The 57,009-nt window shown below is 68.9% G+C and carries 48 protein-coding genes and 1 tRNA gene; 36 read left to right on the forward strand and 13 right to left on the reverse strand.

The window, feature by feature from the left end:
* The 5 genes from AC0699_RS16120 to AC0699_RS16140 form a co-directional block, all read right to left on the reverse strand.
* Window positions 1-1,586 (reverse strand): AMP-binding protein (locus tag AC0699_RS16120; protein WP_478660313.1); only part of this gene is annotated, 1,586 nt, incomplete at its 3' end.
* 17 nt (window positions 1,587-1,603) lie between these two features.
* Complete coding sequence (locus tag AC0699_RS16125; protein ID WP_478660315.1) at window positions 1,604-4,132, reverse strand: Pls/PosA family non-ribosomal peptide synthetase; 2,529 nt, start codon at window positions 4,130-4,132, stop codon at window positions 1,604-1,606.
* A gap of 887 nt (window positions 4,133-5,019) precedes the next feature.
* Window positions 5,020-5,478, reverse strand: coding sequence for a MarR family winged helix-turn-helix transcriptional regulator (locus AC0699_RS16130; RefSeq protein ID WP_478660317.1), 459 nt, complete (start codon window positions 5,476-5,478; stop codon window positions 5,020-5,022).
* Between the two features lie 184 nt (window positions 5,479-5,662).
* Window positions 5,663-5,893: a response regulator transcription factor gene (locus AC0699_RS16135; protein ID WP_478660319.1), complete on the reverse strand. Its 231-nt coding sequence runs from the start codon at window positions 5,891-5,893 to the stop codon at window positions 5,663-5,665.
* A 377-nt stretch (window positions 5,894-6,270) separates the two neighbouring features.
* Window positions 6,271-7,095 (reverse strand): dienelactone hydrolase family protein, encoded by an 825-nt coding sequence (locus tag AC0699_RS16140; RefSeq protein ID WP_478660321.1) that lies wholly within the window; start codon window positions 7,093-7,095, stop codon window positions 6,271-6,273.
* A gap of 17 nt (window positions 7,096-7,112) precedes the next feature.
* On the opposite strand from AC0699_RS16140, the gene AC0699_RS16145 reads away from it, so the two are divergent.
* Both AC0699_RS16145 and AC0699_RS16150 read left to right on the forward strand, forming a co-directional pair.
* Complete coding sequence (locus tag AC0699_RS16145; protein ID WP_478660323.1) at window positions 7,113-8,204, forward strand: GlxA family transcriptional regulator; 1,092 nt, start codon at window positions 7,113-7,115, stop codon at window positions 8,202-8,204.
* Window positions 8,205-8,566: 362 nt separating this feature from the next.
* Entirely contained in the window at window positions 8,567-8,920 is a 354-nt protein-coding gene (locus tag AC0699_RS16150; RefSeq protein WP_478660325.1) for a hypothetical protein, read from the forward strand.
* A 201-nt stretch (window positions 8,921-9,121) separates the two neighbouring features.
* On the opposite strand, the gene AC0699_RS16155 is transcribed toward AC0699_RS16150, so the two are convergent.
* Window positions 9,122-10,747: an alpha/beta hydrolase gene (locus AC0699_RS16155; RefSeq protein ID WP_478660327.1), complete on the reverse strand. Its 1,626-nt coding sequence runs from the start codon at window positions 10,745-10,747 to the stop codon at window positions 9,122-9,124.
* A 477-nt stretch (window positions 10,748-11,224) separates the two neighbouring features.
* Here AC0699_RS16155 and AC0699_RS16160 point away from each other — a divergent pair, with 477 nt between their 5' ends.
* From AC0699_RS16160 to AC0699_RS16170, 3 genes are all read left to right on the forward strand, one after another.
* Window positions 11,225-12,814: an NERD domain-containing protein gene (locus tag AC0699_RS16160; protein ID WP_478660674.1), complete on the forward strand. Its 1,590-nt coding sequence runs from the start codon at window positions 11,225-11,227 to the stop codon at window positions 12,812-12,814.
* 471 nt (window positions 12,815-13,285) lie between these two features.
* Window positions 13,286-14,431: a trypsin-like serine peptidase gene (locus tag AC0699_RS16165; RefSeq protein WP_478660329.1), complete on the forward strand. Its 1,146-nt coding sequence runs from the start codon at window positions 13,286-13,288 to the stop codon at window positions 14,429-14,431.
* A 983-nt stretch (window positions 14,432-15,414) separates the two neighbouring features.
* Window positions 15,415-15,996 (forward strand): restriction endonuclease, encoded by a 582-nt coding sequence (locus tag AC0699_RS16170; protein ID WP_478660331.1) that lies wholly within the window; start codon window positions 15,415-15,417, stop codon window positions 15,994-15,996.
* A gap of 202 nt (window positions 15,997-16,198) precedes the next feature.
* On the opposite strand, the gene AC0699_RS16175 is transcribed toward AC0699_RS16170, so the two are convergent.
* Window positions 16,199-16,270: transfer RNA gene (locus tag AC0699_RS16175), tRNA-Arg, on the reverse strand.
* A gap of 330 nt (window positions 16,271-16,600) precedes the next feature.
* Here AC0699_RS16175 and AC0699_RS16180 point away from each other — a divergent pair.
* The 26 genes from AC0699_RS16180 (at window position 16,601) to AC0699_RS16305 (ending at window position 44,778) form a co-directional block, all read left to right on the forward strand.
* Entirely contained in the window at window positions 16,601-17,026 is a 426-nt protein-coding gene (locus tag AC0699_RS16180) for a response regulator (RefSeq protein ID WP_469768995.1), read from the forward strand.
* Between the two features lie 55 nt (window positions 17,027-17,081).
* Entirely contained in the window at window positions 17,082-18,149 is a 1,068-nt protein-coding gene (nrtL, locus tag AC0699_RS16185; RefSeq protein ID WP_478660333.1) for an ArgS-related anticodon-binding protein NrtL, read from the forward strand.
* A 13-nt stretch (window positions 18,150-18,162) separates the two neighbouring features.
* Window positions 18,163-19,554 carry a diaminopimelate decarboxylase gene (lysA, locus tag AC0699_RS16190; RefSeq protein WP_478660335.1) on the forward strand — a complete coding sequence of 464 codons (1,392 nt, stop codon included), beginning with the start codon at window positions 18,163-18,165 and terminating at the stop codon, window positions 19,552-19,554.
* A gap of 95 nt (window positions 19,555-19,649) precedes the next feature.
* Window positions 19,650-20,942, forward strand: a complete 1,293-nt coding sequence (locus AC0699_RS16195) for a homoserine dehydrogenase (RefSeq protein ID WP_478660337.1) — start codon at window positions 19,650-19,652, stop codon at window positions 20,940-20,942.
* A gap of 6 nt (window positions 20,943-20,948) precedes the next feature.
* Window positions 20,949-22,016, forward strand: coding sequence for a threonine synthase (thrC, locus tag AC0699_RS16200; protein ID WP_478660339.1), 1,068 nt, complete (start codon window positions 20,949-20,951; stop codon window positions 22,014-22,016).
* A 431-nt stretch (window positions 22,017-22,447) separates the two neighbouring features.
* Window positions 22,448-23,365, forward strand: coding sequence for a homoserine kinase (thrB, locus tag AC0699_RS16205; RefSeq protein ID WP_453660925.1), 918 nt, complete (start codon window positions 22,448-22,450; stop codon window positions 23,363-23,365).
* Window positions 23,366-23,748: 383 nt separating this feature from the next.
* Entirely contained in the window at window positions 23,749-25,740 is a 1,992-nt protein-coding gene (rho, locus tag AC0699_RS16210; protein WP_478660342.1) for a transcription termination factor Rho, read from the forward strand.
* Between the two features lie 317 nt (window positions 25,741-26,057).
* Entirely contained in the window at window positions 26,058-27,824 is a 1,767-nt protein-coding gene (locus AC0699_RS16215) for a trypsin-like serine protease (protein ID WP_478660343.1), read from the forward strand.
* A gap of 214 nt (window positions 27,825-28,038) precedes the next feature.
* On the forward strand, window positions 28,039-29,127 hold the full coding sequence (locus AC0699_RS16220; RefSeq protein ID WP_478660345.1) for an LCP family protein: 1,089 nt from the start codon (window positions 28,039-28,041) through the stop codon (window positions 29,125-29,127).
* 153 nt (window positions 29,128-29,280) lie between these two features.
* Window positions 29,281-29,505, forward strand: a complete 225-nt coding sequence (gene rpmE / locus AC0699_RS16225; RefSeq protein WP_149181220.1) for a 50S ribosomal protein L31 — start codon at window positions 29,281-29,283, stop codon at window positions 29,503-29,505.
* 105 nt (window positions 29,506-29,610) lie between these two features.
* Window positions 29,611-30,687, forward strand: a complete 1,077-nt coding sequence (gene prfA / locus AC0699_RS16230; RefSeq protein ID WP_478660348.1) for a peptide chain release factor 1 — start codon at window positions 29,611-29,613, stop codon at window positions 30,685-30,687.
* Between the two features lie 54 nt (window positions 30,688-30,741).
* Window positions 30,742-31,623 carry a peptide chain release factor N(5)-glutamine methyltransferase gene (gene prmC / locus AC0699_RS16235; protein ID WP_478660350.1) on the forward strand — a complete coding sequence of 294 codons (882 nt, stop codon included), beginning with the start codon at window positions 30,742-30,744 and terminating at the stop codon, window positions 31,621-31,623.
* A gap of 40 nt (window positions 31,624-31,663) precedes the next feature.
* Window positions 31,664-32,311, forward strand: coding sequence for an L-threonylcarbamoyladenylate synthase (locus AC0699_RS16240; RefSeq protein ID WP_453662626.1), 648 nt, complete (start codon window positions 31,664-31,666; stop codon window positions 32,309-32,311).
* Entirely contained in the window at window positions 32,308-32,958 is a 651-nt protein-coding gene (locus AC0699_RS16245) for an arsenate reductase/protein-tyrosine-phosphatase family protein (RefSeq protein ID WP_478660353.1), read from the forward strand. The genes AC0699_RS16240 and AC0699_RS16245 overlap by 4 nt, the downstream gene beginning before the upstream one ends.
* A 255-nt stretch (window positions 32,959-33,213) precedes the next feature.
* Window positions 33,214-34,500 carry a serine hydroxymethyltransferase gene (locus AC0699_RS16250; protein WP_478660354.1) on the forward strand — a complete coding sequence of 429 codons (1,287 nt, stop codon included), beginning with the start codon at window positions 33,214-33,216 and terminating at the stop codon, window positions 34,498-34,500.
* Window positions 34,501-34,612: 112 nt separating this feature from the next.
* Complete coding sequence (locus AC0699_RS16255; protein ID WP_478660357.1) at window positions 34,613-35,944, forward strand: MraY family glycosyltransferase; 1,332 nt, start codon at window positions 34,613-34,615, stop codon at window positions 35,942-35,944.
* Window positions 35,945-36,219: 275 nt separating this feature from the next.
* The gene (locus tag AC0699_RS16260) at window positions 36,220-36,657 is read left to right on the forward strand and encodes a hypothetical protein (protein WP_478660359.1); all 438 of its coding nucleotides are present in this window, start codon (window positions 36,220-36,222) and stop codon (window positions 36,655-36,657) included.
* A gap of 274 nt (window positions 36,658-36,931) precedes the next feature.
* Window positions 36,932-37,702, forward strand: coding sequence for a F0F1 ATP synthase subunit A (atpB, locus tag AC0699_RS16265; protein ID WP_453662646.1), 771 nt, complete (start codon window positions 36,932-36,934; stop codon window positions 37,700-37,702).
* Window positions 37,703-37,780: 78 nt separating this feature from the next.
* Window positions 37,781-38,017 carry an ATP synthase F0 subunit C gene (gene atpE, locus AC0699_RS16270; RefSeq protein WP_453662638.1) on the forward strand — a complete coding sequence of 79 codons (237 nt, stop codon included), beginning with the start codon at window positions 37,781-37,783 and terminating at the stop codon, window positions 38,015-38,017.
* Between the two features lie 40 nt (window positions 38,018-38,057).
* Complete coding sequence (locus tag AC0699_RS16275; RefSeq protein WP_478660361.1) at window positions 38,058-38,606, forward strand: F0F1 ATP synthase subunit B; 549 nt, start codon at window positions 38,058-38,060, stop codon at window positions 38,604-38,606.
* Window positions 38,603-39,418 carry a F0F1 ATP synthase subunit delta gene (locus AC0699_RS16280; RefSeq protein WP_469768939.1) on the forward strand — a complete coding sequence of 272 codons (816 nt, stop codon included), beginning with the start codon at window positions 38,603-38,605 and terminating at the stop codon, window positions 39,416-39,418. Before AC0699_RS16275 ends, AC0699_RS16280 begins: the two co-directional genes overlap by 4 nt.
* 120 nt (window positions 39,419-39,538) lie before the next feature.
* Window positions 39,539-41,137 carry a F0F1 ATP synthase subunit alpha gene (gene atpA, locus AC0699_RS16285; protein ID WP_478660363.1) on the forward strand — a complete coding sequence of 533 codons (1,599 nt, stop codon included), beginning with the start codon at window positions 39,539-39,541 and terminating at the stop codon, window positions 41,135-41,137.
* Between the two features lie 20 nt (window positions 41,138-41,157).
* Entirely contained in the window at window positions 41,158-42,078 is a 921-nt protein-coding gene (locus AC0699_RS16290; protein WP_469768937.1) for a F0F1 ATP synthase subunit gamma, read from the forward strand.
* On the forward strand, window positions 42,078-43,532 hold the full coding sequence (atpD, locus tag AC0699_RS16295; protein WP_478660365.1) for a F0F1 ATP synthase subunit beta: 1,455 nt from the start codon (window positions 42,078-42,080) through the stop codon (window positions 43,530-43,532). Before AC0699_RS16290 ends, atpD begins: the two co-directional genes overlap by 1 nt.
* Window positions 43,533-43,826: 294 nt before the next feature.
* Complete coding sequence (locus AC0699_RS16300) at window positions 43,827-44,198, forward strand: F0F1 ATP synthase subunit epsilon (RefSeq protein WP_469768935.1); 372 nt, start codon at window positions 43,827-43,829, stop codon at window positions 44,196-44,198.
* Between the two features lie 133 nt (window positions 44,199-44,331).
* Entirely contained in the window at window positions 44,332-44,778 is a 447-nt protein-coding gene (locus tag AC0699_RS16305; protein ID WP_478660678.1) for a DUF2550 domain-containing protein, read from the forward strand.
* A 192-nt stretch (window positions 44,779-44,970) separates the two neighbouring features.
* Here the strand turns inward: AC0699_RS16305 and AC0699_RS16310 are convergent, their stop codons facing one another.
* The 3 genes from AC0699_RS16310 to AC0699_RS16320 all read right to left on the reverse strand — a co-directional run bounded on the left by AC0699_RS16310 (window position 44,971) and on the right by AC0699_RS16320 (window position 48,843).
* On the reverse strand, window positions 44,971-46,818 hold the full coding sequence (locus AC0699_RS16310) for a glycosyl hydrolase family 18 protein (protein WP_478660367.1): 1,848 nt from the start codon (window positions 46,816-46,818) through the stop codon (window positions 44,971-44,973).
* 160 nt (window positions 46,819-46,978) lie between these two features.
* Window positions 46,979-47,635 (reverse strand): response regulator, encoded by a 657-nt coding sequence (locus AC0699_RS16315; protein ID WP_478660369.1) that lies wholly within the window; start codon window positions 47,633-47,635, stop codon window positions 46,979-46,981.
* Window positions 47,632-48,843 carry a sensor histidine kinase gene (locus AC0699_RS16320; RefSeq protein ID WP_478660371.1) on the reverse strand — a complete coding sequence of 404 codons (1,212 nt, stop codon included), beginning with the start codon at window positions 48,841-48,843 and terminating at the stop codon, window positions 47,632-47,634. The genes AC0699_RS16315 and AC0699_RS16320 overlap by 4 nt, the downstream gene beginning before the upstream one ends.
* 152 nt (window positions 48,844-48,995) lie before the next feature.
* On the opposite strand from AC0699_RS16320, the gene AC0699_RS16325 reads away from it, so the two are divergent.
* Entirely contained in the window at window positions 48,996-49,571 is a 576-nt protein-coding gene (locus AC0699_RS16325) for a hypothetical protein (RefSeq protein ID WP_478660373.1), read from the forward strand.
* A 23-nt stretch (window positions 49,572-49,594) separates the two neighbouring features.
* Here the strand turns inward: AC0699_RS16325 and AC0699_RS16330 are convergent, their stop codons facing one another.
* The 3 genes from AC0699_RS16330 to AC0699_RS16340 are packed head-to-tail and all read right to left on the reverse strand — an operon-like array spanning window position 49,595 to window position 51,738.
* The gene (locus AC0699_RS16330) at window positions 49,595-50,167 is read right to left on the reverse strand and encodes a cob(I)yrinic acid a,c-diamide adenosyltransferase (RefSeq protein ID WP_478660375.1); all 573 of its coding nucleotides are present in this window, start codon (window positions 50,165-50,167) and stop codon (window positions 49,595-49,597) included.
* 29 nt (window positions 50,168-50,196) lie between these two features.
* Complete coding sequence (locus tag AC0699_RS16335) at window positions 50,197-50,946, reverse strand: ABC transporter permease (RefSeq protein WP_478660377.1); 750 nt, start codon at window positions 50,944-50,946, stop codon at window positions 50,197-50,199.
* 9 nt (window positions 50,947-50,955) lie between these two features.
* A complete protein-coding gene (locus tag AC0699_RS16340; RefSeq protein WP_478660379.1) occupies window positions 50,956-51,738 on the reverse strand; it encodes an ABC transporter ATP-binding protein in 783 nt (260 codons plus the stop codon).
* 81 nt (window positions 51,739-51,819) lie between these two features.
* Here AC0699_RS16340 and AC0699_RS16345 point away from each other — a divergent pair, with 81 nt between their 5' ends.
* From AC0699_RS16345 to AC0699_RS16360, 4 genes are all read left to right on the forward strand, one after another.
* Window positions 51,820-52,458: a TetR/AcrR family transcriptional regulator gene (locus AC0699_RS16345; protein ID WP_478660381.1), complete on the forward strand. Its 639-nt coding sequence runs from the start codon at window positions 51,820-51,822 to the stop codon at window positions 52,456-52,458.
* A gap of 128 nt (window positions 52,459-52,586) precedes the next feature.
* On the forward strand, window positions 52,587-53,435 hold the full coding sequence (locus tag AC0699_RS16350; RefSeq protein ID WP_478660382.1) for a 3-hydroxyacyl-CoA dehydrogenase family protein: 849 nt from the start codon (window positions 52,587-52,589) through the stop codon (window positions 53,433-53,435).
* A gap of 277 nt (window positions 53,436-53,712) precedes the next feature.
* Window positions 53,713-54,036 (forward strand): STAS domain-containing protein, encoded by a 324-nt coding sequence (locus tag AC0699_RS16355; RefSeq protein WP_478660384.1) that lies wholly within the window; start codon window positions 53,713-53,715, stop codon window positions 54,034-54,036.
* 209 nt (window positions 54,037-54,245) lie between these two features.
* Window positions 54,246-56,858 (forward strand): P-loop NTPase family protein, encoded by a 2,613-nt coding sequence (locus AC0699_RS16360; protein ID WP_478660386.1) that lies wholly within the window; start codon window positions 54,246-54,248, stop codon window positions 56,856-56,858.
* Window positions 56,859-57,009: the final 151 nt, after the last annotated feature.

Below are 57,009 nucleotides of genomic sequence, written 5' to 3' on the forward strand. Positions count from 1 at the left end.
CCCGGCCGGGCGGCGAACCAGCGCTGGGCAAGCTCCCGCTTCAGCGCCTCCCCGGTCACCGAGACGCAGGCCAGGTCGGGCAGGGCACGCGGGTGGTGTTCGAGTGCCGACAGGACGGCCTCCAGGTAGGAGGGCACGACCTGCAGCACACCGACCCGGCCGGTGGTGAGGGTGTCAAGGAACCGGTCCACGTCCAGGACGGCGTCCTGTTCGACCAGCAGGGTCCGCCCGCCGACCAGCAGCGCGGAGATCAGCTGCCACAGGGAGATGTCGAAACACTGCGGCGCGACCTGCGCCACCACACTCCCCTCACCAATCTCCAGGTCGTCGATCTTGGCGTAGAGGTGGTTGAGCATGCCCGCGTGCTCACACATCGCCCCCTTCGGCTCCCCGGTCGACCCGGAGGTGAAGTAGATGTACGCCAGCTGATCCGCCGCCACGATCACGCCGAGGTCGTCCTCGGCGTGATCCTCCGCCAACGCCTCCCCCACCAGCAGCCGCTGCACACCCGGCAGCGATTCGAGAGCCGTCTGGAGGCTGCCGGTGCTGCCGGGTTCGGTCAGCACCAGCCGGCAGCCGGCGCGGGAGAGTGTGGTGGCGATCCGGCCGGCCGGGAAGTGCGGCTCGATCGGCAGATACACCCCGCCGGCCTTGAACACCGCCAGCACACAGGCCAGCCAGTGAAGGTTGCGCTCCGTCACCACCGCGACGACACCCTCACGGGCAAGACCCCGGGCCAGCAGGGCCCGGGCCAGCCGGTTCGCCCGCGCATTCAGCTCCCCGTAGGTGAGCTGCCGCCCGCCGTGCACGGCCGCGACCGCGTCCGGATGCGCCCGCACCCGCTCCTCGAACAGCTCATGTGCCCGCCGGCCGGGCAGTTCCCGCCGCCGCCCCGCCAGCCCGTGCACCTGGAAGTCATGTTCCTCGGCGGACAGCAGACTCCGGCCACCGATCGCGGCATCCGGACCGTCCGTCATCCACGTCAGCGCGGCCAGGTGGTAGCCCGCGACCCTGGCGGCGGCCTCGGCGTCGAGGACATCGGTGCGATAGCGCAGCCGCAGCACCCATGCGCCCGCGACCCGCACGAACCCCACCCGCAGCACAGTCCCCTCGGCCAGCTCACCACCGCCGTCGCCGCTTGACGGATCGAACTCGGTCTCGAACAACGGCCCGCTCTGCCCCAGCTCCCGCCGCAGTTCCTCCACGGGGAAGGCGCTGTGCGCGACCAGCTCGGACACGGCGCGATGAGCATCCAGCACCGACGCCGCCCACGAGCCGGCCCCGCTCACCAGCCGGCACGGCAACGGCCGCCCGCCCGCTGCGGGCACGTAACCGGTGGTGACCTCGTCCTCGCCGGACAGCGCCGCGAGCACCCTGGCATGCGCGGCCAGCACCACCGAACCCAGCGGCACCGCCAGCTCCTTCGCCAGCCGGCGCAACGCTCCCGCGACCTCCTCCGGCACCGTCACCTCGTACTGGGCAACACCCGGCACCGGATCATGCGTCCACCGCGGGATCGCGGTGAAACCACCGGCGAGAAGAACATCGCGCCAGAACTCCCGGCCTGCCGCCACGTGCATTTCCATCGATCTCTCCCCTCCACTCACCGCTCTGATACTGCGGGTTGACGGGGGACATCTCTCAATTCCGTGGCCGGGTTTCCACCCCACCGGGCTTGCCGGGGAACTTCCTCGCCTTTCATGAGGAAGGAGTCGCAGGCGAGTACCGCACCGTCGCCCATCGTCACGCCGTAATGGACGAGGGACTGGACACCGAGGGTGCAGCCGGCACCGATCGTGCTGTACTCGGACTTGAATGTGCCGTCCTCCTGCGAGTGACACTGGATTTTGCTCGACAGATTTAGCGTGCAGTCGTCCCCGATGGCGGTGAGCGTCTTTTCCGACAAAGTGCAGCCGTCGTCGAAGACGCGCTTGCCCATCCGGGTTCCCAACATCCGCCAGATCAAGCTTTTGAACGGGGTGCCGTTGAATACGACGAGGAACTCGTCGGGGACCTTCCAGAGGCGCTCGTGCCACCAGAAGTACGGCTCGTATATGGAGCACAGCTGCGGCTTCAATGAACGGAACCTCAGCATGAGTCGCTCCACCAGGACGAAGTAGAGTGCGGTGAATGCAAGGGTGGCCGCCAGATACAGAGCAATCATCAGTTGCCCGAACACCCCGTACCGGTCGACGGTCGCGAGGCCCAGCAGTGTGATGGCGAATACGTGCACCCAGCGCACGAACAGGACGAAGACCATCGTGCGGATGTTGTAGCGGTTCTTCGCGGCGAGGCCGCGGCGTAGCGCGTCTCCGCTCCTGAGATGGTCGAACCGGGCGTCCCGCTCCACCGACCGGGGAATCTCGAAGCATGGCGACCCGAGCAGGCCCACCCCTTCGTGAAACTCGCCGTCGAGCGGAACCATCACCTTCGTACCCAGCAGGCAGTTGTCGCCAGTCCTGCCCCCCGAGGGATAGGCGATGTCGTTCCCGAGGAAGTTGTGCGGCCCGATCGACGCCCGGGACACGCGGAAGGATGTGCTCGAGTAATCGGCATTCAGGATGGAGAGTCCGTCGGCCACCATCGTGCCACTGCCGACAGTGCTCAGATACGGCGTCTCGTGCCGCACCCTCGAGCCGAAGTTGGACCCGGTCTGCTCGACCTTGGAGAGGTCGTATCCGAGGCCGCGCAAATAGTTGACGATATAGGAGCTGTCACCGAAGAGCCAAGTGAAGAACCTTATGTTCGTCATTCGTGCGACCATGCGGTGCAGCGAGTAACGCACGCCGTACAGCGGATAGACCGTGTCGGGCTTGATCACCAGGTTCAGCAGGCGCGGAACGGTGAACAACACGACGATGCCCACGACGACGAAGCCGAAGAAAACAACGAGGGAAAGAATCAACGCGTCCATGTAGAACGCCGGCGACGTGAGTTGCACCGTGCCGGGCGCCAGTGCCCTGCCCACTGCCGGAACCTGGGTCAGCAGCATGTACGCGCCCCCGATGGTCAGGGGTATGTACAGGAAGAGCAGCTGGAGCAGCGTCACCAGGCCGTAGCCGACCCGGCGCAGCGTGCCGCACCGCGCGGGCGCGACCCTCACGTAGTCGACGTCCGTGCGCTCTGCCGGGGAACCGTGCCACCGCTCGCCGTCCGGGACCATCTGGCCGCTGTACAGCGCGGATGTGTGGCCCAGCTGTGCTCCGTCGCCCATCGACGAACCGATGTCGAGCACGGTCTTCTCGCCGATGAACGTATTCCGGCCGATCGTGATCCGGCCGGTCTGGATGTGTCCCGCGAGCGCCCGGTAGCAGAGAAAGTGCGCCTCCTTGCGGATCACCGTACCGGCGCCGATCGTGAGCAGATCGGTGCAGACCGGATTGGTACGGGAGAGGACCGTGACACCCTTGCCGATGTGTGCGCCAAGGGCCCGCAGATACAGCACGTACAGCGGATTGCCGACGAAGAGGATCATCGGGTTGGCGTGGATCAGCACCTTGACGGTCCAGAAGCGCAGATAGGTCAGACCCCAGACCGGGAATTCACGTGGTTTCCACCGGCCGATGAGAATCCATTTGGCAACGACCGGGAAGGTGCACAGGACGGCGAACCCGACAGCGCCGAAGACGACCGCCCGCACGTAGGTGTCGACCAGGCCTGAACCGGCGGCGATCCACTCGTAGCCTCGGGCGGTGACAAACCCGGCGACGAAGCAATACGCGAGAAAAATCAGCAACTGCAGCGTTCCGCAGAGCACATAATGCAGAGTGCTTCCCGGTACTACCTCCTTGACCGGCGCCGGAACCGATGTCTCGGCGGGAGGGGGCTCGACGTCCCCGAGCGCCGCCGCAAGGCTTCGGACCGTCGGGTACTGGTAGATGTCCTTCATCGACACCGACGGCAGGTCCGTCCGCTTTCTGACCCGCGCACAGAATTGGGCCATCACCAGCGAGTTCGCACCCAGGTCATCGAAGAAATGGCTGTCGACCGACACTTGTTCGACGCTTACGACGCCGGCCAGTACCTCGGCAAAATTCCGCTCGGTACCGGTCGTGGAGTCGGCGTATCTGCGTTTGGTCATTGCAGAATCATCCGGCTCAGGCGTCAAGACCTCGACAGAATCTTCCACCATGCGATTTCCTTGTGGGAACTTCGACCCACCATGGGTCGGTGCGGCCGGCACCCGGTGTTCCTCGCGCTGCCGCGACGGGCGGAGCACGCAATCCGGAAGCCACGAGGTCGTGAGCTCTGGTCTGTTCACAAAACCACGTCCCCCAGTCTCCGTCGTCCACCGCACTGCTGCCACTCGAACTCGCTCGCACCGGTACGGAAGTAGCCGTCCACACCGCCAGGGACACTTGGGCCGGATACCCCGGCGGAGGATGTCATGGGCCGCGGCCGCCCAGCCGTTCGTGGGCGTGTCCGCGAACCGCGGATGACCAGCAGACCGATCACTCCCATCAAAGTTTTTTGCCGCCATCAACGCGGAGTATCAAAACGAGGCGATCCACCGCCGGACGCTGAACACCTTCGGCTCGGCGCCCGAGCCTTCCTCAGGGAAGCCCCTGATCGCATCTATGACATATTCGGCGCAGCTGCCCAGTTGGACGGGAAATCTCCATCAAGACTTCGTAAAATCGCCGACGGCGGCTCGATATGCCAGGTGAGAGGCCTCTTTTGTATCCACTGACAGGTTCCCCCGATTGGATGCATTGAAGTGGCGTGGCGTTGTGTTGCGGTGTATGGCCGGTATCGCAACGAGGTGCGTTGAGCCCTCGTGCAGGCGCAGCAGTTTCCACGCGCCGCGGAATACGCCATCGAAAAGGCGCAGGCGACGTCGCTGACCGGCGGAGCCAGCCCTCCCCGTGTACGTGTACCCGCAAGGGGTATACGGGGCGCGCCGGGCCGCACGGGGGCACGACCTATGTCCCGGCGGGACGTCGTGCTGCGTGGTGGACGGGGCTGGGTTGCTGGCGCGGGTGGTGGGCCGGGGGTGGTGGCCGGGTGGTGGCCTGGGAGTCAGGCGCGCGGCCAGGGGCGCCCGTCGAGGCGCTCGATGTCGCGGTTCAAGCGGCTGAGGAAGGCGGCGAACTCGGCCACCTCTTCGGGTGCCCAGTTGATCATCACCTGCTCCAGGCCGCGCATGTTCTCGGCGCGGTCGGCGTCCAGGCGGCGCTCCCCTTCGGCGGTGATGGCGAACTTGCGGGCGATACCCCCCTCGGGGTCGGGGATGCGCTCGACGACCCCGGCCCGCAGCATGGCGGCGGTCTGCCGGTTGAGGGTGGACGCGTCCAGGCCGAAAGCGGCGCTGAGCTGGCCGATGGCCATCGGGCCTTCCGACCGGATGCGGCAGAGCAAGAGGTAGGCGCTGCGGTCGAGCCGCCCCTCGGCACCCCGCGACGCGCGGGTGGTGAGCAAATGCATGTACCGCCCGAGCAGCATGGTCTCGAACTCGATCAGATCAATGGGCCTGTCCACGCGATGCTTCCTTCGGCTCCTGGCCGGCCCTTCCCACCGGGAGGCTACCTCTCGGTAGACATACCGGATGGGATGTGCGCCATACGTATGATGTGCATGCGGTACATCATGTGTATCGCACACGTCAGGTGTATCGCACACATCATGTGTATGGCGCACTCCGGCGGTGACGCGGGCGTGGGTGTCACAGGCCGAGGGAGATGGCCAGTCGGGTGAGTTCGGCCGTGTTGTTGATGTTGAGCTTGGCGCGGATGCGGCGGAGGTAGGCGTCGACGGTGTGCTTGGAGAGTCCCATGTGGCGGGCCGTCTGCAGGTAGGTGCGCCCGGCGGCGATGTGTCGCAGCGTCTCCTGCTCGCGCGGAGCCAGCGCGGGTGCGGGGGCTTCGGCGTACGGCGTGGCGAGTGCGAGGCTCATGGGATTCCCTCCGGCGGATCGGCCCGTTCATCTCTGCTCACGCCCTCGGAAGCAGGAGGCATATGCCCGAATGAGGCGTTTTGCCCTCTTTTCAAAAGGCTGCCGGGGCGACTTCACGACGGCGTCCGCCGGCTGTCACAGGCGTGTCACACGCCACACCGTCACGGACGGTCACGGGCGATCACCATCGACCATTGGAGAGTCGTACGGCCGGACAGAAGGATCGCCGCTCCTTCGGCGACCCACGCGTCCCGCGCCTCATCCGCGATCGCGACGGAACTCTCCCTCGGGCGCGCAGACGTCCGTGCCCCGTGCTCGCGGCCCGCAGTAAATTCCCAGGTGCCGCGCCCACTTGCCCCGGCCCGGAGCGCCAGGGCTCATTCCGGCCACGTCGCGAGCCGCTCGGCCAGGAAGGCGATGATCTCGTTCCGGGCCTGCACGGTGGGGTGACCGTCCTGGTCGACGAGGTGTGCCGTGACGACGCTGTGGGCGCAACCGACGACGTCACGGAAGAAGGGCGGAGGGTTCGTGTTCGCCGTCTCGGCTTCGAGTACGCGGCCGTCGAATGCGTCCCCGAGCAGCGCTCGGTAAGCCGCGAACCGCCGGCCAGTGCACCACTTGTCGTTGTCGAAGCGGTAGGCGAGAACCTTCAATCCGTCTCGCGCTACGCGTTCGGCCACGGCAGCAGCGTCTTCGTCGCTGATCTCCAGACCGCCGGGGTCGTCGAGCGGAAGCGACGGATGGTTGACCACTGGTGCGATGACAGCGGGTTCGAGCGCCATGGTCAAGGCGAAGTTGCCGGTGAAACACAGACCGACGGCGCCGACACCGGGCCCGCCACGCTCGGCGTGCGCCAGGCGAGCGAGGCCGCGCAGCCATGTGACGACGGGGCTGGTGCCGCCACCGGCAAACGCTCGGAACTCGGCGCTGACGCACGCGCGTTGAACGATGGTCTCGCGTGCCTCGGCGAGCGGATAGGCGCCGTCGACGCCGAAGAGAGAGGGCAGGTACACGGAGAAGCCGGCATCACGCACCCAACGCGCGAACCGCGCGACGTCGGGGCTGATGCCCGGCATCTCGGGCATGAGGACGACTGCCGGTCCTGAACCGGCGACGTACACGGTCTTGTCGACGTCATCGACGGTGACGGCTCTCCGCGAGAAGTCGTCCAAGGGGTCGTTCTGTCCTCGCATGGTTGTCATGACCGAGATGATGATGAGTGGCCGTCCTCCTGAGAAGCGGCGGCATCGCCACGTATCCCGGTAATATCGCCACCCGTTCAAGGCGCCGGAGGGGCCGCATGAGTCCGCTGCGAGTTGGCGTACTGGCCTACCCGGGCTGCTTCGCGTCGGAGGTGTTCGGAGTCCCCGACCTCCTGGCAATGGCAACTCATGTCGCCGCGGCGCAAGGTTCGGTTCAGCCGGCCTACGAGGCGTCGGTCATCTCGCCCCGGCGGCATGTGATCGCGTCCGGTGGCTCGGTCCTCGACGTCTCGGCGGTTCGGCCGGTAGACGTCCTGATCGTGCCGGGCTTCGAGCTTTCGCCCACGCTCGATCTCGACGCGACACTCGCAGACCTGGGACCGGAAGTAGCGTCGATTCGATCGCAGGCGGACTCGGGGACGGCCGTCGTATCGATCTGCGTGGGCGCCTTCCTGGTCGCTGAAGCCGGGCTGCTCGGCGGGCGGGAAGCGACCACGTCCTGGTTGTTCGCGGATCGGTTCGCCCGCCGGTACGCCGACGTGCGCCTCCGCCCGGAGAGCCTGGTCGTGACCGACCGGGGGGTGACGACCACAGCGGCGTTCAGCGCCATGTACGACTTCGCGCTGCAGTTCATCCGCGAGCACGACGGCCCCCGCGTCGCCCGTAGCACCGCGCGTATCGCGCTCGTCGATGACGCGCGTTCCACGCAGGCTCCCTACGTCGACTCGGCGCTCATACCCACGGTGGGCAGGGAGTTCTCGCTCAGCGTCAAGCGGTGGCTCGACCAGAACCTCACGTCTCGCTATGACCTGCCCACCCTCGCCCAGGAGTTCCACGTGAGCACGAGAACCATGCTCCGTCGCTTCGGCGACGAAGCCGGCGAGACGCCACTCGCGTACCTGCAGACGGCCCGGGTGCGTCGAGCCAGACACCTGCTGGAGACGACCGACAGGACCGTCGCAAGCATCGCCGCCGACGTCGGGTACCGCGACCCTGGGGCGTTCAGCGGCATCTTCGCCCGACACACGGGCCGGCGGCCGGGGGAGTACCGCGCGATGTTCCGTCGTCGCTGCGACCACCACGGGGCAACCCGGCGAACGGAGACGTGAGACCCTCCGCGACGGCAACAAGCCCCCTCAAGGCCGGCCCGAGCGCAGGCCCCCGCGAGCCCACGACCCCTGCCCCTGGTCCCGGAGGCCCTTTGGGCCTGTGGCGTCCCTGGGGTTCACAGGCCGCTGCTGCGTACTCGACTGCTTCCAGTGCAAGTTCACCCTGGTGGACGAGGGTGCGGGCCGGCCATACGCGCGCGCGTGACGCCGACACGCCGGGCACCGGTTCCCGAACTAATGACTTTTCGTTATATGAGGTGTCTTTGGTGATGATTCGGACTCGATGGTGCATTTCGGATGCAAACATCGACCTGTCCGACCCAGGCAGGCGCATCAGGCACCTGCCGTGAAAGGAGCACGGAATGCGGGTTTCCCGTTTTGCCGCCGCGCTGGGCGTCGCGGCCGCCGTCCTGTTGGGCGGTGCCACTGGCGCCAGCGCTGCCGCCTCTGCGCCTTCGGTGGCGCCTCAGGCCACGTACGACCGCGGTCAGGACCGTGGTCACGACCGCGGTGACGACTACGGGCGCGGCGACCGCGACGACCGCGACGACCGCTGGGGCCACCACCGCGGGGGTCAGCGGCACCACGGCCGCCACTGGGGCAACCGGCGCCACGGTCACCACTGGGACAACCGACACCACGGTCACCGCTGGGGCCACGGTCACCGCTGGGACCGCGGTCACCACTGGGGTCACAACCGCTACGACTACCGCTGACCGTCCTCGGGGTGCCCTCACGCTGTTGGGAGGGCACCCCCTCCGCGTGCTCCGTCCACCTTCGGCCGCCGCACGACTGACGAGGTCACCACATGCGGTGAGCAGCGTGCGCGGTGAGCGGTCCCTCCCGCGCTTCCCCGGCCGGCCGGCCGGGGATCGGCGTATGACCGGCCCGTCCCGGCAGCCCGCCGGTCCGCTCCGCTACTCGCAGACCGTGCCGTCCTTCGGCATCTTGCCGTCGAGCAGATAGGTGTTCACCGCGTTCGTCACACAAGCGCTGGTGCCGTACGCCCCGTGCCCCTGCCCCTTGTAGGCGAGCTCGACGCCGACGTCCTCACCGAGCTCGTCGGCCATCCGCCGGGTTCCCTCGTACGGGGTGGCCGGGTCGCCGGTGTTGCCGACCAGGAGGATCGGTGCGGACCCCTCGGCGGCGACCTGAGGGTCCTTGGCCTCGCCCTTGACCGGCCAGTCCGTGCACCCGATCAGGGACCAGGCCGCGGACTCACCGAAGACGGGGGACGCCTTGCGGAACTCGGGCAGCTTCGCCTTCACGTCGTCGACCGTGTAGCGCTGCTCGCTGTCCGCGCAGAAGATCGCCGTGAGGGCGGGAAACAGATTGCTGTAGTGGCCGTTGGAGTCGCGCTCCGTGTACAAGTCGGAGAGGTAGAGCAGCGCGTTCCCGGTCTTCTGCTGCTCCGCTTCCGCCAAGGCCCGCGTCAGCTCAGGCCAGAAGGCCTGGGAGTAGAGCGCCAGGGAGATGCCGGCTTCCGCACGGGCCTGGGTCAGCTTGCGGCCGTCGTCGGTGGGCAGCGGCTGCGCGTCGAGCCGTTTCAGCAGATCAGTGATCTTCTTACGGCCCTCCTCGACGCTGCTGCCGGTCGAACAGCCCGGCTGCCACGCACAGTCCTCCAAGTAGTTGTCCAGAGCGAGCTGGAAGCCCTTGGTCTGGTTGAGGGCCCCCTGCAACGGGTCCTGCGTGGGGTCGACGACGGCGTCGAATACGGCCCGGCCCACGTTCTCGGGGAACAAGTGGGCGTAGACACCGCCGAGTTCAGTGCCGTACGAGGTGCCGAAGTAGTGGAGCTTGTCATCGCCGAGGACTTGGCGCAGCAGGTCCATGTCGCGGGCCGCGTTGGTCGTGCCGACGTGCGGAAGGACCTTGCCCGAGTTCTTTTCGCAGGCCGCCGCGACCTTGTCCGCGAGCGCGAGGGCGGCCTTCAGCTCCTTGTCGCTGTCGGGCGTGCCGTCGAGCTCGTACGCGGCGTCAGTGGCCTTGTCGTCCAGACAGCGCACGGGCGCGCTGGCGCCGACGCCGCGCGGGTCGAAGCTCACCAGGTCGTAGCGGCCGTGCAGATCGCGGTAGTCCTTCACGAACTGGGGGAGGGTGGCAACGCCGGACGCTCCGGGGCCGCCGAAGTTGAAGACGAGCGAGCCGATGCGCTCCTCTCCGTCCTGCGGGCGCGCCTTCGCGCGGATCAGCGCCAGCTCGATGGTGTCGCCGCCCGGATCGGCGTAGTCGAGCGGGACCTTGAGGGTCGCGCACTCCCAGGGCGTGCCGTCCGGCAGCTTTCCCGGCGCTCCGGCATCCGCGCCCTGCAGGGTCGTGGGGGCCGGGCAGGCCTTCCAGCTCAGCTTCTGTTCGGTGAGCGAGTCGGGCAGAGGTCTGTGAGGGCTCGCGGACGCGGAGGCGGTGGGGGACTCGGCCCCGGGCGTGGTCTCCTCGCCGTCTCCACTGCCTGCGATGACGGCACCGGCGACCAGAAGGACGGAGGAGGCCAGGGTTCCCGCTCGCAGGGACGTCGTCCCGGAGGCTGCCGTGGACCTCATGACTCTCATCATGGCCACCTCTCCCGAATATCACCTCTTCTGCCCTATTTCCTCAGTAGAACAAGCTCTCGAGAATGGCGCGACTGCATGCCTGTACGCCTGGCCTTTGTGATGCCTCAGGCGCTCGGATCGCCTCCCTGCGCGTGAGGTGGGTGGAGGACAGCCTGACTGGCAGGTCTCCGCGAATCTGCACATGCTCACGGACAGAGGCAAGACCGCGCGGCCGGGGCAGCGGCGCGCGCCGCGCTTGCACGGCGCCTCGATGAAGCAGTGAAACGGTCTACCGCAGGGGCGCTCTTGTCGAGTCGCCGGTCTCACTGTTGCGATGGCGTCAACGTTCTTACAGGCACAGGGGGTTCGGTGTCAGGGTTACGCGTTACCTCGTGGAAGTGCTTCGGGCATGATCGGCTCTACGTGAATCTGCCGGACGGTACCGCGGTCGCGTGGCTCGATCGCCGGTCCGGTGAGGTCACGATCGTGGATCCCCAGTACCGCCAAGGTGCTTTGGACGCACTTGCACCTCACGCAGCGGCCCCCGCGCCGGCCGAGCCTCTGCTCCCGAGCCCGCTTTCCTTGCCCACGCTTACGCCTGAGCATGACCTCGCGTCCAACCGACCTGGTGCCGCTTTGCGGGAGCTCCTGGACAAGTCTGGCCCTGGACCTCTTGAGCGGGTTCTGGACCGGCTGCTGCGTCGCCCGAGCGAGTGGAAGCCATGGCGAACGGGATTAGCAGGCGAGAAACGAGTCGGAACCGAGCCGAACCGCTTGTCCCGGCAAGGGTGGCGTGTCCGGCACTCGATTCCGCTGCCACGCGACGTGGACATCGATCACCTGTTGATCGGCCCCGGCGGAGTCTTCACCATCAATACCAAGCACCACCCGGACAAGGCGGTGTGGGTCGGCGACGACATGGTCAGGGTCAACCACGGGAAACCGCAACCGCACGAGCCGGTGGCGTACGGCAGCGGCCAAGACGCGCGAGGGCCTGGCCGACAGTCTGGCGACGGTGGCACTCGCCATGATGGAGGAGGGGAAGAAGGCGCCGACGCCGGAGGAGGCGCGGCTGGCGATGCGCTGGGCGGTCGTGCCAGCGCACAAGAGCGAGGACCCCCCGCCTGTGCTCTCGTGTCAGCCACCAAGTGGCTTCAGACCCGTTCCCTGCCCCTGTCGGCCCTCACCGACCCAAAGGTGGTACGGGACATCCAATACCGGCTCTCGTTCAAGCTGGACGACACCCCCGCGGCGGGGGAGACGTACAAGCGGCGCCGCCGCGGTTTCAACACGGCCATGGAGTACGCGATCGAGTGCGGCTACCTGGACGCGAACCCGCTCGCGGGCGTGAAGCGGACGGGGTCCATAGGCGGTGACGTGGTGGACCCCCGTGTCTTGGTCAACGCGGTCCAGGGAACCCAGCTCCTCACGGCCATCTCGTACGTGGGGTCTGTTCACCGCAACCGAGGACGTCGCCTGGTCGCTTTCTTCGCCTGCCAGCTCTATGCGGCGATGCGGCCGGCCGAAGCGGTCGGCCTCCGGGGGAAGGACTGCTACCTCCCTGAGAAGGGGTGGGGGACTCTCACTCTCCGGGAAACCCGGCCGGTGTCGGGCAAGAAGTGGACCGATTCCGGCAAGCGCCACGACAAGCGGGGGCTCAAGTCCCGCGAGGTCACGGCTGACCGGCCGGTACCTATTCCGCCGCCGCTGGTCGCGATGCTCCGTGAGCACATGAAGGAGTTCGGCACGGCGAAGGACGGCAGGCTCTTCGCCAACGAGCGGGGCGACGTGCTCGGGACATCCAGCTACTGGCGGGTTTGGCAGGAGGCGAGGCCCATCGCTCTCCCGCCGGACAAGGTGGGTTCCCCGCTCGCACGCCGACCGTATGACCTGCGGCATACGTGCATCACGAACTGGCTGAACGCCGGGGTTCCTGTGGCCGAGGTTGCCCGTCGGGCTGGCAACTCCCCTGAGGTCATACACCGTCGCTACGAGGGCTGCATCGATGGACATGAGGAGCTGAACAACCAGAAGATCGAAAAGGCAATGGGATGGATCGAGGGGGCGACCGAATGACGTAGGAGCGCGATCAGATCGGCTGCATCGCTTCTTCGCGAATGGCTCTCGCTTCGGCGGGGGCCTTTCCTTCGTTGAAGTGGACTAGGTGGCGCTACAACGAGTGGCTGCGCTGCACCGGCCGCGAACAGGAGGCGCAATCTCAGCAGTAATGGCGTTGCGGCCCACTCGTGCGATCGCGGTAATCGGTAGAAGGGTTGCGTCTCCTGCCGGTTCCTCGCCCTGGCTGAACTGCTGCAAGCACCAGCTGGTAGCCGGAAGGTGCCGCCCTGAGGTGCGGGATGCGACCCCGGTTGATTGGTGGTGTCATGGAGGAGGGATCTGGCGCGCCGTCACCGCCATGTCTTGGCAACCGGCGGGCTCACCGCACACTCGATGCGGCCTGTGCGGGTTTCTGCGCAGCAGGCCGACCAGCCACGTTTTGCTGGCGCAGCAAGCGTGATCGCCTTCCAGTCTCCTTTGAGGCACACCATGACAACGTACAAGCAGACCGCGCACGCCCCGCGTTTCGTCGATGACGGCGAGCGGCCCCTGACTCCATATGAACTCGCCACGCTGCGACCCAATCTGGGAACCGGCGAACGGCCTCCGGCGATGGCTGAGCTCTCCAGCCGTCGGCCCATCTATGTCTGCGCCGATGGAAGCCCCCCAGAGCCAGAGGTCCGCCGCATGGATGGAGCGGCTGAGGATCTGTGGCGTGTCGACGTGCCGGTCGGGCCCGAGGGCGAGATTCCCCTGCCCGGCAGGACGGCCCTGCGCAGCGACCCGCGAGAGCTGCTTTCCGGGATCGATCTCGATGTGGATCTGCAAGCCTGTCGTCCCGAATGGCTCGACCTGTTCCATGTACCGCGCGTCCTTCCCAGGCGCAGCAGAGAATCGATGCGGCGAGCGAACGGCGATCTCGTTGAGCCGAGAGTTGACCCGAGATTCGTCTTCGGCGACGACAACCGGCAGGAACTCAACGAAACGAGCTGGCCCTGGGGCTGTGTGGGGAAAATCGTCAACAGCGAGGGAGACCACGGTGCAGGGGCGCTCGTCGGCAACCGCCTAGTGCTCACAGCCGCCCATGTGCTGCCATGGAATGACATCGCGGCAGGCAACTGGTGGATGCACTTCGTGCCCACCTACTGGAACGGCCAGTCCCTCCACGGTCCCGGCGTCCAATCCTTCGTCTCGGATGCGACGGCCTTTCCGGACGGCACGTCAGCAGCCCATGACTGGGCCGTTTGCCGACTGTACGAACCGCTCGGGACAGCGGACCGACTCGGTCACTTCGGCACCCGGCTCTACAACCCTGCCTGGAACGGCCAGAGAAATTGGATCCACATGGGCTACCCGATCAACGATTGGTTCCTGGGCACCAGCTTCCAGAGCGGCATCAGCATCGATGCCACCTACAGCGGCGACCACGGTGGCCTCGAATGCGAACATTACGGCGACACTACCGGCGGCAACTCCGGCGGCCCGATGTTCGCCTTCTTCGGCGCGGGAAACCCTCGAATCATCGCGGTTCACGCCGCCGGGGCAGTGAACGAAGATGGCACAAAAGTCAACCTCGCGGCCGGCGGCACTGGCCTTGAAAACCTTGTGGCATGGGCGCGCACGAACTGGCCCTAGAAATCCACTATCCGCCACACTGCGGCTGAACAGCGGTGCACCGCGTCACCAAACACCTGCATCAGCCTCCGGACGCTGCTAGCAGCCCCCGCCCCTACTCCGGCCACCGGGTGCTGCCGCCGGGGCCCAGGGAGGGACTGCTGGAACAGGCGGGGCGGAGGTCGGGTCACCAAGCGGTATCTCACGGATCTGCGGATGTCGCGAACGGCCCCCCTTCTTTGGGTAGGGGCGGCTCCAGCCGCCACTAGACATCTGACAGCGCGTCCGCCCCGGGAGCCCAATGGTCACCCGTTGGCCCGTCTGGCTGGCTACGCATCGGACAATCCCTAGTCGCAGAGGTTGGAGGGGCTGGAGTTGTTTGAGTGAGTTCTCCATTGAAGTGCGCTGCAGTTGGCCAAATGTGCTTGCTAGGCGTTCCTTTCGCCTGGCTGAAAGAAGCTCGCGTGATGGTCTTGCCTCCACCCAACGGCAGGTTATAGGTGCCCCTCTGCCACGGTGGCGGCGCGGTCTGTCCCAATGCCGCTGTGCGGCACAGGGCGCATAGCGGCTGAAAGTTTCGCGCCGGGATCGTTTTGGCATGACTCGCTGTCAGCGGAGCCTGCTCAAATTTCTATGCCTGGCCATCGGGGCCGAAGGCAGGAGTCTGAGGGGGATGCGGTGCCCTGGATCAATCCGTACGTGAAGAAGGACGGCACCCATGTCCGGGGGCACAGCCGGTCGGCTCCGGGGGCGCGACATCAGATGGCGGTTCTTGTTCTCGTGGGCATTGTGGTCTGCGGCTCAGGAAGTGGGCAGATCAAAATCGTCACCGGTGACAGTCGTACGGTTCCAGATTCACGTCTCTCGGTGCCTGCTGTTACTGGAGGTCAGCGGTGAGCCGCCGGCCCCCGGCGCGGCGGCCGCGGAGGCGCTCGTCAAGGAAGGCCAAAGGGCCCGATCCGGTACTGCTCGCCATCGCAGTTGTTCCGAGCGTGGGACTCGTCATGGCAGTGGTGCAGTGGTTGCTGGCGAACTGGTGGGTGCTCGTCGCCACAGCGCTGGTCGCGGCTTGCGCCGGTGGTTTCTGGCTCAAGCAGCAAGCGGATCGCGCACGCTGGGAACGCATTCGTTCGCAGGGCCTGCGGTACCAGCTGTCCCAGCTCGACAGGCTCCACCACAGGGACTTCGAGTACGCGATACGCGACCTCATGCGTCGGGACGGTTGTGCCGACGCAGTGCAGGTAGGCGGAGCCGGTGACAATGGGGCTGACGTAAAGGCCACCGACCCGCTTGGGCGGCGGTGGGTGATTCAGTGCAAGCACCGCAAGAACGGGGCTTCAGGATCGCCCGTCGGCACGCCTGACCTGCACGTGCTCAATGGCACTGGACGGCAGCTGCACGGAGGGGACGTGGTGGTGCTGGTGACGAACGGGCGCTTCACCGCGGGATGCACGCCTCTGGCCAAGTCCCAGAGGCTGCACCTGGTGGACCGCCGGACGCTGGGGGAGTGGGCGGCGGGCTCGCGGCCGCTGTGGGAACTCCTGCACAAGCTGCCCCCGCCCCGGAAGGCGTCTTCGCTGTCATGAAGCAGGTGGGGGGCATGCTTCTCGGTCTCCCTCGCGAAGGGTGCAGCCTCGCAGCCTGTGGGGAAGCTGAAGACTCACACGCCACTCACACGCGATCAGTGACAGACAACGACAAAGAGCCGGACCCATTGGGACTGGGTCCGGCTCTCAAAGCCTGGCACTTCAGCAGGTCAGCGGCTTGATCACGCTGTTCCGGCTTCTGTGCCCCCGGCAGGATTCGAACCTGCGCACACGGCTCCGGAGGCCGTTGCTCTATCCCCTGAGCTACGGGGGCGTCCGCCGCTCTCGGCGGCGACGGGTAGAACCCTACCAGCTCTGGTGGGGTGGCTGTGAACAGGTATTTCCGGGCGGTAGTCGCGCGCTGACCGGACCGCGCCCGGGCGTCGCACGAAGACATCTGGAACGCCACCCGATCAACGCCGGGACGGTGTCCGAGCAGCACCCGGCCCCCCGAATCGCACGCCGAATCGACCCGGTCCCGACACCCGGACCGCGTCCGAACAGCGCCCGTCGCCCGGAATGCGCGTGTCCCCCGCACGGGTCAGAAGTGGGGAAAACCCGGACGCAGCCCCGCCGCCCGACCTACTCTCGAGTTGTGTCAGGCGTGTCCGGCCGGGTGCTTGTCGTAGACGACAACAGGGTCATTCGGCAGCTGATCAGGGTCAATCTCGAGCTGGAGGGCTTCGAGGTCGTGACCGCGGCCGATGGTGCCGAGTGTCTGGACGTCGTGCATCAGGTGCGTCCGGATGTGATCACGATGGACGTGGTGATGCCACGGCTCGACGGGCTGCGTACCGCTGCGCGGCTGCGGGCCGATCCGCGGACCCGGCGGATCCCCGTCGCGATCATCAGCGCCTGTACGCAGTACGAAGTGGAGAACGGAATCGCCGCCGGGGTCGAGGCCTTCCTCGCCAAGCCCTTCGAGCCGGCCGAGCTGGTGCGGCTCGTACGGCAGTTGATGCACAGGGAGGGCCCGCCGTCAGTAGACGGCAGGCATGGTGCCGGGCGGGCGGGGAGTGCGCGGGGTTGACCGCATGGCGAAACCGGTTAGCGATCACACCCCCTTCCTCCCATACGCTTGTCCCGTGACCCCCGCAGATCTCTCCCGCACCGTGCAGGGCGCAGTGCGCCGCGCGGTCGAGGAGGGCGCCATCACGGCGCTGGTGCCCGAGCGGGTGAAGGTCGAGCGGTCCCGGCCGGGCGGCAGCGGGGACTATGCGACCAACGCCGCCCTGCGGCTCGCCCGTGAGGCCCGGATGCCTGCGCTCAGGGTCGCCCAGGTGCTGTCCGAGACGCTCGCCCGGCACCCGGGGATCGCCGGCGTCGAGATCACCGGGCCCGGGTTCCTCAACATCACGTTGGCCGTCGGCACCCGGCACGCCCTGGTCCGCGAGGTGCTCGCGCAGGGAAGCCGCTACGGGCACGGCCGCGGCATGGCCGGTCAGGTCCACCGGTACCACCACCGCTCCGAAGTCAGGGCCGCCGTCACCGCCGACGCCGTACGCAGGCTGCTGCAGGCGCAGGGCGCATTCGTACGCACGAGCTGTGACGAGGCCGACCCCGACTGGGTGCGGCTCCGTGTCACCGTCGGCCCCGAAGGCACGCCACCCGTGTCCCCCACCGAGCTGCCGCTCGTGCCCCCCACCGAGCTGCGGCCCGTGCCCGCCGGTGCCGGCGCGGATGAGCTGCTGCGCCGCTACGGGCCCGACGCAACCCGCTGGGCCCTGCTGCGGCCCGCCGGGCACGACCGTCCGAGGCTGGACGACGGCCTCCTCGTACAAGGGGAGAGCAACCCTCTCTTCCGCGTGCGCTACGCACACTCCCGCAGCCGGGCCCTGATCCGCGCCGCCGCGCAGCTCGGGATCAGCCCCGGATACGACGAGGACGTCGACGCGCCGGCCCTCGTCACCGCTCTCGGCGACCACCCCGCCGTTCTCGAGTCCGCCGCCCGCCTGTGCGCCCCCGACCGGGTCGCCCGGCACCTCGAAGCCACCGCCGACGCCTTCCTCGCGTTCCAGCACACCGCGCTGCCCGTCGGTGACGAGAAACCCTCGGCCGCCCACCGTTCCCGGCTCGCCCTTGCCGAAGCCGCCGGGACGGTGCTGGCCGGCGGCCTGGCCCTGCTCGGCATCAGCGCACCCGAACACCTGTAGATGTGAGAGAAGAATGAGCCGTTCCGCACACCCCGCCGGGCCCCGCTACGCCGACGTCCTTCCCGAGGGGCACTACGCTGCTCCGCCGGCCGATCTCAACGTGCTCGACCAGAAGGTCTGGGCCCGGACCGTGACCCGCGACGACGACGGGATCGTCACCGTCGGCGGAATCGAAGTCACCAGGCTCGCCGAGGAGTTCGGCACGCCCGCCTACTTCCTCGACGAGGCCGACTTCCGCGCCCGCTGCCGTGCCTGGGCCGACGCCTTCGGCAAGGACGCCGACGTCTTCTACGCGGGGAAGGCGTTCCTCTCCCGCGCCGTCGTGCGCTGGCTCCACGAGGAGGGCCTCAACCTCGACGTCTGTTCCGGCGGCGAGCTGACCACCGCTCTCGACGCCGGAATGCCCGCCGAGCGGATCGCCTTCCACGGGAACAACAAGTCCGCCGAGGAGATCGAGAAGGCCGTACGCGCAGGCGTCGGGCGGATCGTGCTCGACTCCTTCCAGGAGATCGTCCGCGTCGCGCACATCGCCCAGTCCCTCGGGAAGCGCCAGCGCGTCCAGATCCGCGTCACCGTCGGCGTCGAGGCGCACACCCACGAGTTCATCGCCACCGCCCACGAGGACCAGAAGTTCGGGCTCGCGCTCGCCGGCGGGCAGGCGGCGGAGGCCGTCCGCCGAGCCCTCCAGCTCGACGGCCTCGAGCTCATCGGCATCCACTCGCACATCGGCTCGCAGATCTTCGACACCTCCGGCTTCGAGGTGGCCGCCCACCGGGTCGTGGGCCTGCTCAAGGAGATCCGCGACGAGCACGGCGTCGAGCTGCCGGAGATCGACCTCGGCGGCGGCCTCGGCATCGCGTACACCTCGGACGACGACCCGCGCGAGCCGCACGAGATCGCCAAGGCGCTCGGCGAGATCGTCACACGGGAATGTGAGGCCGCCGGGCTGCGTACCCCGCGCATCTCCGTGGAGCCGGGGCGCGCGATCGTCGGGCCCACCGCCTTCACGCTGTACGAGGTCGGCACGATCAAGCCGCTGGACGGGCTGCGCACGTACGTCAGCGTCGACGGCGGCATGTCCGACAACATCCGTACGGCGCTGTACGACGCCGAGTACAGCGTGGCTCTCGTCTCACGCAGGAGCGACGCCGAGCCGATGCTGGTGCGCGTCGTGGGCAAGCACTGCGAGAGCGGCGACATCGTCGTACGGGACGCCTTCCTGCCCGCCGATCTGGCGCCCGGGGACCTGATCGCGGTGCCCGCGACCGGCGCGTACTGCCGATCGATGGCCAGTAACTACAACCACGCACTCCGCCCGCCCGTCGTCGCCGTGCGCGACGGCGGGGCGCGCGTGATCGTCCGGCGTGAGACGGAGGAAGATCTCCTGCGTCTCGATGTCGGTTAATGAAATATATGTCTCAGGATCCGGACGGGGGATAGAAACCCTCGTCCGGTGAGTGAGACTGGTTCGCACCCTGCTTGATGGAGAAACGAGGTCGGATGATGCGTACGCGTCCGCTGAAGGTGGCGCTGCTGGGCTGTGGAGTGGTCGGCTCAGAGGTGGCGCGCATCATGACGACGCACGCCCGCGACCTCGCCGCGCGGATCGGGGCCCCGGTGGAACTCGCCGGAGTCGCCGTCCGCCGCCCCTCCAAGGTCCGTGAGGGCATTCCGCAGGAGCTGATCACCACCGACGCCAAGGCCCTCGTCCAGCGCGGCGACATCGACGTGGTCGTCGAGGTCATCGGCGGTATCGAGCCCGCGCGCGGCCTCATCACCACCGCCTTCGAGCACGGCGCCTCCGTCGTCTCCGCCAACAAGGCGCTGCTCGCCGAGGACGGCGCCACGCTGTACGCCGCCGCCGAGAAACACGGCCGCGACCTGTACTTCGAGGCCGCCGTCGCCGGTGCGATCCCGCTGATCAGGCCGCTGCGCGAATCGCTCGCGGGCGACAAGGTCAACCGCGTCCTCGGCATCGTCAACGGCACGACCAACTTCATCCTCGACAAGATGGACACGTCCGGAGCCGGCTACTCCGAGGCGCTCGACGAGGCCACCGCCCTCGGGTACGCGGAGGCCGACCCGACCGCGGACGTCGAAGCCTTCGACGCCGCCGCCAAGGCTGCGATCCTCGCCGGTATCGCCTTCCACACGCGCGTACGCCTCGACGACGTGTACCGCGAGGGCATGACCGAGGTCACCGCCGCCGACTTCGCCTCCGCCAAGCAGATGGGCTGCACCATCAAACTGCTGGCGATCTGCGAGCGGGCCGCGGACGGCAAGTCGGTGACGGCTCGCGTCCACCCCGCGATGATCCCGCTCAGCCACCCGCTGGCCTCCGTCCGCGAGGCCTACAACGCGGTCTTCGTCGAGGCCGAGGCGGCCGGGCGGCTGATGTTCTACGGCCCCGGTGCCGGCGGCGCCCCGACCGCCTCCGCGGTCCTGGGCGATCTGGTCGCGGTCTGCCGCAACAAGCTCGCCGAGGCCACCGGACCGGGCGAGTCCGTGTACACCCAGCTGCCCGTGAGCCCCATGGGCGAGGTCGTGACGCGGTACCACATCAGCCTCGACGTGGCCGACAAGCCTGGCGTTCTCGCCCAGGTCGCGACGGTCTTCGCCGAGCACGGCGTATCCATCGACACGGTGCGCCAGACGGGCAAGGACGGCGAGGCTTCCCTCGTCGTCGTCACTCATCGCGCGCCCGACGCCGCCCTGTCCGGGACCGTCGAGGCGCTGCGCAAGCTCGACACCGTGCGTGGTGTCGCCAGCATCATGCGGGTTGAAGGAGAGTAAGGACCCATGAGCACTCGCACCCACCAGTGGCGCGGCATCATCGAGGAGTACCGCGACCGGCTCCCGGTGACGGACACGACGCCCGTCGTCACGCTCGGCGAGGGCGGCACGCCGCTCGTGCACGCCCAGTCCCTCTCCGAGGCCACCGGCTGTGAGGTGTATCTCAAGGTCGAGGGTGCGAACCCGACGGGGTCCTTCAAGGACCGCGGTATGACCATGGCGATCACCAAGGCCAGGGAGGAGGGCGCGAAGGCAGTCATCTGCGCCTCCACCGGAAACACCTCCGCGTCCGCCGCCGCGTACGCCGGCCGGGCCGGAATGGTCTCCGCCGTGCTGATCCCGCAGGGCAAGATCGCGATGGGCAAGCTGGGCCAGGCGCTGGTCCACGGGGCCAAGATCCTCCAGGTCGACGGCAACTTCGACGACTGCCTGGTACTGGCCCGCGGGCTGTCCGAGAACTACCCGGTGGCGCTGGTCAATTCGGTCAACCCGGTCCGTATCGAGGGTCAGAAGACCGCGGCCTTCGAAATCGTCGACCGCCTCGGCGACGCCCCCGACATCCACGTACTGCCCGTCGGCAACGCCGGCAACATCACGGCGTACTGGAAGGGCTACAAGGAGTACGCGGCGGACAAGCTGTCCACCCACACCCCGCGCATGTGGGGATTCCAGGCCTCCGGTTCCGCGCCCATCGTGCGCGGTGAGGTCGTCAAGGACCCGTCGACCATCGCCACGGCGATCCGGATCGGCAACCCGGCGTCCTGGGAGTTCGCGCTGGCGGCGCGGGACGAGTCGGGCGGCTTCATCGACGAGGTGACCGACCGTCAGATCCTGCGGGCCTACAAGCTGTTGGCCACGCGTGAGGGCATCTTCGTGGAGCCCGCCTCGGCCGCTTCGGTCGCCGGTCTGCTGAAGGCCGCCGAGGAGGGCAAGGTCGACCCCGGCCAGAAGATCGTCTGTACGGTCACGGGCAACGGCCTCAAGGACCCGGACTGGGCGGTCGCCGGAGCGCCTCAGCCGGTCACCGTCCCGGTGGACGCCGCAACTGCGGCGGAGCGCCTCGGCCTCGCGTAAGCAGAACGTGCGGTCGTAAGCAGTACGTGCGGCACACGCGGTACGTGCCGTACATACAGTAGGTGTCTTACGCGCTGTACATGCCGTACGTGCCGTACATGTCGCACGTGCTCGAGCCCTGGGCGGTTGTCGCCCGCGCGCCGCCCGCGTATCGCGAGCGTGGCACGCGTAAGCGGCAAGCCGCCCGGGGACGGGCACAGAGGCACGGGTGGGAGTGCGACACGCATCGTGCGCCTCCCGTGCGCCCTATGTCGCCGCAGTTCCTTCCTTCGATAGGCTGTACTGAACCCGCCCCGCCGCATATGCCGCGGTGTTGTTGCCGTCACGGCCCACGGGTCTTCGTACTTTCACCAGAATCTCGCCGATCAGACCCGATCACCTCAGATCACCGAAGATCAGCACGGATCAGAACCAAGGAGTGTCGTCGAGCGATGGCCGGTCCCGCATTCCGCGCTGCCGCCGTCCGGGTGCGCGTGCCTGCCACCAGCGCCAACCTCGGGCCGGGCTTCGATGCCTTCGGTCTGTCGCTGGGGCTGTACGACGACGTCGTCGTCCGGGTCGCGGATTCCGGTCTGCATATCGACATCGCGGGCGAGGGCGCCGAGACGCTGCCCCGCGACGAGAGCCACCTGCTCGTACGCTCGCTGCGCACGGCCTTCGACCTGCTGGGCGGGCAGCCGCGCGGCCTCGAGGTCGTCTGTGCCAACCGGATCCCGCACGGACGCGGCCTCGGCTCCTCGTCGGCCGCCATCTGCGCCGGCATCGTGGCCGCCCGCGCGGTGACCATAGGGGGCGACGCCCGGCTCGACGACGCGGCGCTGCTGGAGCTCGCCACCGAGATCGAGGGACACCCGGACAATGTGGCCGCCTGTCTGCTCGGCGGCTTCACCCTCGCCTGGACCGACGCCGGTGCGGCGCGCGCGATCAGGATGGAGCCGTCGGATTCCATCGTTCCGGTGGTTTTCGTACCGGGGAAGCCGGTGCTCACCGAGACCGCCCGCGGACTGCTTCCGCGTACCGTCCCGCACGTCGACGCCGCGGCCAACGCCGGCCGGGCCGCGCTGCTCGTCGAGGCCCTCACGCACCGCCCCGAGCTGCTGCTTCCCGCCACCGAGGACCGTCTCCACCAGGAGTACCGAGCTCCCGCGATGCCGGAGAGCGTGGCCCTGGTGAACCGACTGCGCGCGGACGGCGTACCCGCGGTCATCTCCGGCGCGGGCCCCACGGTGCTCGCGCTGGCCGAGGACGGCACGGCCGACAAGGTCGCACGGCTGGCAGGTGACGGCTGGGCGGCGAACAGGCTGGCCCTGGACGCCGCGGGAGCGAGTGTTCTGCCGCTCGCCTCGTAGCGACACGGGATTGCCGGTGATGGAGAGGGGGAATGTTTGTTGGAGCCGGTAGTGTTAACCTCAAGTACGCAGCCCACATTCTTGTGGTGCGGTGCTTCGCGTCCCCCTTCGGGACCACCATTCTTCCGGGAGCCTCCCCAACTGCCTGAGCAGCCTGCCTGAGCAGTTTCGAGCACGCTCCGGAACCGGCACGACACCCCTCGCTTTTCCCGGAAGAGAGGGCCGAGCAGGGGGAACTCGGGCCGGAATTTGCACGTACATCTCTTCCGCCGTACCCGGCGGGACCACCGCCCCGGCTTCGGTCCGCGACACGGACCGCCGTCGGACAGCACAACCGGTCGCCGAGCCAGAAGGCCGACGTCCGCTCCAGGGAAGGACCCTTCGTGAGCGACACCACCGATCTGATGGGCGTGACTGCCGACAACAGTGTCGACACCGCCGCGCCCGCCGCAGGTGCTGCCACTGGCACCACCTCACGGCGCCGCCGTTCCGGCACCGGCCTCGAGGGCATGGTCCTGGCCGAGCTGCAGCAGGTCGCGTCCGGCCTCGGCATCAGGGGCACTGCGCGGATGCGCAAGAGCCAGCTGATCGAGGTCATCAAGGAGGCGCAGGCCGGAGGCGGAGCCGCGGCCAAGGCCGCCGAGGCGGGCAGCGGCGAGGCCGAGACCAAGCCGAAGCGCCGCGCGACCTCCAAGGCCCGTACGACTGACGAGAGCGTCGCGGCAGCCGAGCAGAAGGCCGAGAAGCCCGCTGCTCAGCAGCAGATCGACATCCCGGGTCAGCCGGCCAGCGACGACGCCCCCGCCGGTGAGCGCCGTCGGCGCCGGGCCACCGCCCCCGCCGGCAGCCCGGAGGGCGAGGCCGCCAAGGCCGAGCCGAAGGGCGACGTCAAGACCGAGGTGCGGGCCGAGGCCAGGACCGAGGCGCAGCCGGAGGCCAAGGCCGAGGCCGCGGCCGACACCGCCGAGGGCCGGCGCGGCGACCGCCAGCGTGACCGTGGCGAGCGCGGCGACCGCCGTGACCGTCAGCGCGACCGCCGTGGCGGCAAGGGCGAGGACCAGCAGGGCGGCCAGCGCCAGCAGCAGGGCGGCGGCCAGCAGCAGCGGCAGGGCGGCGGCCCGCAGGACGACTTCGACGACGAGGCGGGCGGCCGGCGCGGACGCCGCGGCCGGTACCGCGACCGCCGTGGCCGCCGTGGCCGCGACGAGTTCGGCGCCGAGCCGCAGGTCGCCGAGGACGACGTCCTGATCCCCGTCGCGGGCATCCTGGACATCCTCGACAACTACGCGTTCATCCGGACCTCCGGCTACCTGCCGGGCCCGAACGACGTGTACGTGTCGCTGGCCCAGGTCCGCAAGAACGGTCTGCGCAAGGGTGACCACGTCACCGGTGCGGTCCGTCAGCCCAAGGAGGGCGAGCGCCGCGAGAAGTTCAACGCGCTGGTCCGGCTGGACTCCGTCAACGGCATGGCGCCCGAATCGGGCCGCGGCCGACCGGAGTTCAACAAGCTGACCCCGCTGTACCCGCAGGACCGGCTGCGCCTGGAGACCGACCCGGGCGTGCTGACCACCCGCATCATCGACCTCGTGTCGCCGATCGGTAAGGGCCAGCGAGGCCTGATCGTGGCCCCGCCGAAGACCGGCAAGACCATGATCATGCAGGCGATCGCCAACGCGATCACGCACAACAACCCCGAGTGCCACCTGATGGTCGTCCTCGTCGACGAGCGTCCGGAAGAGGTCACCGACATGCAGCGGTCGGTCAAGGGCGAGGTCATCTCCTCGACCTTCGACCGTCCGGCCGAGGACCACACCACGGTCGCCGAGCTGGCCATCGAGCGCGCCAAGCGTCTCGTCGAGCTGGGTCACGACGTGGTCGTCCTGCTGGACTCGATCACCCGCCTGGGCCGTGCGTACAACCTGGCGGCCCCCGCCTCCGGCCGCATCCTGTCCGGTGGTGTCGACTCGACCGCGCTCTACCCGCCGAAGCGCTTCTTCGGTGCCGCGCGCAACATCGAGGACGGCGGCTCGCTGACCATCCTGGCCACCGCGCTGGTCGACACCGGCTCGCGCATGGACGAGGTGATCTTCGAGGAGTTCAAGGGCACCGGCAACGCGGAGCTCAAGCTCGACCGGAAGCTCGCCGACAAGCGCATCTTCCCGGCGGTGGACGTCGACGCGTCCGGTACCCGCAAGGAAGAGATCCTGCTCGGCAGCGACGAGCTCGCCATCACCTGGAAGCTGCGCCGGGTGCTGCACGCGCTCGACTCGCAGCAGGCGATCGAGCTGCTCCTCGACAAGATGAAGCAGACGAAGTCGAACGCCGAGTTCCTGCTGCAGATCCAGAAGACGACGCCGATGCCCAACGGCGACTGACGTCGTTTCAGTACGCAACTGTCTGCGTAACGGCCGCCCCGTCACCCCCGAGGTGACGGGGCGGTCTCGTTTTGCCCGTGACCCCGCCCGCCACTGGTCAACCGTCAGTTGACGCACGTATCATCACCCAATCGAGGTGGGGGGATTCCACCGCAGTGCCTGAGAGGCCGGGGGGCCTCAGTTCCGGCCTGCCCACACGTTCTTGGCGCCCCACCGATGACCCAGTTTCCATCGGTGGGGCGGTTGCGCTCTGCCGGTACAACCCGAGGGGTTACCGCGTGCAGATACGCACCCGTGGTGGTCGGCACAAGCGCCGCATGAGACTTGCGGTACCGGCCGTCGCCGCCGCGCTCGCCCTGGGCGGCACGGCGCTGATGATGTCCGGCTCGCAGGCCGCGGAGGCAGGCGAGCGTCCGGAGATCACCGCCTCCCAGCAGAAGGCCGCTCCGCTCTCGCAGCAGGAGCTGCGCTCCCGCGTGACCGAGGCGATGAAGTCCGACGAGGCCAGCAAGGAGGAGCTCGTCGCCTCGCCGCGGTCGGCCCAGACCACCGCTCCGTCCACGCGCATCATCGGCGGCCAGGAGACCACCATCTCCACGGCGCCGTGGATGGCCCAGCTCCACTTCGCGGACGCCGAGGGCAACGGCTACTTCTGCGGCGGCGTCGTCGTCGCCCCGTCGAAGGTCGCCACCGCCGCCCACTGCGTCAAGGGCATCAAGTGGTACGAGACCGGCACGGTCATCACCGGCACGGACCAGCTGCCCACCGAGAACCCCGACGGCAGCTGGGACTTCCACGGCGGTGAGCTGCGCGGTGCGTACCGTCAGTGGAACCACCCGCAGTACAGCCCCGTCACGATCGACAACGACGTGGCCGTGCTCACCCTGACCGCTCCGGTCAAGGCCAAGCCGCTGCCGATCATGCAGAACACCGACACGGCGCTCTACACCCCGGGCACGGACGCCAAGGTGTACGGCTGGGGCCGCACCAGCTCCACCGTCCCCGACAGCAGCTCGCAGACGCTCAAGGTCGCGGACGCCGACATCAACCCCAACGCCGCCTGCCAGACCGCGTACGGCTCGGACTACATCGTCGGCCACATGGTCTGCGCCGGTGCCGCTCCGACCGGTGACGACGCCACCTCCGAGACCACCTGCAACGGTGACTCCGGCGGCCCGCTGGTGGCCGGCGGCAAGCTCGTCGGCATCGTCTCCTGGGGCGACGTCAACTGCTCGGCCCAGGGCAAGTACGGCGTGTACGCGAAGGTGAGCACGTACGCCGCTCCGATCCGTGCCCGGGTCAACGACGCCAACTGGAGCGCCGACCACACCGCCGACCTGCTGGCGCGTCGTACGTCGGACAACAGCCTGTTCAGCTGGCACTCCAAGGTCACGAGCCTTGCCCGTACCTACAACCTGGGCAACTTCGGCAACGTCAACCTGCTCGTCCAGAACGACCTGAACGTGGACGACTACGACGACCTGCTGTACCGCGTCGGCAACGGCGACGTGTACTGGGACCACTACGTGCCCGGGACCGGCGGCGCCGAGGGCGAGATGCAGTTCAAGCTCATCGCCAAGGGCTGGGGCAAGCACAAGCAGATCCTCGTCCCCGGCGATGTCACCGGCGACGACAAGCCCGACATGCTCGCGGTGAACTCCACCGGCTACCTCCACATCTACGCGGGCAACGGCGCCGGCGGCTTCGCCGCGCCCGCCCTGGTCGGCGGTGGCTGGGGGCAGTACAACATGGTCCGCGGTCACGGTGACTTCACCAACGACGGCAAGGCCGACATCCTCGCCCGCACCTCCGACGGCTCGACCTACCTCTACAAGGGCACGGGCAAGGCCTCGGCCGCGTTCGAGGCCCGCCGTCTCGTCGGCAAGTTCACCACCAGCAGCTTCACCGCTCTGGTCACCGTCGGTGACGTGAACAGCGACGGTCACGCCGACCTCCTGGCCCGTGACTCCGCCGGCAAGCTCTGGCTCTACCCGGGCAACGGCAACGGCGCCTCGACGGGTGGGATCTTCGCCACACGCAAGGACTTCGGCACCGGCTGGCAGGCGTACAACCTGTTTGGCTGATCCGGCCGAAAATCGCAGGTGAACAAGGGTCTGTGCGCTCCGTGTCACACACGGGGCGTACAGACCCTTTTCTCATTCACCTCTCAGTCGCCTGTGCAACCCTTCTGGGCACTCCGCCGTCTCACGAGTGGCGTAACAAAACTTGACAGGGTGGACAGACCGTGCCTGAACGCCACGGCCGGGGGTAACGGGACCAACAAGGACTTGAGGGGATATGGGCGACCAGAGCAAGGGTCGAATAGGTGGTACGGGCACGCGTCGTAAGCCGCCCACCACGGGACGCAGGGCCGCGACGCTCGCCGCGTGGTCCGCTGCCGGACTGGTGCTCATCGGGGGGTCCGGACTCGGCTACGTCTACATCAAGCTCAACGGCAACATCCAGGGCGTCGACATCAACAACCAGCTCGGCACCGACCGCCCGGACAACGTCGACAACGGCTCCATGGACATCCTGGTCCTCGGCTCCGACTCCCGCGCCGGCGCCAACGGCAAGTACGGCACGGACGAGGGCGGCGCCCGCTCCGACACCGCGATGATCGTGCACGTCTACGAGGGCCACAAGAAGGCCGCCGTCGTCTCCGTGCCCCGCGACACCCTCATCGACCGGCCCCAGTGCGCCGACAGTGACGGCAGGACCGTCCCCGGTGAGCGCCGCGCCATGTTCAACACGGCGTACGAGGTCGGCGGCCCGGCCTGTGCGGTGAAGACCGTCGAGAAGATCTCCGGCATCCGCATGGACCACTACATCGAGGTCGACTTCACCGGCTTCAAGAAGCTCATCGACGAGCTCGGCGGCGTGGACGTCACCACCACCGAGCGGATCGACGACTCCAAGAGCCATCTCGACCTCAAGCCGGGCAAGCACACGCTCACCGGTGAGCAGGCCCTCGGGCTCGTCCGCACCCGCAAGTCCGTCGGCAACGGCAGCGACCTCGGCCGAATACAGCTGCAGCAGGCCTTCATCAAGGCGCTGATCCAGCAGGTCAAGGACGTCGGGGTGTTCACCAGCCCGAAGAAGCTCTACGACCTCGCGGACACCGCCACCAAGGCGATCACGCCCGACTCCGAGCTCGACTCGGTCAAGGAGCTCGTCGGCTTCGCGAACGGTCTCAAGGGCCTGGGCGCCGACGACGTACAGATGATCACGATGCCGGTGGAGTACGACGAGGTCGACCCCAACCGTGTGGTGCCGCTGAAGAAGCAGGGCAAGCAGGTCTGGACCGCTCTCAAGAACGATCTGCCGATCCCCGCCTCGGCGACCAAGGGCACCGCGGACGGCGAGGCCCAGGGTGTCGTGAAGTAGCCGGGACCGCTCGGACAGGAGCCAGGAATACTTGACGGCCGACCCCGGTTTTGGGAGATACGGCCGGTCCTGGCAGACTGGTACGTCGGCCCCGGTTCACGTACGCGCATCCCGCGTGTGCGACCCGGTGCCCTCCCGAAACTAGGAGACACCTTGAAGCGCGACATCCACCCCGAGTACGTCGAGACCCAGGTGAGCTGCACCTGTGGCGCGTCGTTCACCACCCGTAGCACGATCGAGGCCGGCACCATCCGCGCCGAGGTCTGCTCCGAGTGCCACCCGTTCTACACGGGCAAGCAGAAGATCCTCGACACCGGTGGCCGTGTGGCCCGCTTCGAGGCCCGCTTCGGCAAGGCTGCCGGCTCCGCCAAGAAGTAGCGAGCCACTGCGCCGGTCTTCGGCTGCCCCTGTGCGGGGCGGCCGGGACCGGCGCTTTGCCGTCTCCCCAGCAGCCACCCTCATGCAAGAAACCAGGAGCCTCCGATGTTCGAAGCGGTCGAGGAACTGATCGGCGAGCACGCCGATCTCGAGAAGCAGCTCGCCGACCCTTCGGTCCACGCCGACCAGGCGAACGCGCGCAAGCTCAACAAGCGGTATGCCGAGCTGACCCCGATCGTCGGCACGTACCGCTCCTGGAAGCAGACCGGGGACGACATCGAGACGGCCCGGGAACTCGCCCATGACGACCCGGACTTCGCCGCCGAGGTGAAGGAGCTGGAGAAGCAGCGCGAGGAGCTCACCGACAAGCTGCGGCTGCTCCTCGTCCCGCGCGACCCCAGCGACGACAAGGACGTCATCCTGGAGATCAAGGCGGGCGCGGGCGGCGACGAGTCCGCCCTGTTCGCCGGTGACCTGCTGCGGATGTATCTGCGCTACGCCGAGCGCATCGGCTGGAAGACCGAGATCATCGACTCCACCGAGTCCGAGCTGGGCGGCTACAAGGACGTCCAGGTCGCGGTGAAGACCAAGGGCGGCAACGGCGCCACGGAGCCCGGCCAGGGTGTCTGGGCGCGGCTGAAGTACGAGGGCGGTGTGCACCGCGTGCAGCGCGTGCCGGCCACCGAGTCGCAGGGCCGGATCCACACCTCCGCCGCCGGTGTCCTCGTGACCCCGGAGGCCGAGGAGGTCGACGTCGAGATCAACATGAACGATCTGCGGATCGACGTCTACCGCTCCTCCGGCCCCGGCGGCCAGTCCGTCAACACGACCGACTCCGCGGTGCGCATCACGCACCTCCCGACCGGTGTCGTCGCCTCCTGCCAGAACGAGAAGAGCCAGCTCCAGAACAAGGAGCAGGCCATGCGTATCCTGCGTTCCAGGCTGCTCGCCGCGGCCCAGGAAGCGGCCGAGCAGGAGGCTGCGGACGCGCGCCGCAGTCAGGTCCGTACGGTCGACCGCTCCGAGAAGATCCGTACGTACAACTTCCCGGAAAACCGGATCTCCGACCACCGCGTCGGCTTCAAGGCGTACAACTTGGACCAGGTGCTCGACGGGGAACTGGACGCGGTGATCCAGGCCTGCGTCGACGCCGACTCCGCAGCGAAGCTCGCCGCCGCGTAAGCCGTACCGGCGGCGCGAGCCGTCGGACCGACCCGCCCAGCCCGGAGGATCAGCGTGCAGTCGCTCCCCGGGGGACGACCCCCGTACCCCCGCTCCTTGCTGCTTGCCGAGGTGGCCCAGGCCACTCAGCGGCTGGCCGACGCCGGCGTGCCCTCGCCCCGCTTCGACGCGGAGGAGCTCGCCGCGTTCGTCCACGGTGTCAAGCGTGGTGAACTGCACCTGGTCAAGGACGCGGACTTCGACGCGCGCTACTGGGAGGCCGTCGCCCGCCGCGAAGCCCGCGAGCCGTTGCAGCACATCACCGGACGTGCCTTCTTCCGCTATCTGGAGCTGCAGGTCGGTCCCGGCGTGTTCGTGCCCCGCCCGGAGACCGAGTCGGTCGTCGGCTGGGCCATAGACGCCGTACGTGCCATGGACGTCGTCGAGCCGCTCGTCGTCGATCTGTGCGCGGGCTCGGGCGCCATCGCCCTCGCCGTCGCGCAGGAGGTCCCGCGCTCGCGCGTGCACGCCGTCGAGCTGTCCGACGACGCCATCGGGTGGACGCGGAAGAACGCCGAGGGCTCCAGGGTCACCGTCCACCAGGGCGACGCCCTCAGTGCCCTCCCGGAGCTCGACGGCCAGGTCGACCTGGTCATCTCCAATCCGCCGTACATCCCGCTCACCGAGTGGGAGTATGTCGCCCCCGAGGCACGTGACCACGACCCGCAGATGGCCCTCTTCTCCGGGGAGGACGGTCTCGACACGATCCGCGGCATCGAGCGCACCGCGCACCGGCTGCTGCGCCCCGGCGGGCTCGTCGTCGTCGAGCACGCCGACACACAGGGCGGCCAGGTGCCGTGGATCTTCAACGAGGAGGCCGGCTGGGCGGACGCGGCCGACCACCCCGACCTGAACAACCGCCCGCGCTTCGCGACCGCCCGCAAGGCCATGCCGTGATGACCCGCACTGTGACGACCGTGTACCAGGAGGCCCGCTGATGGCTCGGCGATACGACTGCAACGACGCTACGGATCGCACCACCGGCCTGCGTGAGGCCGCATCGGCCGTCCGTCGCGGCGAGCTCGTCGTGCTGCCCACCGACACCGTGTACGGCATCGGTGCGGACGCGTTCAGCTCGGAAGCGGTCTCCGACCTGCTGGAGGCCAAGGGGCGTGGCCGCAACATGCCCACCCCCGTCCTCATCGGCTCGCCGAACACCCTGCACGGCCTGGTCACCGACTTCTCCGAGCAGGCGTGGGAACTCGTCGACGCCTTCTGGCCGGGCGCGCTGACGCTGGTCGCCAAGCACCAGCCGTCCCTCCAGTGGGACCTCGGCGACACCCGTGGCACCGTCGCCATCCGGATGCCGCTGCACCCGGTCGCCATCGAGCTGCTCACGGACGTCGGCCCGATGGCGGTGTCGTCCGCGAACCTGACCGGACACCCGGCGCCCGAGAACTGCGATGCCGCGCAGGACATGCTCGGCGACTCGGTCTCCGTCTACCTCGACGGCGGTCCGACGCCCGGAATCGTCCCGTCCTCCATCGTCGACGTCACCGGCAAGGTCCCGGTACTGCTGCGCGCGGGCGCGCTGGACGCGGACGAGCTGCGCAAGGTCGTACCCGACCTCGAGGTGGCCAGTTGACTGCCCCTGAGGGGCGTGGCATAGGCGGTGCGGTCGCCGCCGGCGACACGTTCAGAATCCTCCACGTCAGCACCGGCAACGTCTGCCGCTCGCCGATCACCGAGCGGTTGACCCGCCATGCCCTCAGCCACCGCCTGGGCGACTCTCTCGCGGGCGGGCTGATCGTGGAGAGCGCCGGTACCTGGGGCCACGAGGGCGCCCCCATGGAGGCGAACGCCGCGGCGGTCCTCGCCGATTTCGGCGCGGACCCGAACGGCTTCGTCGGCCGCGAACTGCTCGACGAGCACGTCATCCGAGCGGACCTGGTGCTGACCGCCACCCGCGACCACCGCGCCCAGGTCATCTCCATGGGCCACTCCGCGGGCCTGCGCACCTTCACTCTGAAGGAGTTCACCCGTCTCGTCCGCGCGATAGACCCGGCCACCCTCCCGGACCCCCTCGGCGACGGCGTCGTCGAGCGCGCCCGTGCCCTGGTCCGCGCGGCCGCCGCGCTGCGCGGCTGGCTGCTGGCGCCCAGCGCGGAGGCGGACGAGGTGTACGACCCGTACGGTGCGCCGATCACCTTCTTCCGCTCGATCGGCGACGAGATCCACCAGGCGCTGGATCCAGTGGTCACGGCGCTGACGGGTGTCTCGAATCGTTCGTGATTCGCATCACAGGTGTTCGATCGGTTCAGCTGTCCGCGGCCCGTATCCAGCCGGTCGAGGCACTGCGCCACGGAGCCGAGGCGCTGCGCCGTTGAACGCATGCTGTTGAGCGGAGGTTGTTGAACGACCGCTGCCGAACGGACGCCGCTGAACGGCCGGCAGGGGACCGGAACTCCCCGCCGATCGGCAGGCAGCGGCAGCGTGCGCGGCCTACATTGGTCGCACGCACCCGTTTCCGAGGCCCCGGAGCCCGAGATGCCGGTCAGCAGCACTGAAGCACCAGCCGCATCAACCGCCTCAACCGCGTCAGCCGCCACGCTCGCGCCGCCGCTGGAGGCGCTGCGCCGGCAGGATCCGGAGATCGCCGAGGTGATCCTCGGCGAAGTGGCCCGGCAGTCGGACAGCCTGCAGCTGATCGCCGCGGAGAACTTCACCTCGCCCGCGGTCCTCGCCGCCCTCGGCTCCCAGCTCGCCAACAAGTACGCCGAGGGCTATCCCGGCGCCCGTCACCACGGCGGCTGCGAGCTGGTCGACGCCGCCGAGCGGATCGCCGTCGAGCGGGCGACCGCCCTGTTCGGCGCCGAGCACGCCAATGTGCAGTCCCACTCCGGTTCGTCCGCGGTGCTCGCGGCGTACGCGGCGCTGCTGCGCCCCGGTGACACGGTGCTCGCGATGGGCCTGGCGTTCGGCGGGCATCTCACCCATGGCTCACCGGCCAACTTCTCCGGCCGCTGGTTCGAGTTCGTCCCCTACGGCGTCGACGCCGAGTCCGGACTCCTCGACTACGAGCAGGTGCTCAGGCTCGCCTGCGAACATCGGCCGAAAGCGATCGTCTGCGGCTCGATCTCGTACCCCCGCCACCCCGACTACTCCGTGTTCCGGGAGATCGCCGACGAGGTGGGCGCCTATCTGATCGCCGACGCGGCTCATCCGATGGGCCTCATCGCCGGGGGAGCGGCACCCAGTCCCGTCCCGTACGCCGACGTCGTCTGCGCGACCACGCACAAGGTGCTGCGCGGCCCGCGCGGCGGGATGATCCTTTGCGACAGCCACCTGGCGGAGCGCATCGACCGGGCGGTGTTCCCCTTCACCCAGGGCGGCGCCCAGATGCACACGATCGCGGCCAAGGCCGTCGCGTTCGGCGAGGCGGCCACCCCGAACTTCACGGCGTACGCCCACCAGGTGGTGGCCAACGCCAAGGTCCTCGCCGAAGGGCTGGCCTCGGAGGGCTTCGCGATCACCACCGGCGGCACCGACACCCATCTGATCACCGCGGATCCCTCTCCGCTCGGCGTGGACGGCCGTACCGCCCGCGGCCGGCTCGCCGCCGCCGGGCTGGTGCTGGACACCTGTGCGCTGCCCTACGGGGACGGGCGCGGCATCCGGCTGGGCACCGCCGCCATCACCACGCAGGGCATGGGTGAGGCGGAGATGGCGAGGATCGCTGTGCTGTTCGCCACTGCGCTGAGCGCGGAGGGCGACGAGACCCGCCGCGTCCGCGAGGAAGTGCGTGAACTGGCCGGGAGATTTCCGCCGTATTAGGGGTAGACGAGCCCCCGTGCAACCATCGGCGCCGCCCGTATGTCCTCAAGCATGTGGCCAACAAAGCTAGGGTGTGGGGCTGAGATGGCCAGCGATTCCTGTGGGGCAGCCCGTGCGTGATTACCTGCTGACGCTCTGTGTCACGGCCGCGGTGACCTATCTGCTGACCGGTCCGGTGCGGAAGTTCGCCATTGCGACCGGAGCGATGCCGGAGATCCGTGCCCGCGACGTGCACCGAGAACCGACGCCGCGGCTCGGCGGCATCGCCATGTTCTTCGGCCTGTGCGCGGGGCTGCTCGTCGCCGACCATCTGTCGAATCTCAACAGCGTCTTCGAGCTCTCCAACGAGCCGCGGGCGCTGCTCTCCGGTGCCGCGCTGATCTGGCTGGTCGGTGTGCTGGACGACAAGTTCGAGATCGACGCGCTGATCAAGCTGGGCGCCCAGATGATCGCCGCGGGTGTGATGGTGATGCAGGGTCTGACGATCCTGTGGCTGCCCATCCCCGGCATCGGCACCGTCTCGCTCACCCAGTGGCAGGGCACGCTGCTCACGGTCGCCCTGGTCGTCATCACCATCAACGCGGTGAACTTCGTGGACGGCCTGGACGGTCTGGCCGCGGGCATGGTCTGCATCGCCGCCGCCGCTTTCTTCCTGTACGCGTACCGCATCTGGTACGGCTACACGATCGAGGCCGCCGCCCCCGCGACGCTGTTCACCGCCATCCTCATGGGCATGTGCCTGGGCTTCCTGCCCCACAACATGCATCCGGCGCGGATCTTCATGGGCGACTCCGGCTCGATGCTGATCGGTCTGGTGCTGGCCGCCTCCGCGATCTCGGTGACCGGACAGGTCGACCCGGACGCGCTGAAGCTGTTCGAGGGCAGCACCCGCGAGGCCACGCACGCGGCGCTGCCGGTGTTCATCCCGCTGCTGCTGCCACTGACGATCATCGCGATCCCGGTCGCGGACCTGCTGCTGGCGATCGTCCGCCGCACCTGGAGCGGCAAGTCGCCGTTCGCGGCCGACCGCGGGCATCTCCACCACCGCCTGCTGGAGATCGGGCATTCGCACAGCCGCGCCGTGCTGATCATGTACTTCTGGTCCGCGCTGATCGCCTTCGGTGTCGTGCTCTACTCGGTGCACTCGGCGTCGATGTGGATCGTCTTCGCGATCGTCGTGCTGAGTTTCGTGGGCCTGGTGCTCCTGCTGCTGCCGCGCTTCACCCCGCGCGCCCCGCGCTGGGCGGAGGCCTTCGTTCCGCCGCGCTACCGGCGCCGTCGTCCGCAGCCCGCGTTGGCGCTCTCGTACGGCAAGACGGGTGAGGAAGCGGCAGGCGAGACCCCGGAAGAGCGCATTCCGGTGCCCGCAGGCATCAATGGAGCGACCGCGATCGGCTCCCGCTCCCGCTTCACGGACCGGCGTAAAGCCGGAACGCCCAGTTGACGTTCTCGTATGAGCGAGGCCGCATTCCTGGCCAATACCAGGCAAACTGGTCTGCTGTCGTGCACACACGCGCAGGGTCACTCTCATGTGTGAGAGTTGGCACACTCCTGGGTAAAGACCTATTCAAATAGTTTGTGATACGGTTCACGAGAGCCGGAGACAGAGCCGAAAGACCGTAGTGCGACGGTCTCTTCGGCCCCGAGACACACCTCGGACCGGATCTACGCTCGTCCATGACGACACCACTGCCCCCACCACCAAGCGGAGCTGCCGCCATGCCGTCCAACGACGTCCGGACTCTCCTTCAGACCGTCGTACCCACCGCTGCCGCCGGCGCGATCGCCGCCGTGATCAGCGGTGTGATCGCCGGCGGCAAGGGAGCCCTCGGCGCTGTCGTCGGCACGCTGGTGGTCATCGTCTTCATGGGCATCGGGATCGTCGTCCTGCAGCGGACCGCGAAGAGCCTCCCGCAGCTGTTCCAGGCGATGGGGCTGATGCTCTACACGACGCAACTGCTCGTGCTGTTCGTCTTCATCGCCGCCTTCAAGAACACGACTCTGTTCGAACCCAAGACGTTCGCGGCCACGCTTATCGCGGTGACGCTCGTCTGGGTGGCTGCTCAGGCCCGTGCCCACATGAAGGCCAAAATCCTTTACGTCGAGCCGGAGCCGTCCGATGCCCACAAGGGCGAAAAGACGGGGCCGTCGTCGTGACAGGTAGGGCCGGGATAAGCGAGCGTTCGCGATCCTGCTATCGTCCGGTGCCAACTGCGGCACTGCGGGCGCGGGCATCTGAGCTGACGCCTGCTCGATCGCGAGGCCTCGATGCCTGACCGCCGCCCCCACATCCGAAACACCAGTCCGGTGCCGACTCGCGGCTGCGCGCCGCGCCGACACAACGAGGTTGCCGAACCCATGCGTCACGCCGAAGGAGCCCGCGGTGAGTGCTGAACAGACCACGCTCGCCTTTGACTGGAGCTGCCGCATCATGGCCGACAACGGCTGTGGCTTTCCGGCACCGGGCCTCCACTCCTTTCTCTTCAAGCCGATGGCCACCGTCGGCGGCTTCGAGTTCAACAAGGTGATGCTGCTCGCGCTGATCACCACGCTTGTCGTCGTCGGCTTCTTCTGGGCGGCCTTCGGCAAGGCGAAGGTGGTGCCGGGCAAGCTCCAGATGATCGGTGAGGCCGGCTACGACTTCGTACGCCGCGGCATCGTCTACGAGACCATCGGAAAGCGTGAGGGCGAGAAGTACGTCCCGCTCATGGTCTCGATCTTCTTCTTCGTCTGGATCATGAACATCTGGTCCGTGATCCCGCTGGCCCAGTTCCCGGTGGCCTCGATCATCGCGTACCCCATGGTCCTCGCACTTCTGGTCTACGTGATCTGGGTGTCGCTGACCTTCAAGCGCCACGGTTTCGTCGGCGGCTGGAAGAACATCACCGGTTACGACCCGTCGCTCGGCCCGATCAAGTGGCTGGTGTCGTTCATCGAGTTCTTCTCGAACCTGCTCGTGCGCCCGTTCACGCACGCGGTCCGACTCTTCGCCAACATGTTCGCCGGTCACCTGATGCTGGTGATGTTCACGGTCGCCTCCTGGTACCTGCTGAACAGCTGGCTGATCCCGGCCGCCGGCGTCTCCTTCGTGATGACGATGGGCATGATCGGTTTCGAGCTCTTCGTCCAGGCCGTCCAGGCGTACGTCTTCGTACTGCTGGCCTGCTCCTACATTCAGGGCGCTCTCGCCGAGCACCACTGAGTAGTCCCGCCCCGTACCACCCCGGAAACGTCCGGTGGCCAACCCCCACCGGTCCGTAAATGAAAAGGAAGAATCAGCATGGCTGCCACTGAGACCCTCGCCGCCGTCACCGGTTCGCTCGGCTCCATCGGCTACGGCCTCGCCGCCATCGGCCCCGGCGTCGGCGTCGGCATCGTCTTCGGTAACGGCACCCAGGCTCTGGCCCGTCAGCCCGAGGCTGCCGGCCTGATCCGTGCCAACCAGATCCTCGGCTTCGCCTTCTGTGAGGCGCTCGCCCTCATCGGCATCGTTATGCCGTTCGTTTACGGCCAGTGATCTAACCCATCACTGACCACATTCGACGAAAGGCACTGATGTGATCGCCAACCTCGTACAGCTGGCGGCCGAGGAGAAGCAGAACCCGCTTGTTCCTCCGGGCCCCGAGCTGCTCGTCGGCGCCATCGCCTTCGCCATCGTCTTCTTCTTCCTCGCCAAGAAGCTCATCCCGAACATCAACAAGGTTCTGGAAGAGCGCCGCGAGGCCATCGAAGGCGGCATGGAGAAGGCCGAGGCGGCCAAGGTCGAGGCCCAGAGCGTGCTGGAGCAGTACCGCGCTCAGCTCGCCGAGGCCCGTCACGAGGCCGCGCGTCTGCGCCAGGAGGCCACGGAGCAGGGCGCCGCGATCATCGCCGAGATGCGCGCGGAAGGCCAGCGGCAGCGCGAGGAGATCGTCGCAGCCGGCCACGCCCAGATCGAGGCCGACCGCAAGGCCGCGGCGTCCGCGCTGCGCCAGGACGTGGGCAAGCTCGCCACCGACCTGGCCGGCAAGCTGGTCGGTGAGTCCCTCGACGACCACGCCCGCCAGAGCCGCACCATCGACCGCTTCCTCGACGAGCTCGAGGAGAAGGCCGAGGCTGCCCGATGAACGGAGCGAGCCGCGAGGCACTGGTTGCCGCACGCGAGTCCCTCGACGCGCTGACCGACAACACGTCGGTCGACGCGGCGAAGCTCGCCGAGGAGCTGGCCGCCGTTACCGCGCTGCTCAACCGCGAGGTGTCGCTGCGTCGGGTCCTGACCGACCCGGCGCAGGCCGGTGAGGCCAAGGCCGAGCTGGCTGCGCGACTGCTGAGCGGTCAGGTGGGCGGCGAGACCGTCGACCTGGTCTCCGGCATGGTCCGTTCCCGCTGGTCGCAGTCGCGTGACCTGGTGGACGCGGTCGAGGAGCTGGCGGCCACCGCCGACCTCACCGCTGCCCAGCAGGCCGGCGTGCTCGACGACGTCGAGGACGAGCTGTTCCGGTTCGGCCGGATCGTCACCTCCAGCCCCGAGCTGCGGGCGGCGCTGACGGACCGCACGGCGAAGGCCTCCGCCAAGGGCGAGCTGCTGCGCAGCCTGCTCGGCGGCAAGGTCAGCCCGGTCACCGAGCGTCTGGTCGTGCGTCTTGTGACCGCGCCCCGGGGACGTAGCCTGGAAGCGGGACTCGAGTCCCTCTCCAAGCTCGCCGCGGCGCGCCGGAACAGGATCGTCGCGGTCGTGACCTCGGCGGTGCCGTTGACCGACCAGCAGAAGCAGCGGCTCGGAGCCGTGCTGGCGAAGCTGTACGGGCGCGACATGCACCTGAACCTGGACGTGGACCCCGAGGTCCTCGGCGGGATCTCGGTGCGCGTCGGCGACGAGGTCATCGACGGCACGATCGCGGACCGGATCGCCGAGGCGAACCGCCGCATCGCCGGCTGACGGCCACCAACTCAAAAAGCATTGCTAGAGCGGCCCGGTTGGGCCGCAGAGGATTCCTGGGGGTCGAACCCCAGACCCCCAAAGAAACTTCGGGCCCAACAAGGAGAGCAGGGAACCCAGATGGCGGAGCTCACGATCCGGCCGGAGGAGATCCGGGATGCGCTGGAGAACTTTGTCCAGTCGTACAAGCCGGACGCGGCCTCGCGCGAGGAGGTCGGTACGGTCAGCCTTGCCGGCGACGGCATCGCGAAGGTCGAGGGTCTTCCCTCGACCATGGCCAACGAACTGCTGAAGTTCGAGGACGGCACCCTCGGCCTCGCCCTCAACCTCGAGGAGCGCGAGATCGGTGCCATCGTCCTCGGTGAGTTCAGCGGTATCGAGGAGGGCCAGCCGGTCGAGCGCACCGGCGAGGTCCTGTCCGTCGCCGTCGGCGAGGGCTACCTCGGCCGCGTTGTCGACCCGCTCGGCAACCCGATCGACGGCCTCGGCGAGATCGAGACCTCGGGCCGCCGCGCCCTTGAGCTGCAGGCCCCCACGGTCATGCAGCGCAAGTCGGTCCACGAGCCGATGGAGACGGGCTACAAGGCCGTCGACGCGATGACCCCGATCGGCCGTGGCCAGCGTCAGCTGATCATCGGCGACCGTCAGACCGGCAAGACCGCTCTGGCCGTCGACACGATCATCAACCAGCGCGACAACTGGCGCTCCGGCGACGTGAACAAGCAGGTCCGCTGCATCTACGTCGCCATCGGCCAGAAGGGCTCCACCATCGCGTCCGTGCGCGGCGCGCTGGAGGAGGCCGGCGCCCTGGAGTACACGACGATCGTCGCCGCTCCGGCGTCCGACCCGGCCGGCTTCAAGTACCTGGCGCCGTACACCGGTTCGGCCATCGGCCAGCACTGGATGTACGAGGGCAAGCACGTCCTCATCATCTTCGACGACCTGTCGAAGCAGGCCGACGCCTACCGTGCCGTGTCCCTGCTGCTGCGCCGCCCGCCGGGCCGTGAGGCCTACCCGGGTGACGTCTTCTACCTGCACTCGCGTCTGCTGGAGCGCTGCGCCAAGCTCTCCGACGAGATGGGCAAGGGCTCGATGACGGGTCTGCCGATCGTCGAGACCAAGGCGAACGACGTGTCGGCGTTCATCCCGACCAACGTCATCTCCATCACCGACGGCCAGTGCTTCCTGGAGTCCGACCTGTTCAACGCCGGTCAGCGTCCGGCTCTGAACGTCGGTATCTCGGTCTCCCGAGTCGGTGGCTCCGCCCAGCACAAGGCGATCCGCCAGGTCTCCGGCCGCCTCCGTGTGGACCTCGCCCAGTACCGCGAGCTGGAGGCGTTCGCCGCCTTCGGTTCCGACCTGGACGCCGCGTCGAAGGCTTCGCTGGAGCGCGGTAAGCGCATGGTCGAGCTGCTCAAGCAGCCGCAGTACGCCCCGTACTCCACCGAGGACCAGGTCGTCTCCGTCTGGGCCGGCACCAACGGCAAGATGGACGACGTCCCGGTCGCGGACATCCGCCGCTTCGAGGCCGAGCTCCTCGAGTACCTGCACCGTGAGCAGAAGCCCCTCATGACCTCCATCGTCGAGGGCGGCAAGATGTCGGACGACACCATCGCCAAGATCGCGGAGCAGATCGACACCTTCAAGAAGCAGTTCGAGACCTCCGACGGCAAGCTCCTCGGCGAGGACGCTCCGGCCGCCGTCAACGTCTCGAAGTGACGACGGAAGGGACCTGACTCATGGGAGCACAGCTCCGGGTCTACAAGCGTCGTATCAAGTCGGTCACCGCGACGAAGAAGATCACCAAGGCGATGGAGATGATCTCCGCCTCGCGCATCGTCAAGGCGCAGCGCAAGGTGGCAGCCTCCACGCCGTACGCGACCGAGCTCACCCGCGCGGTCACGGCGGTGGCGACCGGTTCGAACACCAAGCACCCGCTGACCACGGAGGCGGACGCCCCGAGCCGCGCCGCGGTACTGCTCATCACGAGCGACCGCGGTCTGGCCGGCGGCTACTCCTCCAACGCCATCAAGACGGCCGCCCGGCTCACCGAGCGGCTCCGTGGCGAGGGCAAGGACGTCGACACCTTCATCGTCGGCCGCAAGGGTGTCGCCTACTACGGCTTCCGTGAGCTCAAGATCGCGGACTCGTGGACCGGCTTCACCGACAACCCGTCGTACGCGGACGCCAAGGCGGTCGCGGCGCCCCTGATCGAGGCGATCGAGAAGGAGACGGCCGAGGGTGGTGTGGACGAACTCCACATCGTCTTCACCGAGTTCGTCTCGATGCTGACGCAGACGCCGGTGGACAACCGGCTGCTGCCGCTCAGCCTCGCCGAGGTCAACGAGGAGGCGGACAGCAAGAAGGGCGAGATCCTTCCGCTGTTCGACTTCGAGCCGTCGGCGGAGGACGTCCTCGACGCCCTGCTGCCGCGGTACGTCGAGAGCCGGATCTACAACGCTCTGCTGCAGGCCGCCGCTTCCGAGCACGCGGCCCGCCGCCGGGCGATGAAGTCGGCGACCGACAACGCGGGCGAGCTGATCAACACGTATTCCCGACTTGCCAACGCGGCCCGCCAGGCCGAAATCACCCAGGAAATCAGCGAGATCGTCGGTGGCGCGAGCGCCCTGGCCGACGCGACCGCGGGGAGTGACTACTAATGACCACCACTGTTGAGCCGACCGCTCCTGCTGGCGTGGCCACTGGCCGCGTCGCGCGGGTCATCGGCCCGGTCGTCGACGTGGAGTTCCCCGTCGACGCGATGCCGGAGATCTACAACGCGCTGACCGTCGAGGTCGCGGACCCGGCCCAGGCCGGTGCCACCCGGACCCTGACCCTCGAGGTTGCCCAGCACCTCGGTGAGGGCGTGGTCCGTACGATCTCGATGCAGCCCACCGACGGTCTGGTCCGCCAGGCCCCGGTGACCGACACGGGCAAGGGCATCACCGTCCCGGTCGGCGACTTCACCAAGGGCAAGGTGTTCAACACCCTCGGTGAGGTGCTGAACGAGCCGGAGGCCAACGGCCAGGAGACCGAGCGCTGGGCGATCCACCGCAAGGCCCCGAAGTTCGAGGACCTCGAGTCGAAGACCGAGATGTTCGAGACCGGCCTGAAGGTCGTCGACCTTCTCACCCCGTACGTCAAGGGTGGAAAGATCGGTCTGTTCGGTGGCGCGGGTGTGGGCAAGACCGTCCTCATCCAGGAAATGATCATGCGTGTGGCCAAGCTGCACGAGGGTGTTTCCGTGTTCGCCGGTGTCGGTGAGCGCACCCGTGAGGGCAACGACCTCATCGCGGAGATGGAAGAGTCCGGCGTGCTGGACAAGACCGCGCTGGTCTTCGGCCAGATGGACGAGCCCCCGGGCACCCGTCTGCGCGTGGCCCTGGCCGGTCTGACCATGGCGGAGTACTTCCGCGATGTGCAGAAGCAGGACGTGCTGTTCTTCATCGACAACATCTTCCGCTTCACCCAGGCCGGTTCCGAGGTGTCCACCCTGCTCGGCCGTATGCCGTCCGCGGTGGGTTACCAGCCGAACCTGGCGGACGAGATGGGCCTCCTGCAGGAGCGCATCACCTCGACCCGTGGTCACTCGATCACCTCGATGCAGGCGATCTACGTCCCCGCGGACGACCTGACCGACCCGGCGCCGGCCACCACCTTCGCCCACCTCGACGCGACGACGGTTCTGTCCCGTCCGATCTCCGAGAAGGGCATCTACCCCGCGGTGGACCCGCTGGACTCCACGTCCCGCATCCTGGACCCGCGCTACATCTCGCAGGACCACTACAACGCCGCCATGCGCGTCAAGGGAATCCTGCAGAAGTACAAGGACCTCCAGGACATCATCGCGATCCTCGGTATCGACGAGCTGGGCGAGGAGGACAAGCTCGTTGTCCACCGTGCCCGTCGTGTCGAGCGCTTCCTGTCCCAGAACACCCACGCGGCGAAGCAGTTCACCGGTGTGGACGGTTCGGACGTTCCGCTCGACGAGTCGATCGCCGCGTTCAACGCGATCTGCGACGGTGAGTACGACCACTTCCCCGAGCAGGCGTTCTTCATGTGCGGTGGCCTCGAGGACCTCAAGGCCAACGCCAAGGAGCTCGGCGTCTCCTGAGTCCCGTGACTCACAGAGGGGGGCGGGTGCCTCCCGCCCCCCTCTGTACGCCCTACCAGGGGACCGCACAGGTATGCGGCTGACGCCGCGCGACCCCCGGACCCCCGGCCGTGAGGCTTGGGGGGAGCCCCGGCGTTTCGGCGCACGGAGCCCGCTGTGTTTCCCGGGGGGCGACCCCCGGACCCCCGGCCGTGAGGCATGGGGTGAGCCCCGGCGTTTCGGCGCACGGAGCCCTATTAGACTTATGACCCAACACCCGGCATGACCGCCGGGTGGTGACCCGAGGAGCCACCCTTGGCTGCTGAGCTGCACGTCGAGCTGGTCGCCGCCGACCGCCAGGTCTGGTCCGGCGAGGCCACCCTGGTCGTGGCGCGCACCACGTCCGGCGACATCGGCGTCATGCCCGGTCACCAGCCGCTGCTCGGTGTGCTGGAATCGGGCCCGGTGACCATCCGTACGAGCGAGGGAACGGTCGTGGCCGCTGTGCACGGCGGCTTCATCTCGTTCGCCGACGACAAGCTGTCGCTGCTGGCGGAGATCGCCGAGCTGGCGGACGAGATCGACGCCCAGCGCGCCGAGCGTGCGCTGGAGCGCGCCAAGGCCGAGTCGGACGCTGCCGCCGAGCGGCGCGCCGACGTCCGGCTGCGTGCGGTGGCGGTGCGCTGAGCGCACCCCGCTGATGGACCACCCTCAGCCGCGGCCCGTGCTGGACTTCTCCAGACCGGGTCGCGGCTGAGGCAATGCAGGTGCAGGTGCAGGTTGTATTCCGCTACGGGACGAAGCGAGGAGGTCGGTGAAGATGTTCCTCGCTCTGCTTGTGAGCGGACTGGTCGTCGCACTGGTGGTGATCGGGCTCTTCGTCTTCGGCTTGCGCCGCAGACTGATCCAGCGCTCCGGCGGCACCTTCGACTGCAGCCTGCGCTGGAACGTCCCGGAGGTGAGCGACCACTCCGGCAAAGGGTGGGTGTACGGCGTCGCCCGCTACAGCGGTGACCGGGTCGAATGGTTCCGCGTCTTCTCGTACGCGCCCCGGCCGCGGCGGGTCCTGGAGCGTTCCCAGATCGAGGTGCTCTCGCGGCGTACGCCGGAGGGCGAGGAAGAGCTGGCGCTGCTCTCGGACGCGATCGTGCTGGGCTGTCTCCACCGGGAGACGCGCCTTGAGCTGGCGATGAGCGAGGACGCACTGACCGGTTTCCTCGCCTGGCTGGAGGCGGCGCCTCCCGGGCAACGAGTCAATGTGGCTTGAACCAAGGGCCTCGTTGGTTGAGGGTCCGCCGGACGGAGTCCGGGGGAGAGCCAATGTCGCGTAGGGCGCAGAGCCAGGAACGCAGAGCCAGGAACGCGGAGCGCGGAACGCAGGCCGCAGGCCGCAGGACGCAGAACGTGAAGCGGGGGCGGTGCGATGCACCGCCCCCGCTGCCGTACCCGGCCGGTGGTGTTATCCCAGGCCGCTGTTGATCGCGCTCACCAGCTCACCGTTCGCGGTGTCGCCGCTGAACTCCCAGAAGAACGCGCCTCCCAGGCTCTGGTTCTTCGCCCAGCTCATCTTTCCGCCGATGGTCGACGGGGTGTCGTAGCTCCACCAGTTCGAGCCGCAGTGTGCGTACGCCGTGCCCGCGACCGTGCCATTGGCCGGGCAGGAGTTCTTGAGGACCTTGTAGTCCTCGATGCCCTGCTCATAGGTGCCGGGGGCCGGGCCGGTCGCCGTGCCGCCCGGTGCCGACTGGGTCACGCCCGTCCAGCCGCGGCCGTAGAAGCCGATGCCGAGCAGCAGCTTCGCCGCCGGGACGCCCTTCGCCTTGAGCTTGGCGATCGCCTCGGCGGAGTTGAAGCCCGCCTGCGGGATGCCGGCGTACGACGTGAGCGGGGAGTGCGGAGCCGTCGGGCCCTGCGCCGCCCAGGCGCCGAAGAAGTCGTACGTCATCACGTTGTACCAGTCGGTGTACTGCGCCGCGCCCGCGTAGTCGGCCGCGTCGATCTTGCCGCCGCTGCTCGCGTCCGCCGTGATGGCGGCCGTGACCAGGTTGTTCGTACCGAACCTGGCGCGCATGGCCTGCATCAGGTTCTTGAACGCGGCAGGTCCGCTGGTGTCGCAGGACAGACCGCAGGCGTTCGGGTACTCCCAGTCCAGGTCGATGCCGTCGAAGACATCGGCCCAGCGCGGGTCCTCCACCAGGCGGTAGCAGGAGTCGGCGAAGGCGGTGGGGTTCGCCGCGGCCTGCGGGAAGCCGCCGGACCAGGTCCAGCCGCCGAAGGACCAGAGCACCTTGATGTTCGGGTACGCCTTCTTGAGCTTGCGCAACTGGTTGAAGTTGCCGCGGAGGGCTCCGGCGTCCCAGGTGTCGGCGACTCCGTCGACGGACTGGTCGGCGGTGTACGCCTTGTCGTAGTCCGCATAGGCGTCGCCGATCGTGCACTGACCGTTCTGGACGTTGCCGAAGGCGTAGTTGATGTGGGTGATCTTCGACGCGGAGCCGGAGGTCACCAGGTTCTTCACGTGGTAGTTGCGGCCGTAGACGCCCCACTCGGTGAAGTAGCCCAGCTTGACCTTGCCGCCTCCGCCGCCGCCTCCGCCGCCGGTGGTGCGGACGGCGCGGGCGCCGCTGACCGGGCCCGTCTGGTCGGCGGTGTCACGGGCCTGGACGGTGTACGAGTAGTCCGTGCCGGCGGTCAGCCCGGTGTTGGTGTACGTGAGACCGGTGACCGTCGCGACCTTCGTACCGTCGCGGAGCACGTCGTAGTTCTTGATGCCGTTGTCGTCGGTGGCCGCGGTCCAGCTCAGTGTCACCGAGGTGTCGGTGATGTTGCTCGCGGACGGAGTGCCGGGGGCGGACGGCGGGTTGTCGCCGGGAATGGTCCCGCCGTCGCAGGAACCGCCGTTGAGCTTGCAGTTGGACGGGGAGCCGGGGCCCGCGCCGTTGAAGCCGAAGGAGACCGAGGCGCCGGGAGCGAGGGTGCCGTTGTACGACTTGTTCCTGGCGGTCCAGTGGGTGCCGGAGCTGGTGACGTCGGCGTCCCAGGCGGAGGTGACGGACGTGCCGGAGGGGAAGTCCCACTCGACGGTCCAGGAGGCGATCGAGGTGGTGCCGGTGTTCTTCACCGTCCACTTGCCCTCGAAGCCGGTGCCCCAGTCCTGGACCTTGGCGTAGGTCGCCGTTGCGGAGGTGGCCGCCTCGGCGGGGGTGGCGAGGCCGACCATCGCGGCCAGGGGGAGCAGCAGGGCGGTGAGTCCCGCCGTCGCTCTGGATCTGAATCTGCTTCTGATGCGGGGGGTACTCGTGCTCAAGGGGTGCTCCTCGAGTTGCGGACGGACAAATCCGGGGTCGGTCCGTGCAGCGCACTCCGCGGGGCTCACCGCGGCGTGCCGTGCGGCGAGAGTAGGGAGGTCTGGACCAATCGTCAATAGGTCCAGACCAAAGTCGAACGAGGGTGCGCCCCGCGGTTCCTCAGATCCCCAACTCCTGGGCCAGGACGGCCGCTTGCACCCTGCTGCGCAGCTCCAGCTTCCCCAGTAGCCGGCTCACATGCGTCTTCACGGTCGCCTCCGCCATCTGCAGCCGCACCGCGACCTCGGCGTTCGACAGCCCCTGACCCAGACACGACAGAACCTCACGCTCACGACGCGTCAGGGCGTCGAGCACAGCGGGGTCCGGCGCGTTCGCGGACCGTACGGGCGCCGGTGCCGCGAACTCCGCGATCAGCCTGCGGGTGACGGCCGGGGCGATCAGCCCCTCGCCGCGCGCGACCGTACGCACCGCCTCGATCAGGTCCTTCGCGTCCGCGTTCTTCAGCAGAAAGCCCGCGGCCCCGGCGCGCAGCGCGCCGAAGACGTACTCGTCGAGGTCGAAGGTGGTCAGCACGAGGACGTCGCACAGGCCCTCCGCGACCACCTGCCGGGTCGCGGAAACCCCGTCCAGACGGGGCATCTGCACATCCATGAGGACCAGATCCGGGCGCAGCTCCCGGGCCAGGCGCACTGCCTCCTCGCCGTCCGGGGCCTCCCCGACCACCTCGACACCGGGGGCACTGCCCAGGATGAGGACCAGCCCGGCCCGCACGGCGCTCTGGTCCTCCGCGACCAGTACGCGGATCACACCGCTCATGCCGAGGGCTCCTTGTCGTCCACCATGGGCAGCACTGCCCGTACCCGCCAGATCTTCGCCGGTCCGGCGGGCGGACCCGGCTCCGGCCCCGCCGCGAACTCCCCGTCCAGCAGTGCGATCCGTTCCCGCATGCCCACCAGCCCGGCGCCGGAACCCGGAGCGCGAGGGCCCGGCCGGCTGCCGTACGGACTCGTCACCGATACCGTCAGCGCGTTCCCCGCCGCGCCCGCGAGACTCACCGCGACCTCACCCGGATCGGCGTGCTTCAACGCGTTGGTCAGCGATTCCTGCACGATCCGGTACGCCGCGAGCTCCACCGGCGCGGGCAGGGCGACGCCCTCCTCCCGGGCGTCGTCCAGAGTGAAGGTCAGCCCGCTCGCCCCGCCGTTGGTACGCGCCTGTGCGATCAGCGCGTCGAGGCCGGTGAGCGTCGGCGCGGCGGCCGGCTCGGCTTCACCGCTGCTGCTGTCCCGGAGCAGCCCGATCAGCCGGCGCATCTCCGCGAGGCCCTCCACGCTGTTCTCCCGGATGACCGTGAGCGCCTGCCGGGTGGTCGACGGCTTGTCGAGGGAGAGCGCGGCGGTGGAGTGGATGGCGATCGCCGACAGATGGTTGGCGACCATGTCGTGCAGCTCGCGGGCCATCCGGGCGCGCTCGGCGATGACCGCCTGCCTGCGGTCCATCTCGGCGAGCAGTGCGGTCTGCTCGGCCCTCAGCCGTGCCGTGTCGGCGGCCTCTCGGTGGTTGCGGACGAGCGCGCCGGTGGTGGCGGGCGCGAACGACGCCAGGCCGACGACCAGCCCGATCAGCAGCGCGGCAGGCTCCCGGAACCATGCGAGGAACCCGACCGTCGCCGCGACCGTGCCCAGCCCCGTCGTGTACGGGATACGGCGGGCGGCGGCGGGCGTGCCGTACACGACGGCGGTGTACACGAGGTCCGTGAACATCAGGACCGTCGCCATGTTGCCCTTCGTGAGCTGGTCCGCCACCACCGCGAGAGTGCCCACGGCCAGCGCCGTCTGCGGCAGGGTCCGCCGCAGCAGCTCCATGGAGGCCATCACGACCAGCGGCACCAGCGTCACCCAGGACGCGGTGAGCGGGCGGACGCCCGTGGTGGTGTGCAGCCCGAGAGACCACAGCAGTAGGCCGCCGGCGAGGCCGGCGGCTGCGAAGAAGGTGTCGTCGCGGTGGGGGCGGGGGAACGTCACCGCTCCATCAAACACGGAGCCGGCAGCTCCGGTCCTCCCCGTCCGGGCTGAGCCCGGGATACATCGAACGATGCAGTCACGGTTCGTCACTCACGACGACGATCCCGCGCTCCCCGGCAGCGATTCTGGATCGGGACGAAGGGAGCGACGCCATGATCGTCACGCTGATCGTGATCTGTGAGATCGGTTTCTGGGTACTGCTGGCCGCCGGACTGGCCGTGCGCTATCTGCTGAGGATGCCGCGGACGGGCGCCGCGCTGCTGCTGTGCGAGCCGTTGCTGGAGGTCGTGCTGCTGGTCGCGACCGCGGTCGATCTCAAGAACGGCGCCGACCCGAGCTGGACGCACGGTCTGGCCGCGCTCTACGTCGGCTACACCGTCGGCCACGGCCACCGCACGGTGAAGTGGCTCGACGGGCATGCGGCGCACCGCCTCGGCGGGGCCCCGCCGCCGGCGAAGCCGCCGCGGTACGGGACGGCCCGGGCCCGCCACGAGGGGAGGATCTGGCTGGGCACGCTGGCCGGGGCGGCCGTCGCGACCGCGCTGCTGCAGATCGCGATCTGGTACGTGGGCGACGCGAGCCGGACCGGTGCGCTGGAGAGCTGGATGTACGCGGCGTGGCGGACGGCCGGCATCCACGGCCTGGTCGCGCTGACGTACGCGATCTGGCCGAAGAAGGCACCGGCGCCCGCGAAGCCGGACCGCGAACCGGTCCGCGTGGAGCGTTAGCGCCGCAACCGGTCCGCGTGGAGCTAGCGCTCGCCGCCCGGCACCCAGAGCACGTCCCCGATCTCCTTGTTGGCCGTGCGCGCCAGAATGAACAGCAGGTCGGACAGCCGGTTGAGGTACGTCGCCGTCAGCGCGTTCATCGTCTCGCCGTGCACCTCCAGCGCCGCCCACGTGGAGCGCTCCGCGCGGCGGACGACCGTGCACGCCTGGTGCAGCAGCGCCGCCCCCGCCGTGCCGCCCGGGAGGATGAAGGAGCGGAGCTTCTCCAGGTCCTCCAGGAAGCGGTCGCAGTCCGCCTCCAGCTTGTCGATGTACGACTGCTCCACCCGCAGCGGCGGGTACTGCGGGTTCTCGACGACCGGTGTGGACAGATCCGCGCCCACGTCGAAGAGATCGTTCTGGATCCGGACGAGGACCTTCACGACCTCCTCCGGCAGCTGCCCGAGCGCGACGGCCGTACCGATGACCGCGTTTGCCTCGTTGGCGTCGGCATACGCCGAGATCCGCAGGTCGGTCTTGGCGGTGCGGCTCATGTCGCCGAGCGCCGTCGTGCCCTTGTCGCCGGTGCGGGTGTAGATGCGCGTCAGATTGACCATGTGGCCAGCCTAGTTACGTACCCGCTGACTCACGCGCCGGCCTTCCGGAAGACCCGTGTCCCCGCGGCCACGCCGAGCGCCGCGAAGCCGAGGGCGGCCAGGACTCCGTACAGCATCGCCGTACCGCCGTAGTCGCCGACGTACCCGGCCCGTACCGCGTCCACCAGATAGCGGTACGGCATGAAGTGCGAGAGGACGTCCAGCCAGAGCGGCGCCAGCGCCATCGGCAGCATCAGCCCGGACAGCAGCATCGACGGCATGGTCACGGCGTTGATGAGCGGCCCGAACTCCTGCGGCGTGGAGACCCGCATCGCCGTCGCGTACGAGAGCGACGCGAGCCCGATGGTCAGTGCGGCGACGAAGGCGAAACCGATGAGGATGCCGCCGAGCGGCGCCCGCAGTCCCAGCACCGTCGCGGCCAGCACCAGCAGTACGGACTGGAGGACGAGGACCGCGGCATCGCGCAGCACCCGGCCCAGCAGCAGCGCCGGCCGGCTGACCGGGGTGACCCGCATCCGTTCGACGACGCCCGTCTGCTTCTCGACGATGACGCCGAACCCGGCGAACGACGCGCCGAACAGCACCAGTTGCAGCAGCAGTCCCGGCACCAGCACCTGCCAGGAGTCGCCCTGCGAGCCGAGCGGCAGACCGGTGAGCAGCGGCCCGAAGAAGAGCAGATACAGCAGCGGCATCAGGACGCCGAAGAGCATCTGGAACGCGGAGCGCAGTGTCTGGCGGGCGTACCGGCCGAAGACCAGCGCGGTGTCGTGCATCAGCACAGGGGACTCCTAGACGGCGACGGGGGTGGTGTCCACCGGCGCGGGACCGCGTCCGGTGATGGCGAGGAAGGCGTCCTGGAGCGAGGCGTCCGCCGACCCCGCGTGCCGCTCCTTCAGCGCGGCCGGGGTACCCGTGGCGACGACGGAGCCGTTGTCGACGACGACGATCCGGCCGGACAGCTCGTCCGCCTCGTCGAGGTAGTGCGTGGTGAGGAAGACGGTGGTGCCGTACTCGTCGCGCAGCCGCCGCACCAGCTGCCACAGATCGGCGCGGCTGCCCGGGTCGAGGCCGGTCGTCGGTTCGTCGAGGAAGAGCACCTCGGGCCGGTGGGTGAGCGCCATCGCGATGTCGAGCCGGCGCCGCTGGCCGCCGGAGAGCGCGGCGCACGGGCGGTCGAGGAGACCGGTGAGGTCCAGGTCGCGGGCGAGCTCCTCGGCGCGGGCGGCCGCCTCGGCCCGGGAGAAGCGGTAGAACCGCGCCTGGGTCACGAGCTCCTCGCGCACCGTCACGTTCGGGTCGACGCCGCCGGACTGGGCTACGTACCCGATCTTCTCGCGCACGCCCGCGGGGTCCGTCGTGAGGTCGCGGCCCGCGATGGTGGCGGTGCCGCCGGTGGGCGGCAGGAGTGTGGTGAGCATGCGCAGGGTCGTGGTCTTGCCCGCGCCGTTCGGTCCGAGGAAACCGAGGATCTCGCCTCGCTCGGCGGTGAGGTCGATGCCGCGGACCGCGTCGACGGGTCCGCTCTTCGTGGTGAACGTCCGGGCCAGGCCGGAGGTCGTGATGACTGCCATGCCCCAAGAAAAACAGAGCCATTGAAAATTTGCAATGACTCCAAAAATCAAGGAAGCCCAACGAGGGCTACGATGAAGCCCATGGCTGAGGGACTCAGGGAGCGGAAGAAGCGCCGGACCAGGCAGCACATCTCGGACATGGCCACGGGCCTGTTCATGGAGCGAGGCTTCGACGCGGTGACGATCGCGGAGATCGCGGAAGCCGCGGACGTCTCCGTGAACACCGTCTACAACTACTTCCCCGCCAAGGAGGACCTCTTCTTCGACCGCGAGACCGCCCTCGTCGACCGGCTCGCGCGCTGGGTCCGCGCGCGGGACGCGGGCGAGCCGGCGGCCGCGGCCGTGCTGCGCGAACTCCGTACCGAGGTGGAGGCGGTCTCACCGTCGGTCGGACTGGTGGACGGGTACGAGCGCTTCCTCCGCGTCATCCACGGCGCCCCCTCCCTCCAGTCCCGTGTCCTGACCTTCCAGCGGGAGATCGTCGACCGGCTGGCGCAGGCGCTGCGCGAGGAGACGGACGCCGCCCCCGACGACGTGATGCCCGCCCTGATGGCCGGACAGATCAACTGGGTGTACGAGACCGCCATGGGCGCCATCGGCCGGGAGATGATGGCCGGTCGCCGGCCCGTCGACGTCTCCCGCGAGGTGCTCGTCCTCATCGACGACATGGAGGATCTGCTCAGCGAGCGGGTCCTCGGTTATGCGGCACGGCTCACATGACGGCCCGTACCAGTGTGATGTCCGTCATCTGAGACGTGACGCGCATCTCTTCGCCGCCACAGGGCCGCCCACGACCGATAACCTCCGGCAGGGATACGACATGTAAACGTGTGTTAAGGGGTGCAGCAGTGGCCAGGAAGCTCGCCGTCATCGGGGCCGGACTCATGGGGTCCGGCATCGCGCAGGTCTCCGCCCAGGCGGGCTGGGACGTCGTGCTGCGTGACGTCACCGACGCGGCCCTGACCCGCGGCACCGACGGCATCAAGGCCTCGTACGAGAAGTTCGTCGCCAAGGGCAAGCTCGAAGCGGCCGATGCCGACGCGGCGTTGGCCCGCATCACCACGACCACCGACCTCGACGCCGTCGCCGACGCGGACATCGTCGTCGAGGCCGTATTCGAGAAGCTCGAGGTCAAGCACGAGATCTTCCGCGCCCTCGACAAGCTCGTGCGGGACGAGGCGGTCCTCGCCTCCAACACCTCCGCCATCCCGATCACGAAGATCGCGGCCGTGACGGAGCGTCCGGAGCGCGTCGTCGGCGCGCACTTCTTCTCGCCCGTCCCGATGATGCAGCTGTGCGAGCTCGTCCGCGGCTACAAGACCAGCGACGAAACCCTCGCCACCACCCGCGAGTTCGCCGAGTCCGTCGGCAAGACCTGCATCGTCGTCAACCGTGACGTCGCGGGCTTCGTCACCACCCGCCTGATCTCGGCGCTCGTCGTCGAGGCCGCCAAGCTGTACGAATCGGGCGTCGCGACCGCCGAGGACATCGACATCGCCTGCAAGCTCGGCTTCGGCCACGCCATGGGCCCCCTCGCCACCGCCGACCTGACGGGTGTCGACATCCTGCTGCACGCCACCAGCAACATCTACACCGAGTCGCAGGACGAGAAGTTCGCGCCGCCGGAGCTGATGCGCCGGATGGTTGACGCCGGTGACATCGGCCGCAAGAGCGGGCAGGGCTTCTACAAGCACTGACCGTGCACCGACCGCACGAGTCTGCGCATCGTCACCCCTCAGGGTGAATTCGGTATCGGTTCGCTTACAGGCGGCAACTTCTCTGTCCGTACGGCAGTCAGTTGTTGCAAAGAAATATGCAGCAGAACCGCAGTGGAACCGCAGCAGGGCCGGCAGGACCAGCGGGACCCAGCAGGACCAGCAGGACCAGCAGGACCAGCAGGACCAGCAGGACCAGCGGTCGGAACGCAGACAGAGCAGACAGACCTGACGGAGAAAGCACTCTCGGGGAGCGCATATGCACATCAGGGGCGACCACGCCGGGCTGGTCGTCGAGGGCCGCCTCGACGTCCGCAGCGCGGCGGACGCCCGTACGGTCCTGCACTCGGCCGTCGACGACGGAGTCGGCGACCTGGTACTCGACCTGACCGATCTGGACTCCTGGGACGCCACCGGACTCGGGGTCATCATGGGGGCGCACCGAAGGGCCGGCCGCTGCGGCCGGCGGCTCGTCCTGCGCGGCGTGCCGCCCCAGATGCAGCGCCTCCTGGTGGCCACCCGGCTCCACCGAATCCTGGCCATCGAGGGCGGAATCGCCGCAGAGTCCCTGCCTCGGGTCTGACCGGGCAGGGCGCGCAATCCTCACGAGACCGTGATGTCCTGGGCGGCCCGGCACCCCGCCTGTTCCCGGATACTGAGCGAAGGTCTAGGGTTCGGTCGCCTGCCGATTCACAGACCCATCACGGCGGGCACCGGACCAGAAGCGACAGCGGTGCGTGCAGACAGGCCGGGAGGGCTTCCGCACGAGACGCGATCTGGGGGGCTTTGACCATGGACCCGATGAACCGGGGACCGGAAGAGTACGGCCACGACAACAACCGCCTCGACGAGGACGGCAGCGCGCAGCGACCGCAGCGCGACGCGGTGACTCCCGACTTCGCACAGAAGACACCCGCGGTCGCCCGCACCGTCCGGCTCGTCTCCGGTGAGTTCCTGATCACCGTCAACCCCGTCGACGGCAGTGAGATAGAGCCCTGCCGGCCCGGGGAACAGCCGGACCGACCGGTCCGGCACAGCCCCGAGGTGCGCGAGGAGCGTCGGCGTGCCGCCCAGCCGCCGTTGCCGCCCGGCCCCGCCGCGCCCCCGCTGCCGCTGCTCGAGCGCCACGAGGAGCGCGAGCGGCTGGTACGGCTGCTGGGACGCGGCCGGTCGGTCCGGCTCACCGGACCCGCGGGCTCCGGGCGCACGGCCCTGCTCGACGCCGTCGCCGCCGACTGCGCGGACCTCGCACCCGACGGAGTCGTCCGCCTCTCCGGCTACCACCGCACGCCGACCGAGCTGCTGTACGAACTCTTCGCCGCCGTCCACAGCGCGCCGCTGCACCGCCCCGACCGGGACGGACTGCTCGAGTTCGTCCGTGACATCGGTGCTGTGGTCGTCCTCGACGACCTGGAGTTCGGCGGCAGCGCGCTGGACGAGCTCCTCGACGCCACCCCCGAGTGCGCCTTCCTGCTCGCCGCGACACCCGACGTCGCGGCACCCTCGGCCGACTCCCACCTCGAAGAGGTGTTCCTCCCCGGGCTCGGCCGCAGCGCCGCCCTGGAGCTGCTGGAGCGGGCCGTGGACCGGTCGCTCACCGACGACGAGGCGAACTGGGCGGGTGACCTCTGGTTCGAGTCGGAGGGTCTGCCGCTGCGCTTCGTCCAGGCGGGCGCACTGCTGCGGCAGCGCGACGCGCTCCGCGTCGTGCCCGACGGACCGGACGACGACGAAGACGCCGCGGACAACGTGTTCGCCGACGGCCACGACGTACCGCTGCCGACGCTGGGTGAGGGCGCCGCGCCCGCCGCGCTGCTCGCCTCCCGGCTCAGCGAATCGGCCCGTGACACCCTCCGGTTCGCCGTCGCGCTCGGCGGCGAGGTCCCGCACCAGGCGCATCTGCCCGCCCTCGTCGGGGACACCCACGCGGACGCCGCACTCGGCGAACTGACCAGCTGCGCCCTGCTCACCCCCGTCGGTTCCCGCTACCGGCTGGCGGCGGGCGTCGCGGCCCAGCTGGAAGCCATCGGCTACGGCGAGGGCGCCGTGGCCCGCGCCCACACCGCCGCCCAGCACTACGCCTGGTGGGCCGGCCACCCCTCGGTGGCGCCCGAGCGGGCGGCGACCGAGGCCGACGCGATCCTCGCGGCGATGAGCGCGCTGGTGCCGGGCGACGAGGCAGGACAATCCAGCGCCGCCGTGCTGCTCGCCCGCAGCGCCGCGCCCGCGTTCGCCGCCGGACTGCACTGGGGCGCCTGGGAGCGCACGCTGCGGACCGGCCAGGAGGCGGCCAGGATCGCCGGTGAGGTCGCCGAAGAGGCGTACTTCCACCATGAGCTGGGCGTGCTCGCGCTGTGCGCCGGGAACCTGGACCGGGCCCGCGCCGAACTGGAAGCGTCCATCGGCATGCGCGGCGCGCTCGCCGACAAGAGCGGTACGGTCGCCGGCCGGCGGGCCCTCGCGCTCGTGGCCGACCGCGAAGGCGGCCACGCACCCGGGGGGCGCACCCCGGCGGGCGAGGAGGTCCCGGCCGCGCGGTACGAGGAGTCGGCGTCCCCGCCCCGGGGCGTCCCGGCCGCCCTGCAACCGGCCGAGACGCTGGTCACCCGTCAGGAGACCCCGTCGCCGTCCGTGGCCGAGCGTGCCCGCCGCACGATTCTCACCGGCACCCGCCGCAACCTGGTCGCGGCCGGCGCGGGTGCGCTGCTGGCCGCTGTCCTCGGCACGGTGGTGACCCTGGGCGCGACCTCCGGCAACGAGGACCCCGCGGACCGCGTCACCAACGAACAGTCGGCGAACGAGGACGACGGAGGCGACGGCCTCGACGCGGACGAACCGGCGGACGACTCCACCCGCCGCCCCGCCGGCACGACCGGCGGCGACACGTCGGGCACGCCCGGCACCGCCCAGCCGGGCGAGAGCGGCTCGGCGGGCGACCCGTCGACGCCGGGTGGCGACCCGTCGCACACGGGCGGGGGATCGGGCACGACGGGTTCGACGACCGGAGGCACGTCCACGACCGGCGGCGGAAGTTCGTCGCCGACCACGACCGGCGGCGGAAGTGCGTCGCCGACCACGACCGGCGGCAGCAGTTCGTCGCCCTCTCCCACGACGGGCGGCAGCTCCTCGCCGACGACGGGCGGCAGCAGTTCACCCACCACGGGGGGCAGTTCGTCCCCGACCACGGGTGGCAGCAGCTCTCCCACGACGAGTGGCAGCACGGACGGCGGCACGACGTCGACCGGCACGGACAGCAGCGGTACGACCACCAGCGGCACGGACAGCGGCGGGACCACGACCGGCGGCACCACGGACGGCGGCACGACGGCCGGCACGGGCGGCGGCACCACGGGCGGTACCAGTCCCAGCAGCAGCGAGGCGCTGCCCAGCGGCTCCGCGTCCTGACGGTCCTGACGCCCTGATGGGGGTGTGTGGGGGGGGGGGGCCCCCCCCCCCCCCCCCCCCAAAACCCCACAAAGAGCAACCTGTCTTCCTCCCTGCCCCGTCGGGCGGTGTCGTCCCAAACCACCCACCCACCCCCGCTGTTCGTCTCCCA

This window comes from Streptomyces sp. NPDC043870 (genome assembly GCF_056435785.1).

What these genes read in the sequence shown, in the direction of transcription:
- AC0699_RS16125 (WP_478660315.1), bottom strand. Translation starts at nt 4,132, where the DNA reads ATGGTGGAAGATTCTGTCGAGGTCTTGACGCCTGAGCCGGATGATTCT.
- AC0699_RS16135 (WP_478660319.1), bottom strand. Translation starts at nt 5,893, where the DNA reads ATGAGCCTCGCACTCGCCACGCCGTACGCCGAAGCCCCCGCACCCGCG.
- AC0699_RS16140 (WP_478660321.1), bottom strand. Translation starts at nt 7,095, where the DNA reads ATGACAACCATGCGAGGACAGAACGACCCCTTGGACGACTTCTCGCGG.
- AC0699_RS16150 (WP_478660325.1), top strand. Translation starts at nt 8,567, where the DNA reads ATGCGGGTTTCCCGTTTTGCCGCCGCGCTGGGCGTCGCGGCCGCCGTC.
- AC0699_RS16155 (WP_478660327.1), bottom strand. Translation starts at nt 10,747, where the DNA reads ATGAGGTCCACGGCAGCCTCCGGGACGACGTCCCTGCGAGCGGGAACC.
- AC0699_RS16165 (WP_478660329.1), top strand. Translation starts at nt 13,286, where the DNA reads ATGACAACGTACAAGCAGACCGCGCACGCCCCGCGTTTCGTCGATGAC.
- AC0699_RS16170 (WP_478660331.1), top strand. Translation starts at nt 15,415, where the DNA reads ATGGCAGTGGTGCAGTGGTTGCTGGCGAACTGGTGGGTGCTCGTCGCC.
- lysA (WP_478660335.1), top strand. Translation starts at nt 18,163, where the DNA reads ATGAGCCGTTCCGCACACCCCGCCGGGCCCCGCTACGCCGACGTCCTT.
- AC0699_RS16195 (WP_478660337.1), top strand. Translation starts at nt 19,650, where the DNA reads ATGATGCGTACGCGTCCGCTGAAGGTGGCGCTGCTGGGCTGTGGAGTG.
- thrC (WP_478660339.1), top strand. Translation starts at nt 20,949, where the DNA reads ATGAGCACTCGCACCCACCAGTGGCGCGGCATCATCGAGGAGTACCGC.
- thrB (WP_453660925.1), top strand. Translation starts at nt 22,448, where the DNA reads ATGGCCGGTCCCGCATTCCGCGCTGCCGCCGTCCGGGTGCGCGTGCCT.
- AC0699_RS16215 (WP_478660343.1), top strand. Translation starts at nt 26,058, where the DNA reads ATGAGACTTGCGGTACCGGCCGTCGCCGCCGCGCTCGCCCTGGGCGGC.
- AC0699_RS16220 (WP_478660345.1), top strand. Translation starts at nt 28,039, where the DNA reads ATGGGCGACCAGAGCAAGGGTCGAATAGGTGGTACGGGCACGCGTCGT.
- prfA (WP_478660348.1), top strand. Translation starts at nt 29,611, where the DNA reads ATGTTCGAAGCGGTCGAGGAACTGATCGGCGAGCACGCCGATCTCGAG.
- AC0699_RS16240 (WP_453662626.1), top strand. Translation starts at nt 31,664, where the DNA reads ATGGCTCGGCGATACGACTGCAACGACGCTACGGATCGCACCACCGGC.
- AC0699_RS16250 (WP_478660354.1), top strand. Translation starts at nt 33,214, where the DNA reads ATGCCGGTCAGCAGCACTGAAGCACCAGCCGCATCAACCGCCTCAACC.
- AC0699_RS16260 (WP_478660359.1), top strand. Translation starts at nt 36,220, where the DNA reads ATGCCGTCCAACGACGTCCGGACTCTCCTTCAGACCGTCGTACCCACC.
- atpB (WP_453662646.1), top strand. Translation starts at nt 36,932, where the DNA reads ATGGCCGACAACGGCTGTGGCTTTCCGGCACCGGGCCTCCACTCCTTT.
- atpE (WP_453662638.1), top strand. Translation starts at nt 37,781, where the DNA reads ATGGCTGCCACTGAGACCCTCGCCGCCGTCACCGGTTCGCTCGGCTCC.
- AC0699_RS16280 (WP_469768939.1), top strand. Translation starts at nt 38,603, where the DNA reads ATGAACGGAGCGAGCCGCGAGGCACTGGTTGCCGCACGCGAGTCCCTC.
- atpA (WP_478660363.1), top strand. Translation starts at nt 39,539, where the DNA reads ATGGCGGAGCTCACGATCCGGCCGGAGGAGATCCGGGATGCGCTGGAG.
- AC0699_RS16290 (WP_469768937.1), top strand. Translation starts at nt 41,158, where the DNA reads ATGGGAGCACAGCTCCGGGTCTACAAGCGTCGTATCAAGTCGGTCACC.
- atpD (WP_478660365.1), top strand. Translation starts at nt 42,078, where the DNA reads ATGACCACCACTGTTGAGCCGACCGCTCCTGCTGGCGTGGCCACTGGC.
- AC0699_RS16305 (WP_478660678.1), top strand. Translation starts at nt 44,332, where the DNA reads ATGTTCCTCGCTCTGCTTGTGAGCGGACTGGTCGTCGCACTGGTGGTG.
- AC0699_RS16315 (WP_478660369.1), bottom strand. Translation starts at nt 47,635, where the DNA reads ATGAGCGGTGTGATCCGCGTACTGGTCGCGGAGGACCAGAGCGCCGTG.
- AC0699_RS16325 (WP_478660373.1), top strand. Translation starts at nt 48,996, where the DNA reads ATGATCGTCACGCTGATCGTGATCTGTGAGATCGGTTTCTGGGTACTG.
- AC0699_RS16330 (WP_478660375.1), bottom strand. Translation starts at nt 50,167, where the DNA reads ATGGTCAATCTGACGCGCATCTACACCCGCACCGGCGACAAGGGCACG.
- AC0699_RS16340 (WP_478660379.1), bottom strand. Translation starts at nt 51,738, where the DNA reads ATGGCAGTCATCACGACCTCCGGCCTGGCCCGGACGTTCACCACGAAG.
- AC0699_RS16345 (WP_478660381.1), top strand. Translation starts at nt 51,820, where the DNA reads ATGGCTGAGGGACTCAGGGAGCGGAAGAAGCGCCGGACCAGGCAGCAC.
- AC0699_RS16355 (WP_478660384.1), top strand. Translation starts at nt 53,713, where the DNA reads ATGCACATCAGGGGCGACCACGCCGGGCTGGTCGTCGAGGGCCGCCTC.
- AC0699_RS16360 (WP_478660386.1), top strand. Translation starts at nt 54,246, where the DNA reads ATGGACCCGATGAACCGGGGACCGGAAGAGTACGGCCACGACAACAAC.